The sequence below is a fragment of the Escherichia sp. MOD1-EC7003 genome, from assembly GCF_002965065.1.
Lineage (GTDB): Bacteria > Pseudomonadota > Gammaproteobacteria > Enterobacterales > Enterobacteriaceae > Escherichia.
Map to the genome: position 1 here is coordinate 1 of NZ_PTRE01000091.1, position 54,334 is coordinate 54,334.

General features: G+C 49.8%; 45 protein-coding genes and 2 pseudogenes. 21 read left to right on the plus strand and 26 right to left on the minus strand.

The window, feature by feature from the left end; all coding sequences use genetic code 11:
• Positions 1 to 1,114: 1,114 nt before the first annotated feature.
• Positions 1,115 to 1,903 (plus strand): rhamnulose-1-phosphate aldolase, encoded by a 789-nt coding sequence (gene rhaD, locus A7090_RS16350; protein ID WP_105274815.1) that lies wholly within the window; start codon positions 1,115 to 1,117, stop codon positions 1,901 to 1,903.
• 9 nt (positions 1,904 to 1,912) lie between these two features.
• A complete protein-coding gene (rhaM, locus tag A7090_RS16355; RefSeq protein ID WP_000619508.1) occupies positions 1,913 to 2,227 on the plus strand; it encodes an L-rhamnose mutarotase in 315 nt (104 codons plus the stop codon).
• Between the two features lie 40 nt (positions 2,228 to 2,267).
• On the opposite strand, the gene A7090_RS16360 is transcribed toward rhaM, so the two are convergent.
• Positions 2,268 to 3,662, minus strand: a complete 1,395-nt coding sequence (locus A7090_RS16360) for a carbohydrate porin (RefSeq protein WP_000749940.1) — start codon at positions 3,660 to 3,662, stop codon at positions 2,268 to 2,270.
• Positions 3,663 to 4,138: 476 nt separating this feature from the next.
• Between A7090_RS16360 and A7090_RS16365 the strand changes: the two genes are divergently transcribed.
• The 4 genes from A7090_RS16365 to A7090_RS16380 are packed head-to-tail and all read left to right on the plus strand — an operon-like array spanning position 4,139 to position 8,855.
• Complete coding sequence (locus A7090_RS16365) at positions 4,139 to 4,585, plus strand: PTS fructose transporter subunit IIA (RefSeq protein WP_105274816.1); 447 nt, start codon at positions 4,139 to 4,141, stop codon at positions 4,583 to 4,585.
• Positions 4,586 to 4,595: 10 nt separating this feature from the next.
• The gene (locus A7090_RS16370; protein ID WP_105274817.1) at positions 4,596 to 6,047 is read left to right on the plus strand and encodes a PTS fructose-like transporter subunit IIBC; all 1,452 of its coding nucleotides are present in this window, start codon (positions 4,596 to 4,598) and stop codon (positions 6,045 to 6,047) included.
• Positions 6,037 to 7,107 carry an aminopeptidase gene (locus tag A7090_RS16375; protein ID WP_105274818.1) on the plus strand — a complete coding sequence of 357 codons (1,071 nt, stop codon included), beginning with the start codon at positions 6,037 to 6,039 and terminating at the stop codon, positions 7,105 to 7,107. The genes A7090_RS16370 and A7090_RS16375 overlap by 11 nt, the downstream gene beginning before the upstream one ends.
• Positions 7,107 to 8,855: a putative frv operon regulatory protein gene (locus A7090_RS16380; RefSeq protein ID WP_105274819.1), complete on the plus strand. Its 1,749-nt coding sequence runs from the start codon at positions 7,107 to 7,109 to the stop codon at positions 8,853 to 8,855. The genes A7090_RS16375 and A7090_RS16380 overlap by 1 nt, the downstream gene beginning before the upstream one ends.
• A gap of 101 nt (positions 8,856 to 8,956) precedes the next feature.
• Here A7090_RS16380 and A7090_RS16385 read toward each other — a convergent pair whose 3' ends face one another.
• From A7090_RS16385 to fdhD, 4 genes are all read right to left on the minus strand, one after another.
• Positions 8,957 to 9,991 carry a YiiG family protein gene (locus A7090_RS16385; protein ID WP_105274820.1) on the minus strand — a complete coding sequence of 345 codons (1,035 nt, stop codon included), beginning with the start codon at positions 9,989 to 9,991 and terminating at the stop codon, positions 8,957 to 8,959.
• A gap of 193 nt (positions 9,992 to 10,184) precedes the next feature.
• On the minus strand, positions 10,185 to 12,491 hold the full coding sequence (locus A7090_RS16390) for a hypothetical protein (RefSeq protein WP_105274821.1): 2,307 nt from the start codon (positions 12,489 to 12,491) through the stop codon (positions 10,185 to 10,187).
• 1 nt (position 12,492) lies between these two features.
• A complete protein-coding gene (locus A7090_RS16395) occupies positions 12,493 to 14,328 on the minus strand; it encodes an ATP-binding protein (RefSeq protein WP_105274822.1) in 1,836 nt (611 codons plus the stop codon).
• 311 nt (positions 14,329 to 14,639) lie between these two features.
• Positions 14,640 to 15,476 carry a formate dehydrogenase accessory sulfurtransferase FdhD gene (gene fdhD, locus A7090_RS16400; protein WP_105274823.1) on the minus strand — a complete coding sequence of 279 codons (837 nt, stop codon included), beginning with the start codon at positions 15,474 to 15,476 and terminating at the stop codon, positions 14,640 to 14,642.
• Between the two features lie 193 nt (positions 15,477 to 15,669).
• On the opposite strand from fdhD, the gene fdnG reads away from it, so the two are divergent.
• The 4 genes from fdnG (at position 15,670) to fdhE (ending at position 21,316) form a co-directional block, all read left to right on the plus strand.
• Entirely contained in the window at positions 15,670 to 18,729 is a 3,060-nt protein-coding gene (gene fdnG, locus A7090_RS16415) for a formate dehydrogenase-N subunit alpha (RefSeq protein ID WP_157941468.1), read from the plus strand.
• Positions 18,730 to 18,855: 126 nt separating this feature from the next.
• On the plus strand, positions 18,856 to 19,758 hold the full coding sequence (gene fdoH / locus A7090_RS16420) for a formate dehydrogenase O subunit beta (protein WP_000331377.1): 903 nt from the start codon (positions 18,856 to 18,858) through the stop codon (positions 19,756 to 19,758).
• Positions 19,755 to 20,390 (plus strand): formate dehydrogenase cytochrome b556 subunit, encoded by a 636-nt coding sequence (gene fdoI, locus A7090_RS16425; RefSeq protein WP_000829013.1) that lies wholly within the window; start codon positions 19,755 to 19,757, stop codon positions 20,388 to 20,390. The genes fdoH and fdoI overlap by 4 nt, the downstream gene beginning before the upstream one ends.
• Complete coding sequence (gene fdhE, locus A7090_RS16430) at positions 20,387 to 21,316, plus strand: formate dehydrogenase accessory protein FdhE (protein WP_105274826.1); 930 nt, start codon at positions 20,387 to 20,389, stop codon at positions 21,314 to 21,316. The genes fdoI and fdhE overlap by 4 nt, the downstream gene beginning before the upstream one ends.
• 48 nt (positions 21,317 to 21,364) lie before the next feature.
• Here the strand turns inward: fdhE and A7090_RS16435 are convergent, their stop codons facing one another.
• Together A7090_RS16435 and A7090_RS16440 are read right to left on the minus strand one after the other, a co-directional pair.
• Positions 21,365 to 21,697, minus strand: coding sequence for a hypothetical protein (locus tag A7090_RS16435; protein ID WP_157941469.1), 333 nt, complete (start codon positions 21,695 to 21,697; stop codon positions 21,365 to 21,367).
• 162 nt (positions 21,698 to 21,859) lie between these two features.
• The gene (locus tag A7090_RS16440) at positions 21,860 to 22,138 is read right to left on the minus strand and encodes a hypothetical protein (RefSeq protein WP_105274828.1); all 279 of its coding nucleotides are present in this window, start codon (positions 22,136 to 22,138) and stop codon (positions 21,860 to 21,862) included.
• Positions 22,139 to 22,745: 607 nt separating this feature from the next.
• Here A7090_RS16440 and A7090_RS16450 point away from each other — a divergent pair.
• Genes A7090_RS16450 through A7090_RS16460 form a run of 3 tightly spaced genes read left to right on the plus strand, consistent with a single transcriptional unit; the run spans position 22,746 to position 25,130 of the window.
• A complete protein-coding gene (locus A7090_RS16450) occupies positions 22,746 to 23,282 on the plus strand; it encodes a hypothetical protein (RefSeq protein ID WP_105274830.1) in 537 nt (178 codons plus the stop codon).
• A gap of 53 nt (positions 23,283 to 23,335) precedes the next feature.
• On the plus strand, positions 23,336 to 23,863 hold the full coding sequence (locus tag A7090_RS16455) for a hypothetical protein (RefSeq protein WP_105274831.1): 528 nt from the start codon (positions 23,336 to 23,338) through the stop codon (positions 23,861 to 23,863).
• A gap of 1 nt (position 23,864) precedes the next feature.
• Entirely contained in the window at positions 23,865 to 25,130 is a 1,266-nt protein-coding gene (locus tag A7090_RS16460; protein ID WP_105274832.1) for a hypothetical protein, read from the plus strand.
• A gap of 10 nt (positions 25,131 to 25,140) precedes the next feature.
• Here the strand turns inward: A7090_RS16460 and fabY are convergent, their stop codons facing one another.
• The 10 genes from fabY to yihU all read right to left on the minus strand — a co-directional run bounded on the left by fabY (position 25,141) and on the right by yihU (position 34,827).
• Positions 25,141 to 26,082 (minus strand): fatty acid biosynthesis protein FabY, encoded by a 942-nt coding sequence (fabY, locus tag A7090_RS16465; RefSeq protein ID WP_157941471.1) that lies wholly within the window; start codon positions 26,080 to 26,082, stop codon positions 25,141 to 25,143.
• A 44-nt stretch (positions 26,083 to 26,126) separates the two neighbouring features.
• A complete protein-coding gene (gene dtd / locus A7090_RS16470) occupies positions 26,127 to 26,564 on the minus strand; it encodes a D-aminoacyl-tRNA deacylase (protein ID WP_105274834.1) in 438 nt (145 codons plus the stop codon).
• On the minus strand, positions 26,561 to 27,433 hold the full coding sequence (locus A7090_RS16475; protein ID WP_105274835.1) for a virulence factor BrkB family protein: 873 nt from the start codon (positions 27,431 to 27,433) through the stop codon (positions 26,561 to 26,563). The genes dtd and A7090_RS16475 overlap by 4 nt, the downstream gene beginning before the upstream one ends.
• The gene (yihX, locus tag A7090_RS16480) at positions 27,427 to 28,026 is read right to left on the minus strand and encodes a glucose-1-phosphatase (RefSeq protein ID WP_105274836.1); all 600 of its coding nucleotides are present in this window, start codon (positions 28,024 to 28,026) and stop codon (positions 27,427 to 27,429) included. Before yihX ends, A7090_RS16475 begins: the two co-directional genes overlap by 7 nt.
• Positions 28,027 to 28,166: 140 nt before the next feature.
• The gene (locus A7090_RS16485) at positions 28,167 to 29,054 is read right to left on the minus strand and encodes an aldose 1-epimerase (protein WP_105274837.1); all 888 of its coding nucleotides are present in this window, start codon (positions 29,052 to 29,054) and stop codon (positions 28,167 to 28,169) included.
• Positions 29,044 to 30,393, minus strand: coding sequence for an MFS transporter (locus A7090_RS16490; RefSeq protein WP_105274838.1), 1,350 nt, complete (start codon positions 30,391 to 30,393; stop codon positions 29,044 to 29,046). The genes A7090_RS16485 and A7090_RS16490 overlap by 11 nt, the downstream gene beginning before the upstream one ends.
• Before the next feature lie 98 nt (positions 30,394 to 30,491).
• The gene (locus tag A7090_RS16495; RefSeq protein ID WP_105274839.1) at positions 30,492 to 31,925 is read right to left on the minus strand and encodes an MFS transporter; all 1,434 of its coding nucleotides are present in this window, start codon (positions 31,923 to 31,925) and stop codon (positions 30,492 to 30,494) included.
• A gap of 69 nt (positions 31,926 to 31,994) precedes the next feature.
• Complete coding sequence (locus tag A7090_RS16500) at positions 31,995 to 33,005, minus strand: zinc-dependent alcohol dehydrogenase (RefSeq protein ID WP_105274840.1); 1,011 nt, start codon at positions 33,003 to 33,005, stop codon at positions 31,995 to 31,997.
• A gap of 31 nt (positions 33,006 to 33,036) precedes the next feature.
• Positions 33,037 to 33,924, minus strand: a complete 888-nt coding sequence (locus tag A7090_RS16505; protein ID WP_105274841.1) for an aldolase — start codon at positions 33,922 to 33,924, stop codon at positions 33,037 to 33,039.
• 24 nt (positions 33,925 to 33,948) lie between these two features.
• Positions 33,949 to 34,827, minus strand: a complete 879-nt coding sequence (gene yihU, locus A7090_RS16510; protein WP_105274842.1) for a sulfolactaldehyde 3-reductase — start codon at positions 34,825 to 34,827, stop codon at positions 33,949 to 33,951.
• Between the two features lie 172 nt (positions 34,828 to 34,999).
• On the opposite strand from yihU, the gene A7090_RS16515 reads away from it, so the two are divergent.
• Both A7090_RS16515 and A7090_RS16520 read left to right on the plus strand, forming a co-directional pair.
• Positions 35,000 to 35,896: a sugar kinase gene (locus A7090_RS16515; protein ID WP_105274843.1), complete on the plus strand. Its 897-nt coding sequence runs from the start codon at positions 35,000 to 35,002 to the stop codon at positions 35,894 to 35,896.
• Positions 35,897 to 35,935: 39 nt separating this feature from the next.
• On the plus strand, positions 35,936 to 36,730 hold the full coding sequence (locus tag A7090_RS16520; RefSeq protein WP_105274844.1) for a DeoR/GlpR family DNA-binding transcription regulator: 795 nt from the start codon (positions 35,936 to 35,938) through the stop codon (positions 36,728 to 36,730).
• Positions 36,731 to 36,831: 101 nt separating this feature from the next.
• On the opposite strand, the gene A7090_RS16525 is transcribed toward A7090_RS16520, so the two are convergent.
• The 4 genes from A7090_RS16525 to typA all read right to left on the minus strand — a co-directional run bounded on the left by A7090_RS16525 (position 36,832) and on the right by typA (position 41,936).
• Entirely contained in the window at positions 36,832 to 38,097 is a 1,266-nt protein-coding gene (locus A7090_RS16525) for an MFS transporter (RefSeq protein WP_105274845.1), read from the minus strand.
• A gap of 102 nt (positions 38,098 to 38,199) precedes the next feature.
• Entirely contained in the window at positions 38,200 to 39,180 is a 981-nt protein-coding gene (locus A7090_RS16530; protein ID WP_105274846.1) for a sugar phosphate isomerase/epimerase family protein, read from the minus strand.
• 7 nt (positions 39,181 to 39,187) lie between these two features.
• The gene (locus A7090_RS16535) at positions 39,188 to 39,898 is read right to left on the minus strand and encodes a GntR family transcriptional regulator (RefSeq protein ID WP_105274847.1); all 711 of its coding nucleotides are present in this window, start codon (positions 39,896 to 39,898) and stop codon (positions 39,188 to 39,190) included.
• 214 nt (positions 39,899 to 40,112) lie between these two features.
• Positions 40,113 to 41,936 carry a ribosome-dependent GTPase TypA gene (gene typA / locus A7090_RS16540; protein WP_000570668.1) on the minus strand — a complete coding sequence of 608 codons (1,824 nt, stop codon included), beginning with the start codon at positions 41,934 to 41,936 and terminating at the stop codon, positions 40,113 to 40,115.
• Positions 41,937 to 42,308: 372 nt separating this feature from the next.
• Between typA and glnA the strand changes: the two genes are divergently transcribed.
• The 4 genes from glnA to A7090_RS16565 all read left to right on the plus strand — a co-directional run bounded on the left by glnA (position 42,309) and on the right by A7090_RS16565 (position 46,582).
• Positions 42,309 to 43,718: a glutamate--ammonia ligase gene (gene glnA, locus A7090_RS16550; RefSeq protein ID WP_157941470.1), complete on the plus strand. Its 1,410-nt coding sequence runs from the start codon at positions 42,309 to 42,311 to the stop codon at positions 43,716 to 43,718.
• Between the two features lie 172 nt (positions 43,719 to 43,890).
• Positions 43,891 to 44,940 (plus strand): nitrogen regulation protein NR(II), encoded by a 1,050-nt coding sequence (gene glnL / locus A7090_RS16555; RefSeq protein WP_032161299.1) that lies wholly within the window; start codon positions 43,891 to 43,893, stop codon positions 44,938 to 44,940.
• 11 nt (positions 44,941 to 44,951) lie between these two features.
• Positions 44,952 to 46,361: a nitrogen regulation protein NR(I) gene (gene glnG / locus A7090_RS16560; RefSeq protein WP_105274853.1), complete on the plus strand. Its 1,410-nt coding sequence runs from the start codon at positions 44,952 to 44,954 to the stop codon at positions 46,359 to 46,361.
• A gap of 110 nt (positions 46,362 to 46,471) precedes the next feature.
• Entirely contained in the window at positions 46,472 to 46,582 is a 111-nt protein-coding gene (locus tag A7090_RS16565) for a YshB family small membrane protein (protein ID WP_000893994.1), read from the plus strand.
• Positions 46,583 to 47,189: 607 nt separating this feature from the next.
• Here the strand turns inward: A7090_RS16565 and hemN are convergent.
• The 3 genes and pseudogenes from hemN to A7090_RS26660 form a co-directional block, all read right to left on the minus strand.
• Complete coding sequence (hemN, locus tag A7090_RS16570) at positions 47,190 to 48,563, minus strand: oxygen-independent coproporphyrinogen III oxidase (RefSeq protein WP_105274848.1); 1,374 nt, start codon at positions 48,561 to 48,563, stop codon at positions 47,190 to 47,192.
• Positions 48,564 to 48,751: 188 nt separating this feature from the next.
• Entirely contained in the window at positions 48,752 to 49,258 is a 507-nt protein-coding gene (yihI, locus tag A7090_RS16575; RefSeq protein WP_105274849.1) for a Der GTPase-activating protein YihI, read from the minus strand.
• 117 nt (positions 49,259 to 49,375) lie between these two features.
• Positions 49,376 to 49,614: pseudogene (locus A7090_RS26660) on the minus strand (hypothetical protein).
• A gap of 224 nt (positions 49,615 to 49,838) precedes the next feature.
• Here A7090_RS26660 and yihA point away from each other — a divergent pair.
• Positions 49,839 to 50,471: a ribosome biogenesis GTP-binding protein YihA/YsxC gene (yihA, locus tag A7090_RS16585; RefSeq protein WP_000183349.1), complete on the plus strand. Its 633-nt coding sequence runs from the start codon at positions 49,839 to 49,841 to the stop codon at positions 50,469 to 50,471.
• A 168-nt stretch (positions 50,472 to 50,639) separates the two neighbouring features.
• On the opposite strand, the gene A7090_RS27305 is transcribed toward yihA, so the two are convergent.
• Both A7090_RS27305 and polA read right to left on the minus strand, forming a co-directional pair.
• The gene (locus A7090_RS27305) at positions 50,640 to 50,687 is read right to left on the minus strand and encodes a spot 42 RNA, inhibition of DNA synthesis (protein ID WP_071892919.1); all 48 of its coding nucleotides are present in this window, start codon (positions 50,685 to 50,687) and stop codon (positions 50,640 to 50,642) included.
• Between the two features lie 165 nt (positions 50,688 to 50,852).
• Positions 50,853 to 53,639, minus strand: coding sequence for a DNA polymerase I (gene polA / locus A7090_RS16590; protein WP_105274850.1), 2,787 nt, complete (start codon positions 53,637 to 53,639; stop codon positions 50,853 to 50,855).
• A gap of 364 nt (positions 53,640 to 54,003) precedes the next feature.
• Between polA and A7090_RS16600 the strand changes: the two are divergent.
• A pseudogene (locus A7090_RS16600) lies at positions 54,004 to 54,285 on the plus strand (acyltransferase); the annotation flags it as partial.
• Positions 54,286 to 54,334: the final 49 nt, after the last annotated feature.

Here is a 54,334-nt window from a genome sequence, read left to right on the forward strand (position 1 = left end):
TGTTTTGTGTTGAAGTGAGAATATCACCTTTAATCAGGTGGCCAAATTTAGTGTGCCACTACAGCGTCGCATCAGGCATTGATTTCCGGATGCGGCACAAGTGCCTTATCCGGCCTACGGGTCATCAACAGTTGTAGGCCTGATAAGACGCGGCTGCGTCGTATCAGGCATTGATTGCCGGATGCGGCACGAGTGCCTTATCCGGCCTGCGGGTCACCAACAGTAGGCCTGATAAGACGCGGCTGCGTCGCATCAGGCATTGATTGCCGGATGCGGCACGAGTGCCTTATCCGGCCTGCGGGTCACCAACTGTTGTAGGCCTGATAAGACGCGGCTGCGTCGCATCAGGCATTGATTGCCGGATGCGGCACAAGTGCCTTATCCGGCCTGCGGGTCACCAACTGTTGTAGGCCTGATAAGACGCGGCTGCGTCGCATCAGGCATTGATTGCCGGATGCAGCACGGGTGCCTTATCCGGCCTGCGGGTCACCAACTGTTGTAGGTCTGATAAGACGCGGCAGCGTCGCATCAGGCATTGATTTCCGGATGCGGCACAAGTGCCTTATCCGGCCTACGGGTCACCAACAATTGTAGGCCTGATAAGACGCGGCTGCGTCGCATCAGGCATTGATTGCCGGATGCGGCACGAGCGCCTTATCCGGCCTACGGGTCACCAACAATTGTAGGCCTGATAAGATGCGGATGCGTCGCATCAGGCATTGATTGCCGGATGCGGCACAAGTGCCTTATCCGGCCTACGGGTCACCCACAGTTGTAGGCCTGATAAGACGCGGCTGCGTCGCATCAGGCATTGATTGCCGGATGCGGCACAAGGGCCTTATCCGGCCTGCGGGTCACCAACAATTGTAGGCCTGATAAGACGCGGCTGCGTCGCATCAGGCATTGATTGCCGGATGCGGCACGAGCGCCTTATCCGGCCTACGGGTCACCAACTGTTGTAGGCCTGATAAGACGCGGCTGCGTCGCATCAGGCATTGATTGCCGGATGCGGCACGGGTGCCTTATCCGGCCTACGGGTCGTGCATCCGACAACACCGAATTAACAGGAACACAGAACATGCAAAACATTACCCAATCCTGGTTTGTCTAGGGAATGATCAAAGCCACCACCGACGCCTGGCTGAAAGGCTGGGACGAGCGCAACGGCGGCAACCTGACGCTACGCCTGGACGACGCCGATATCGCGCCTTATCAAGACAACTTCCATGCACAACCGCGCTATATCCCACTCAGCCAACCCATGCCTTTACTGGCAAATACGCCGTTTATCGTCACCGGCTCAGGCAAATTCTTCCGTAACGTCCAGCTTGATCCTGCGGCGAACTTAGGCGTCGTAAAAGTCGACAGCGACGGCGCGGGCTACCATATTCTCTGGGGGTTAACCAATGAAGCCGTCCCCACCTCTGAACTTCCGGCGCACTTTCTCTCCCACTGCGAGCGCATTAAAGCAACCAACGGTAAAGATCGGGTGATCATGCACTGCCACGCCACCAACCTGATCGCCCTCACCTATGTACTGGAAAACGACACCGCGGTCTTTACTCGCCAACTGTGGGAAGGCAGCACCGAATGTCTGGTGGTATTCCCGGATGGCGTTGGCATTCTGCCGTGGATGGTACCCGGCACGGACGAAATCGGCCAGGCAACTGCCCACGAGATGCAAAAACATTCGCTGGTGTTGTGGCCCTTCCACGGTGTGTTCGGTTCCGGACCGACGCTGGATGAAACATTCGGTTTAATCGACACCGCAGAAAAATCAGCGGAAGTGTTAGTGAAGGTGTATTCGATGGGCGGCATGAAACAGACCATCAGCCGTGAAGAGCTGATAGCGCTCGGCAAGCGTTTCGGCGTTACGCCACTAGCCAGTGCGCTGGCGCTGTAAGGAGCAAACATGATCCGCAAAGCCTTTGTCATGCAGGTTAACCCCGACGCCCACGAAGAGTATCAGCGTCGGCATAACCCCATCTGGCCGGAACTGGAAGCAGTGTTGAAATCTCACGGTGCGCATAACTACGCCATTTACCTCGACAAAGCGCGTAATCTGCTGTTTGCCACGGTAGAGATTGAATCTGAAGAACGGTGGAATGCGGTAGCCAGCACTGAAATCTGCCAACGTTGGTGGAAATATATGACCGATGTTATGCCCGCTAACCCGGATAACAGCCCGGTGAGTAGCGAGCTGCAAGAAGTGTTTTACCTGCCTTAATGAGTTGCGGTGCCGGAAAATATCCAGCACCGCGCCTTCATCAGAAGAAGTATTTAAAGCGAACGCGTGCGCCGTAACGGTCATCAGTATCATCACCGTGTTTTTTATCGCCGTCGCTATCCAGAATGGAGTAATATGTCCCGAGGTAAATATTAAAGTTCTCCATATCCATCACATTAGCGAACTGATAAGACGCATGAATGGTGTGAATGGTGTACGTCCCTTCATCATCAATCCAGCAGTCGTTATCACAAACTACACCGCTGAATTCATCAATCTTATTGTGCGCGTAGATATAACCGAGCTCGAAACGTTTCCACAGCGCGTTAATCCCGGCAGTGAAATCTTTCTCATTATTAGCATCTAAATAGGCGGTATTAAGATTAACCACAATGCCATTGTCCGGATCCGTTTTCAGGCCGTTCCAGGTCATGCTCATACCATAGCCGGTACGATCGGACTGATCGACAAAATTACCCTTGCTATCGGTATAACCATAAGCATTATTTACCACGTTCGCTTCCATCGCTGCGGAAACGGTGAATTCTTCCGTCGGCGACCAGGCAATTACTGGGCGCAGATAAGCAACATTTTTCTGCTGCTCCATATCGCGTCCATGATAATTACCGTCATTATATAAAGATGTTCCGTCTTCAAGTAACGTGTTTAATTCAAAATACCAGTTATCGAGTTGTTTGCTGACGAGGAAATTACCGCCAGCGTTAGAGCGCCCGCGGCCCTCTTTCATCATATAGATATAACCGCTGCCATCGTCATAAAGATCGTTCGCAGTATTACCGGAATGTTCAACAAAGGTATCCTGATTCAATGGGAACATATCGTAGGCTTCAAAACGGCCTACTTTGACCTTCCAGTCGTTTTCTTTGCCAAAGAAGAATACCGCATCATCGATATTTACTGAACCGTGCATATCCCCCAGCGGTTGTGCGGAGAACCCGGCGAAATAACCGTTGTCCATCTTTCGCATACCGTCAAAACCTAACAGAATACGACCATTGAGATTCCACTGTTCATTAGTGGGATCGCTATTCACATCAGCGTTGGTCATTGCCAGCAGGCCATGATTACTTTCCGCATCCATATTAAATTCTACGTCGCCGTAGATTTTTAAATCGCCATAACCTGAAAGCAAAAGATTAGGTGAGGTGGCATTTTTCTTTGCAGATTCCGCCGTTGCCTGTCCATTTACCGGCGTATTGCCCTGAGCGGCCTTAATTTCGCGGATCTCAGCGGCTTGTTGTGTCTGCAACTGTTTAACCTGGCTCTCTGCTTTTGCCGCCCGCATTTCTGCCGCTTCCAAGCGTTCTTCCAGCAATGCCATGCGTTGTTCCAGCGTTAAATGCTGTGTTTTTGCCATACCGGTACTACATGCCAATAATAAACCGATGGCTAAAGATAATGTCGATTTTTTCATTATTTACGTTCCCTGAAATAAAGGAGGCCCTACGCTTTCCAAAAGGAATACGTATATAGAGAAATATAAAGTGTGCACTTTCGAATTTTAAATCCAACTTCAGCAGGCCGATGGATAGTATCCCGCCGCATAATATGAGTAAATCCGCTGATTTCCTGGAACGTGAGGAATATAACAATAGTGCCGTTTTTAACTAAATATCGTAAAAAATATTAGATATGATTCAAACTGACTCATAAGCCACAAATATAAATAACGTGGCAGCAAAACATCCGCGACAGTTAAACATTCACAAAATCATTAAATAATGATTTTTTATTCACAACATTTATTTAACCCATCAATATGTGCCTTAGACCGCAAAATTTATCCTTCACTCTGCCTTATATTGTCACGACTTCACGACATATCCGCGCTCATCACAAAACCGCCCCGCCGTTACAATTAACTGAAATGTTTTTTCATGGAGTCCGATAATGGCTGCTCTTACTGCAAGCTGTATTGACCTGAATATTCAGGGCAATGGTGCTTATTCAATTCTGAAACAGCTGGCCACAATGGCGTTGCAAAACGGTTTTATCACCAACCCTCACCAGTTCCTGCGAACCCTGTTGCTGCGCGAAAAAATGCACTCTACTGGATTTGGTTCGGGCGTCGCTGTGCCGCACGGTAAGAGTTCCTGCGTAACCCAACCGTTTGTGCTGTTCGCCCGTAAAAACCAGCCTATTGACTGGAAAGCCAGCGACGGCGAAGACGTCAATTGCTGGATCTGCCTTGGCGTACCGCAAAGTGGCGAAGAGGATCAGGTCAAAATCATCGGTACACTGTGTCGTAAAATTATCCACCAGGATTTTATCAACCAACTGCAACAAGGTGATGCTGATCAAGTGCTTGCCTTGTTAAATCAAACCCTCAACTCATAAGGAAGTGGCGATGGAGTCATCCTTACGTATTGTCGCGATCACCAACTGCCCCGCCGGGATCGCTCACACCTACATGGTGGCAGAAGCCCTGGAACAGAAAGCCCGTTCTCTCGGCCATACCATTAAAGTTGAAACCCAAGGTTCCAGCGGCGTCGAAAACCGCTTGTCCAGCGAAGAGATTGCCGCTGCCGATTACGTTATTCTCGCCACCGGGCGTGGCCTGAGCGGCGATGACCGGGCGCGGTTTGCCGGAAAGAAGGTCTATGAGATTGCGATCTCTCAAGCCTTGAAAAATATCGATCAGATTTTTAGTGAATTACCGACAAATTCGCAGCTTTTTGCCGCAGATAGTGGCGTGAAACTCGGCAAACAAGAAGTACAAAGTGGCAGCGTGATGAGCCACCTGATGGCGGGCGTCTCTGCGGCGCTGCCGTTTGTCATCGGTGGCGGTATTCTGGTAGCGCTCGCCAACATGCTGGTACAGTTTGGCTTGCCGTATACCGATATGTCGAAAGGCGCGCCATCGTTTACCTGGGTTGTCGAATCCATCGGTTACCTCGGCTTCACCTTTATGATCCCCATCATGGGCGCTTATATTGCTTCGTCGATTGCTGATAAACCGGCTTTTGCCCCAGCCTTCCTGGTCTGTTATCTGGCGAACGACAAAGCTCTGCTCGGCACACAGTCTGGCGCGGGCTTCCTCGGCGCAGTGGTGTTGGGCCTGGCGATAGGTTATTTCGTCTTCTGGTTTCGCAAAGTGCGTCTTGGTAAAGCGTTACAACCGTTGCTCGGTTCAATGCTTATTCCGTTCGTCACTCTGCTGGTCTTCGGCATACTGACTTACTACGTTATCGGACCGGTGATGTCCGATATCATGGGCGGTCTGCTGCACTTCCTTAACACCATTCCTCCATCAATGAAATTTGCGGCGGCGTTTCTGGTCGGCGCGATGCTGGCGTTCGATATGGGCGGCCCCATCAACAAAACCGCCTGGTTCTTCTGCTTCTCGCTGCTGGAAAAACACATTTACGACTGGTACGCCATTGTCGGCGTTGTGGCGCTGATGCCGCCCGTCGCCGCAGGTATCGCTACGTTCATTGCACCAAAACTGTTTACTCAACAGGAAAAAGAGGCAGCCAGTAGTGCCATTGTGGTCGGTGCCACGGTCGCAACCGAACCGGCTATTCCTTACGCGCTGGCGGCACCGTTGCCGATGATTACCGCCAATACGTTGGCGGGGGGCATTACCGGCGTGCTGGTGATCGCTTTTGGAATCAAACGTCTGGCACCGGGTTTGGGTATCTTTGACCCACTGATCGGCCTGATGTCTCCGGTAGGTTCGTTTTATCTGGTGCTGGCCATTGGCCTCGCGCTGAACATTTCATTCATTATCGTCCTAAAAGGATTATGGTTACGCCGCAAAGCCAAAGCCGCGCAACAGGAGCTTGTCCATGAACATTGAGTTACTGCAACAATTGTGCGAAGCCTGCGCCGTCAGCGGCGATGAACAGGAAGTTCGCAATATCCTCATCAAAACGCTGGAACCCTGCGTCAATGAGATAACCTTCGATGGTCTGGGCAGTTTTGTTGCCCGCAAAGGGCATCGCGGGCCGAAAGTTGCCGTTGTCGGGCATATGGATGAAGTGGGCTTTATGGTGACGCATATCGACGAGAGCGGTTTTCTGCGTTTCACCACCATTGGCGGCTGGTGGAACCAGTCAATGCTCAACCACCGGGTGACGATACGCACCCACAAGGGAGCGAAAATCCCTGGTGTTATCGGTTCCGTCGCGCCTCATGCGTTAACGGAAAAGCAAAAGCAACAACCGCTGTCATTTGATGAGATGTTCATTGATATTGGCGCGAATAGTCGCGAAGAAGTGGAAAAACGCGGCGTTGCGATTGGCGATTTTATTAGCCCGGAAGCCAATTTTGCCTGCTGGGGTGAAGATAAAGTCGTCGGTAAGGCGCTGGATAATCGCATCGGCTGCGCGATGATGGCAGAGCTGCTACAGACGGTAAATAATCCCGAAATTACCCTGTATGGCGTGGGCAGTGTAGAAGAAGAAGTTGGGCTGCGTGGGGCGCAAACGTCGGCTGAGCACATTAAACCGGATGTGGTGATTGTGCTGGATACCGCCGTCGCTGGCGATGTCCCTGGCATCGATACCATCAAATACCCGCTGAAACTGGGCCAGGGGCCGGGAATGATGCTGTTCGATAAGCGCTACTTTCCCAACCAGAAGCTGGTCGCGGCGTTAAAAAGCAGTGCCGCGCACAGCGATTTGCCGCTGCAGTTTTGCATTATGAAAACCGGTGCGACGGATGGTGGACGCTACAACGTGATGGGTGGTGGTCGTCCGGTTGTCGCGTTGTGTCTGCCAACTCGCTATCTGCACGCCAATAGCGGCATGATTTCAAAGACCGATTATGATGCTCTGCTCACACTGATACGGGATTTTCTGACCACTTTAACCGCGGAGAAAGTCAACGCGTTCAACCAGTTCCGTCAGGTGGAATGATGCTGAATGAACGCCAGTTGAAGATTATCGATCTTCTGGAGCAACAGCCGCGCACGCCTAGCGAGCTGGCGCAACAGACTGGCGTTTCCGGCAGGACCATCCTGCGTGATATTGACTATCTCAACTTTACTCTCAACGGCAAAGCCCGCATCTCTGCCAGTGGCAGCGCGGGCTATCAACTGGAAATCTTCGAGCGCCGCAGCTTTTTTCAGTTGCTGCAAAAGCATGATAATGACGATCGGCTGCTGGCGATGTTATTACTGAATACCTTTACCCCGCGTGCGCAACTCGCCTCGGCGCTTAATTTGCCGGAAACCTGGGTAGCAGAGCGTCTGCCACGATTAAAGCAGCGTTATGAACGTACTTGTTGCCTGACCAGTCGCCCTGGTTTGGGCCATTTCATTGATGAGACAGAAGAGAAGCGCGTTATCTTGCTGGCAAACTTGCTGCGCAAAGATCCGTTTTTAATTCCTCTGGCGGGCGTCACACGAGACAACTTTCAGCATTTATCCTCGGCCTGCGACAACCAACACCGCTGGCCGCTCATGCAGGGTGATTATCTCTCCAGCCTGATTCTGGCTATTTACGCCCTGCGTAATCAACTGACCGACGAATGGCCGGATTATCCCGGTAACGAGATAAAACAAATTGTTGAACAGAGCGGTCTGTTTCTTGGTGATAATGCTGTAAGAGCCCTGACGGGTTTGATAGAGAAACAGCATCAGCAAGCGCAGGTAATTTCTACCGATAATGTGCAGGGGTTGCTGCAAAGGGTGCCGGGCATCGCGTCATTGAATATTATTGATACGCAGTTGGTTGAGAATATTACCGGGCATTTATTACGTTGCCTTGCCGCACCAGTGTGGATTGGTGAGCACCGCCAAAGCAGCATGATTAACATGAAAGCCGCCTGGCCTGCGGCCTTTGATATGAGCCTGTACTTTATTACGCTACTGCGTGAACAGCTCGATATTCCCCTTTTCGACAGCGATCTGATCGGTTTGTATTTTGCCTGTGCACTGGAGCGGCATCAAAACGAACGCCAGCCGATCATTTTGCTCTCGGACCAGAACGCGATTGCCACTATTAATCAGCTCGCCATTGAGCGCGATGTGTTACATTGTCGGGTGATTATTGCCCGTAGCTTAAGCGAACTTGTTGCCATTCGCGAAGAGATCGAACCATTATTGATCATTAATAACAGCCATTATTTACTGGATGACGCGGTTAATAATTACATCACCGTAAAAAACATTATTACTGCCGCCGGTATCGAACAAATAAAACATTTTCTGGCGACGGCATTTATTCGCCAGCAACCGGAGCGTTTTTTCTCTGCTCCCGGAAGTTTTCATTATTCGAATGTACGCGGTGAAAGCTGGCAACATATTACCCGGAAAATTTGTGCGCAATTAGTGACGCAACACCATATTACCGCCGATGAAGCACAACGGATCATCGCCCGCGAGGACGAAGGTGAAAACCTGATTGTTAATCGTCTCGCCATCCCACATTGCTGGAGCGAACAGGAGCGACGTTTTCGCGGATTTTTTATTACCCTCGCCCAACCAATTGAGGTGAATAACGAAGTCATTAACCATGTGTTAATCGCCTGCGCCGCAGCCGATGCGCGCCACGAGTTGAAAATATTCAGCTATCTTGCCAGCGTACTGTGCCAACATCCAGCGGAGACTATTGCCGGGCTAACGGGGTATGAAGGGTTTATGGCATTACTTCGCCAGGGATGAAAGTGGTCGGATGCACCGCTAACACGGCTTAACGACATTTAGGTCGGATAAGGCATTTACGCCGCATCCGACCTTATATTTCTCAGCAAAAACAAAAACGTTTAACGCAGACGGTTATAATCATCAACCATTTCGTTATACTCGCGTAATGCTTTCGGGAAAGAGTCCTGGACCATCCAGCTGGTGTTTGCATCCTGAAGTTGCTCTTTATCCCAATCAGAGTACGGGACTTTATCTCTGACGCGGCGAACATATTTTTTAGCCTCGAGTTGATATTGGTCTGCCGAATTAATGAACGAGAAATTCATACCGCCTTTATCCGCTTCTTTGGCCTGCGCCACCAGCGTTTCCAGTTCAGACACTTTCTTCATTGCCGCTTCTGTATCAAACTTATCTTGCGAAATCACGCCATTAATTTGTTTCGCTGAAATCATGACCGCCAGAGAGTAGTAGTGGAATGTTTTCCCTTCTCTTTCTTCAATATTTTTCAGTTCTGCAAGCTGGCGCTTATCATTAATTTCTTGAATCGCCGCATGATAAGATTCTGCTACAGGTTCAAAGGCTTCAAGATTTTTTAAGAATGTCTGGTGCAGCGTTTTCCCTTTCGCAAACGCATCGTCTTTATAATTCTCCTGGGTGTAATATTTATCCATTTCGTTAATAGTATTACCCAACGCTACGGCAGCATCGATATAACTCACCGCCACGCCATCAATAGGTTGCAGCGCAGGCGTTAACGCCACGACTCTTTTTATTCCTTTTTGACACTCAGAGAGATTGGATCCACTAATGCCGTAGATGCCATAAACAAGGCTCTCTTTACCCGTTGGCCCCTGTTTAAAATCTTTCAGCCAGTCAGCGTAACGCGCCAGACTGTTCTGTACTGGGATCTGTAACTTATTGTAGCACTTGATATAGACATCCATTTTTTCGTCGAAAACAGCTTGTTCATCGACCACCGGTTGCGCAGGCGTTTCAGGTTTAACTTCTGCTTTTGCAACGGGAGCTTCAGGAGCCGGTGCGGCGGGCTGGCTATTGGCGGGCGGGGGAGTTTCAGCTTTTTTATCATCGCACGCCGTGATACCGAGGGCCATGATAGCGACTATAATAGCGGAAGATAATAAATTCCTTTTCATTTAATTGCCTTATAAATATATAGATAAGAGAGATAATATTTTAAATGAAAAAATGATCCGTCACTATACACATTTTGCTTATAAACAAAGCGAAATCATTCATAGACCGAATAATTCCTGCGATTTAAAATATAAATCGCAGGCGCTATTTTAATTATCCGCTCTACTACTGGCGCAGAATATAAGCTCTCACCTACATTCCATAACGTTCAGAAATAGCAGCATGCTTCTCTTCATTCGCACCGGCAGCTTTAGCAAGACGCCACCAGCACAACGGATGTTCCCAGTCAGCGGTCAGTTGATTCAGCGTTTTATCGATATCCGCTTTGGGAACTGAACGCGGCGCACTGATAACAAAGTAGAACGCGAGGAGCGGCTCAGCACCTTCTCCCTGATGACTGTCCGTTAACGTAAAGTCATCGTTACTGTTACTCCAGTAGTACCAGTTTCGTTCACGTAGCGCCTCACGGAAGACATTGAGCTGCTCATCACCAGGTATGATGCCCTCACAGAACCATGATTCACCGTACTCGGTCGGGATAATGGTTTTCAGGCACCCATAAAGTGGGGTGAAATTCTTCTGTTCTTCCTCATCTTCAGGTCGGGTGTTCAACAGTTCCGCATCAAAAACCACTATCTCATCAACATGTTGCGGATAATCGGTGCGGTAAGTTGGCTCAATAATTCTTGCCGTCACCGGCCCAATACGCTGGGCGTAGTAATAGCGGTCTTCATAATTTTCCCGGAAGCGGATGTTTAACAGCCCCCATTTTTCGTCAATAAAACCTTCCCCTTCCGTGAGTTCGATTTCCAGTTCAGCAGCAATAGCACGAACCAAATCCCATTGTTGCAGGATGCTGGCGGTCGCCATGATATCCCACTGGAGATTACGAATATCTTCTTCACGGCTAATCATCAGTTGCTGCAATTGTTGTAAATAATCCAGTTGTCGGTCCCAGGCTTCCTGTTTTTGTGCTGCCCAGGAACACATGCGATACACGCCAACCCACTCACACCCTTTTTCGTTTTGCAGCAACTGTTGCCCAATCGACTCCAGTTCACTCCAGTCTTCCTGTTGGTTGATCACTCGCGCACGGAACCACAAGGCCATATGTAGCAGACCCGCCTGTTCATATAGCTTCGCAAGGTGCTCAATGGTTTGCAGATCATTACGGTGGAGCAATAAATCCAATAGATCGAAGCAAAGACCATTATCTTCCTGGAGGTGGCTTTCAACGTAGCGTTGCAGAAGTTCAATCGACTCATTAATCGCATTACAGGCATTTAACGCATTGACCAGTTTGCCCAGTAACTCCGCATCGTCTGGTGTGTTCAGATAAGCGCGGCGGAATATTTCGACGTCTTTTTCTGGATCTGGCTGCGTTTCTTCGTCGCTATTTTCAGGTACTTCTACAACCGGACGAGCAAGCAGTTCCGCTTCTTTGGCGGCTATTTTTTCGCTAAGTTCGAGAAACTCGCGATCGACACCCAATAATGAGCGTAATTTTGGTATGTGCTGCTGGGCCAATTTCATCGCCATTTTGGCCACCCAGACGGATTCACGCTCCAGCGCCAGAGTGATTTGCAGTTTTGCCAGATCTACCGCTTTGCGGTGCGCCCCGGCCTGCGAACGTTGCTCCAGCATTTTTTGGATGATACGCGCCAGCTGCCAGTGGTTTCTCTGCGGATGGCGAGGAAGCAGTACGGTAATAATCTTCACCCACATACCCCACGAATAGGGAGTCAGATCTGACCAACGAGGCAGTTCCTCCCAGACCTCTTCGTCCTGCCCACATAACGCCATGATGTACAGTTTTTTGAGGTGATAACCGATGTGGTCACGGCCCCAGTAATCGTTCTCTTTTGCCAGTTCATCAATCACTTCACGAGCTTCATCGTAGCGCTGAAGGGCAACCAAAATATCGGCGCGTGTTGCCTGCAGCGCTTCTAAATATTCACTCCCCGATGCTGTCACCGCCTCGATTTGCCTGTCGATATAAACCAACGCTTCTTCTGTTCTGTTAGAGTCCATCAGCGCACTGGCATATTCGCAGGATAAACACATAAAACAGCTCCAGGTCGGGTCAATCCGCGCAATGGTTTCTTCGCACACCGCCATACGCTCATTGGCCCAGCCTGGGCCATCAATATTTTCATAGCAGGCAGATAAATCCTGAGTAACACAAATGGATTGCGGACAATCTTTCGCCTCTTCCCGGTGTGCTTTTTCAAACAGCGCCACCACGTCAGGCAGCACTTTTTCACCTTCTTCATAGTTAGTCAGGCGATGGCGCATCTCCCAATGGCCGATAAATATTTCCAGCCACGGATTTTTTGCTACCTGGTTCAGCGCTTTCATCTCTGGTAATAACGAATCGCACTTTTCTATTTGCAGGTGCAAAACACTTTCTGAAAAATCATCAATAAGCTGCGGAATATACTCCTGCCCGGCATCGCGCAGCTCCTGACTATATTTGTTATACCACTCCCATGTATCCATTTTATTTTCCTTGATTAATTAAAACAGGGATAAACTGAGTAAAATCTTCCAGTGCCTGGTGCAAATCCCACTGCTGCTCTTTATTACCGCTGGAGCACAAAATCACTTTCAGCGACTTTAATAACCGTAATGCCGCCGCTGGCTGTTGTTGATGTTGTAATGCCATCACCAGTTGCATGATGCAGGGGTTATTAAGGTTGATATACAGACTTGAGGTTTTGGTCTTTTGGATTTGCGAAGTAAATTGTCGCGCCAGCATTAACGCTGCGGTGCTAATGCGTTTATCTGCGTCATCCTGTTCGAGAATTTGTTTTAATTCCGCTTCGCGGTCTGGCGTGACCACTAACGGTAAAACTGCCGGTTCGAAGCGAGAAATAATTAATTGCTCACCGTCACAGAGATGCTCTTCCAGATAAGCCACCTGCTCTTCGGGTAATTCCGCCAGGCTGAACAACTGCTCATTGCCCGTTTGCGTACCGACTTCGATAATCCGACAGTGATATAACAGCGCCCAACGGCGTAAAAATGGCACCACCGCATAACGATCGCCACGAGCAACGGGTCGTTGCAAAATATGAAACAGCATCTCTTCAAAACCGCCGTCGCGGCTTAACAGAATATGAATACTGTTATTAACGCGTAAATCTTTCGCCAGTAGCGCCCCTTTTGACGTTGGTATCTGCAAGCGGTCTTTGAGTAAATCAAACAGACGATCATCACACAAGGCCGCACCCAGCAACGCTTCGTTGTGGCGCATTAATACACGCCGCCAGATTTCTGGCTGGTTTTGTGCGAGATCGGACAAACCTGAAATCAGCGCCTCTTTTAGCGCCTCCTGTACCGCAACCCAGGTTTCATCCCGCTGGAGATCTTCCCGGCTCGCCGTCGGCGTCAGTTTCGATGACTCAATCACGCCGCCAATAAATCCGGCCCAGGGCGGTAACAACTCACGCGCTTCATCATCAAGTAACATACCGCGCAAAAACAACGACAAGTTGCGGTTATCGCTGGTGCCGTAGGTTGCGCCGTCCTGAATCCATAAAATCCCGACCGCATCGCTCATCCCCGCAGGTACTACCGGAATGGTGCAAATCGGTTCGAAGGAGGATTCAAACTGGGCGGCAAAGGCGAGATTTTTACGCTGCACCAGCGCGCGGTGCATGGTTACGCCTTCGGGGGCAACCTCACGCCACGGTGGTTGAAGTTTATTTACCGGCTCGCCGGCATCGCCGACATAGACCGGTTCGTGCAACAATATGCAGTAGCGGGAAAGAACGCGGTTCAGTAAATTGTCACTCGCCAGATGGCTGTACTCTTCTTTGAGCGTCAGAATCACCTGCGTACCCGTTTCCGAGGACTGATGCGGCGTAACGGTATATTTTTGCCCGTCGGTAGAGTGGTATTTCCAGCTCTGATCCGGTGTTTGCCAGGATGTGGTCAATACTGTGACTTCTTTTGCCAGCACAAATGCCGACAAAAAACCGAGGCCGAACATACCAATCAAACCGGTGTTGTCATCCTGCTGGCGCAACATTCGGGTATACCCCACGCCCACTGTAGCCAGGAAGCCGTGAATTTCGTTTTCTGTCAGACCCGCACCGGTATCGGTAATGGTGATGGTGGACTTCGCCACGTCTGCCACCACACGAATCGCGTTATCCTTTGGCGCATCGGGCTGCTCAATCCTGCGGCGTACGATCGCATCATGGCCGTTTTGCACCAGCTCGCGCACGGCAACCACGGGAGTGGAGTAAAGATGCTTACTGAGCACCTCAATTAAGCCGTTTAAATTAACTTCTGTAGAATATGAACTGCCAGCTAACTGTAATGTACTCATTTTTCAATACTCATAATCCATCACCTACTATTGAAAATACATTGCTGTTTTTTACAACCGGTGCAAGGTTTGTTATTTTCATTCACTCATCGGAAACATTTATTTATTGACGCGATGATTAAAACAAAATGTCTTATATAAATAATGATTAATTCTTACAGGATTAATGCGACTGGAGTATATCGATATAAACCGGAGTTAACGAGATAATTTCTTGTGATGAGGTTATTATTTAAATGCTGAATAATATATTGAGGATTATTTAATAGAAAAATAAAACCGCAATCCAGGATCAGAATTGCGGTATTTCTTTAATTATGAATCAAACGCTGCGGATGGGTATAAACCGTTGCCCGACCCGGTTTACAAAAGCCTACCAGCGTCAGATTACAGCGCTCAGCCACTTCTACAGCAAGTGTGGTCGCGGCAGACACCGCAAAGAGAATTTCTACCCCGCACATCGCCGACTTTTGCACCATTTCATAACTGGCACGACTGGAAACCAACACCGCACCTTGTTGCCAGCTTTCCCCTTCTTGCGCCCGGCGACCTAACAGTTTATCCAGCGCCACATGGCGGCCCACATCTTCATGCCCGCCAACCAGTTCGCCAGATGGCAACATCCAGGCGGCGGCGTGAGTACAACCGGTCAGTTGTCCCACTGGCTGGAAATCATGGAGATGACGTAATGCATCATCCAGTTTGTTGAGATCAAACGTCTGGGTGAACGGCAGCGGCTGCACCGGTTTTCCGATATCGCTAAGTTGCTCCACGCCACAGACACCACAGCCCGTACGCCCCGCCAGCGCCCGGCGGCGCTCCTTCAACCCCATAAAGCGGCGGCTGGAAAGCTCAATTTGTACTTCAAGACCATTACAGGAAGGAACGACATCCATGCCGAAGATATCATGCGGACTTTCGATAATCCCCTCGGAAAGCGAAAAACCGAGCGCAAAGTACTCAAGGTCTTTGGGCGAAGCCATCATCACCACGTGCGAAATGCCGTTGTAGACCAGCGCAACGGGAACCTCTTCTGCCACCTCATCTAACCGTGGGTGTTGTAAATCGTCACGCCGCCATAACTCAATTTGACGAACACCTGTGATATTTATCACATTTTCGATTTCTTTTTGCTGTGTTTTTTTCACTTTCTCTTAACCAGATAAGAACACACACACCAACATTATGGTATTCTGTTACAAACCCTTCCTGAATGGAGGGAAATTGGGCCAATTCTGGACCTTTGCGGCTCCTTCCGCAAAGAAAAATAACTCCCACTCCCTGCACACGCAGCAAGCGAATGTAAATGGGACGTGACAATGTCGAAACAAGGAGCAATCCATGCAGGTCAGCAGAAGGCAGTTCTTTAAGATCTGCGCTGGCGGTATGGCAGGCACCACGGCAGCGGCACTGGGTTTTGCACCCAGCGTAGCGCTCGCGGAAACCCGGCAGTATAAACTACTGCGCACCCGCGAAACCCGTAATACCTGCACCTATTGTTCCGTAGGCTGTGGGCTGTTGATGTACAGCCTCGGTGACGGAGCAAAAAACGCCAAAGCATCTATCTTCCATATCGAAGGTGACCCGGATCACCCGGTCAACCGCGGTGCACTTTGTCCGAAAGGCGCTGGCCTGGTGGATTTCATCCACTCCGAAAGCCGTCTGAAGTACCCGGAATACCGTGCCCCAGGTTCTGATAAATGGCAACAAATCAGTTGGGAAGAGGCGTTTGATCGCATCGCCAAACTGATGAAAGAAGACCGCGATGCTAACTACATTGCGCAAAACGCCGAAGGCGTGACCGTTAACCGCTGGCTCTCTACCGGGATGCTGTGTGCATCTGCGTCGAGCAATGAAACCGGCTATTTAACACAAAAATTCTCCCGCGCACTGGGTATGCTCGCGGTCGACAACCAGGCGCGTGTCTGACACGGACCAACGGTAGCAAGTCTTGCTCCAACATTTGGTCGCGGTGCGATGACCAACCACTGGGTTGACATCAAAAACGCCAACCTCGTCGTGGTGATGGGCGGTAACGCCGCTGAAGCTCACCCGGTCGGGTTCCGCTGGGCGATGGAAGCCAAAATTCACAACGGCGCGAAGCTAATTGTTGTCGATCCTCGCTTTACGCGTACAGCGGCGGTAGCTGACTACTATGCCCCGATTCGTTCCGGTACTGACATTGCTTTCCTGTCAGGCGTATTGCTGTACCTGCTGAACAATGAAAAATTCAACCGCGAATACACCGAAGCCTATACCAACGCCAGCCTGATCGTGCGTGAAGATTTTGGCTTTGAAGATGGCCTGTTCACCGGCTACGACGCGGAAAAACGCAAGTACGATAAATCCTCCTGGACTTACGAACTGGACGAAAACGGCTTCGCCAAACGCGATACCACGCTGCAACATCCACGCTGCGTGTGGAACTTGCTGAAACAGCACGTTTCCCGTTACACGCCAGATGTGGTTGAAAACATCTGTGGTACGCCGAAAGACGCGTTCCTGAAAGTCTGCGAATACATCGCAGAAACCAGCGCACATGATAAAACCGCGTCGTTCCTCTACGCGCTCGGCTGGACACAGCACTCCATCGGTGCGCAGAACATCCGCACCATGGCGATGATTCAACTGCTGCTCGGCAATATGGGGATGGCAGGCGGCGGCGTTAACGCCCTGCGCGGTCACTCCAATATTCAGGGGCTGACGGACCTGGGGCTGCTGTCGCAGAGCCTGCCAGGTTACATGACGCTGCCAAGCGAGAAGCAGACCGATCTGCAAACCTACCTTACCGCCAACACCCCGAAACCGCTGCTGGAAGGCCAGGTTAACTACTGGGGCAACTACCCGAAATTCTTCGTCTCCATGATGAAGGCCTTCTTTGGCGATAAAGCGACAGCGGAAAATAGCTGGGGCTTTGACTGGTTGCCGAAGTGGGATAAAGGCTACGACGTCCTGCAATACTTCGAAATGATGAAAGAGGGCAAGGTCAATGGCTATATCTGCCAGGGCTTTAACCCTGTTGCTTCATTCCCTAACAAAAACAAAGTGATCGGTTGTCTGTCGAAACTGAAGTTCCTCGTGACTATCGACCCGCTGAACACTGAAACCTCTAACTTCTGGCAGAACCACGGTGAGCTGAACGACGTTGATTCGTCGAAGATCCAGACCGAAGTGTTCCGCCTGCCATCGACCTGCTTCGCGGAAGAGGACGGTTCAATCGTTAACTCCGGTCGCTGGTTGCAGTGGCACTGGAAAGGTGCGGACGCCCCAGGGATTGCGCTGACTGATGGCGAGATCCTCTCCGGTATCTTCCTGCGCTTGCGCAAGATGTATGCCGAACAGGGCGGCGCAAACCCGGACCAGGTGCTGAACATGACCTGGAACTACGCCATTCCGCATGAGCCGAAGTCGGAAGAAGTGGCGATGGAGAGCAACGGTAAGGCGCTGGCCGATATTACCGATCCGGCAACCGGTGCGGTTATCGTCAAGAAAGGCCAGCAACTTAGCTCGTTCGCCCAACTGCGCGATGACGGCACCACCTCCTGTGGCTGCTGGATTTTCGCCGGTAGCTGGACGCCGGAAGGTAACCAGATGGCTAAGCGCGATAACGCCGATCCGTCTGGCCTCGGCAACACGCTGGGCTGGGCATGGGCATGGCCGCTTAACCGCCGCATCCTGTATAACCGCGCCTCCGCAGACCCGCAGGGTAACCCGTGGGATCCGAAGCGTCAGTTGCTGAAATGGGACGGCACTAAGTGGACCGGCTGGGATATTCCGGACTACAGCGCAGCGCCTCCGGGCAGCGGCGTCGGGCCGTTTATCATGCAGCAGGAAGGCATGGGACGTCTGTTTGCCCTCGATAAGATGGCAGAAGGTCCGTTCCCGGAACACTACGAGCCGTTTGAAACGCCGCTGGGGACTAACCCGCTGCATCCAAACGTTATCTCAAACCCGGCTGCACGTATCTTTAAAGACGACGCCGAAGCATTGGGTAAAGCCGATAAGTTCCCGTATGTCGGAACCACCTATCGTCTGACCGAGCACTTCCACTACTGGACCAAGCATGCGCTGCTTAACGCTATCGCCCAGCCGGAACAGTTCGTGGAGATTGGCGAGAAGCTGGCGAATAAACTCGGCATCACGCAGGGTGATACGGTGAAAGTCTCCTCCAATCGTGGCTATATCAAAGCCAAAGCGGTGGTGACCAAACGTATCCGCACGCTGAAAGCGAACGGCAAAGATATCGATACCATTGGTATTCCGATTCACTGGGGCTATGAAGGTGTTGCGAAAAAAGGCTTTATTGCCAATACGTTGACGCCATTCGTTGGTGATGCGAACACGCAGACACCAGAGTTTAAATCCTTCCTCGTGAATGTGGAAAAGGTGGATACCCAATAGATTTCAGATTGCAGGGAGCTGGCGACGCCATAAAGACCGGGAGCATAGAAACACTATGTGACCGGGATGAATAAGGAAGCCAGCGAACCTGCAAGCTGAAAGATGAAGGGTAAACGGAGACGAAATATGGCTTACCAATCTCAAGATATCATTCGTCGTTCCGCGACTAACGGTCTGACCCCCGCGCCTCAGGCGCGGGACTTCCAGGAAGAAGTGGCGAAACTCATCGACGTCACTACCTGTATCGGCTGTAAAGCCTGTCAGGTGGCGTGTTCAGAGTGGAACGACATTCGCGATACCGTCGGCAATAACATTGGGGTGTACGACAACCCCAATGATTTAAGCGCCAAATCGTGGACGGTAATGCGCTTCTCGGAAGTGGAGCAGAACGACAAACTGGAATGGCTGATCCGCAAAGACGGCTGTATGCACTGTTCCGATCCCGGCTGCCTGAAAGCGTGCCCGGCAGAAGGGGCAATTATTCAGTATGCCAACGGTATCGTCGACTTCCAGTCCGAGCAGTGCATCGGCTGCGGTTATTGCATTGCTGGCTGTCCGTTCGACATTCCGCGCCTCAACCCGGAAGACAACCGCGTCTACAAATGTACGCTGTGCGTTGACCGCGTGGTGGTTGGGCAAGAACCAGCCTGTGTGAAGACCTGCCCAACGGGCGCGATTCATTTCGGTACGAAAGAGTCGATGAAAACGCTGGCAAGCGAGCGCGTGGCAGAGCTGAAAACCCGCGGTTACGACAATGCGGGTCTGTACGATCCGGCGGGCGTTGGTGGTACGCACGTTATGTACGTGCTGCACCATGCTGACAAGCCGAATCTGTATCATGGCTTGCCGGAGAATCCGGAAATCAGCGAAACCGTGAAATTCTGGAAAGGCATCTGGAAACCGCTCGCCGCTGTTGGCTTTGCGGCTACCTTCGCTGCCAGTATCTTCCACTACGTGGGTGTCGGCCCGAACCGTGCGGATGAGGAAGAGAATAATCTGCACGAAGAGAAAGACGAGGAGCGCAAATGAAACGACGTGACACCATCGTGCGCTACACCGCACCGGAACGTATCAACCACTGGATCACCGCCTTCTGCTTCATCCTGGCGGCGGTGAGCGGACTGGGCTTTTTGTTCCCATCCTTCAACTGGTTGATGCAAATCATGGGCACACCGCAGCTGGCGCGGATCCTGCACCCGTTTGTCGGCGTGGTTATGTTTGCCTCGTTCATCATCATGTTTTTCCGTTACTGGCATCACAACCTAATCAATCGGGATGATATCTTTTGGGCGAAGAATATTCGTAAGATCGTCGTCAACGAGGAAGTAGGTGACACCGGGCGTTATAACTTCGGTCAGAAATGCGTTTTCTGGGCGGCGATTATATTCCTGGTCCTGCTGCTGGTGAGTGGCGTGATTATCTGGCGTCCTTATTTTGCGCCTGCTTTCTCAATCCCGGTGATCCGATTCGCGTTAATGCTGCATTCATTTGCCGCAGTGGCGTTAATTGTGGTTATCATGGTGCATATCTACGCCGCCCTTTGGGTGAAAGGCACGATTACCGCCATGGTGGAAGGATGGGTTACCAGCGCATGGGCGAAGAAACATCACCCGCGCTGGTACCGTGAGGTCCGCAAGACAACGGAAAAAAAAGCTGAATGAGTATTCGCATAATCCCGCAAGATGAGCTGGGTTCGAGCGAGAAACGTACGGCGGATATGATTCCGCCGTTATTGTTCCCTCGGCTCAAGAATTTATACAACCGCCGCGCCGAGCGCCTGCGCGAGCTGGCAGAAAATAATCCGCTGGGTGATTACCTGCGCTTTGCTGCGCTTATCGCCCACGCCCAGGAAGTGGTGCTGTACGACCATCCGCTGGAGATGGATCTGACCGCGCGCATTAAAGAAGCCAGCGCACAGGGCAAGCCACCGCTGGATATTCACGTCCTGCCACGTGATAAGCACTGGCAAAAACTGCTGATGGCGCTGATTGCTGAGCTGAAGCCTGAAATGAGCGGCCCGGCGCTGGCCGTGATTGAGAATCTGGAGAAGGCATCAACTCAGGAGCTGGAAGATATGGCCAGTGCGTTGTTTGCTTCTGATTTCTCGTCCGTCAGCAGTGATAAAGCGCCGTTTATCTGGGCGGCACTGTCGCTCTACTGGGCGCAGATGGCTAATCTAATCCCCGGCAAAGCGCGCGCAGAATACGGCGAACAACGTCAATATTGCCCGGTTTGTGGTTCTATGCCGGTTTCCAGTATGGTGCAAATTGGCACGACTCAGGGCCTGCGTTACCTGCACTGCAACCTGTGTGAAACCGAATGGCATGTGGTGCGCGTAAAATGCAGCAACTGTGAACAGAGCGGCAAACTGCATTACTGGTCACTGGATGACGAACAGGCCGCAATTAAAGCCGAAAGCTGCGATGACTGTGGCACTTACCTGAAGATTCTTTATCAGGAAAAAGAACCGAAAGTTGAAGCCGTGGCAGATGATCTGGCCTCGCTGGTGCTGGATGCGCGGATGGAGCAAGAAGGGTTTGCCCGTAGCTCGATTAACCCGTTTTTGTTTCCGGGTGAAGGTGAATAGATAAATAAGTGCAGGTTAAATCAGCCTGCATTTTGTTTAACTTTATATTTATGATATTGCAATTATATATATAAATTCACAGGCCAAATATATAAACACACACACAAATGCGAGTCCAACTAAAAATTCAAGCAATATGAAAGAGAAACCTATAAATAATACTAATGCTCTTATAATCACCTGTAAATAAGCCAAAAGATAGCCTCCCATGATGGCAGTGAGGCCAATTAAAGCGTATCTGACGCCAGAATTCATATCGTCTGACAAAATTTTATTCATGACAAAAAAAGTGACCACCGCGCCCACGATAAAAAGCCCAAACGACCATATATCTTCATCACCATCTGGCGGCGAATTTTTTGATAACCGCAATATTTTCATATAACACCAGTCATTCATAAAATCTATATATGTTCAAAGTCATTCAAGTTGCTTCTGCGTTGGCTACGCTCGCTCACCCTGGTCACGTACTTATGTACGCTTCCAGGGCTTCACGCTTGCCACCTTGAAACAACTCGAATGATTTTTAGTATATATTGATAGTTAATAGTACCAAATATCAGGGTAATTATCCGGGAACCAGTTTATCCCATCAGGATCGATACCGGATAATACCGCATAAATATTTTGCCTGTCGCTGGCGCGGCGGCGAAGCGTAGTGTACTGGCGCTTCCAGTCATGATCGCCCGGCGTAGACAGATTTAAGCAACAACATTCCAGTGCATGATACCATTTACCGGTAAGGCAGGCACAATTGGTATGTTTATGCGGTTTCGCTTTGCCATTGCGCCCCCTGTCTTTTTGGGTATTAAATGTTGACATTTTTAGTCTCCTGTTAAGGTTACTAAAAATGCGCGTCCTTAAAATAGTTCATTTCCACTCTAATCCGTATACTTTGCTTTCGCGCGAATTTCCTGCATCCGTGGGCCATGATGGTAACGCTGATGACCGCACATCCAGCAAGAACAACCACAAGGCGTACATAGACATACACCAACCGCTCTAACACTTCCGTCACCCGCAGTATGATACCGACAACGGATTTTTTTCAATCTCGCCCTATGATGGCGACGTTCAGCTCGATTTCGGGCCATAACAAAACTCCTGAGCAGGCGGCACTATGCCGCTTTCACATGAGTTCTGAATGCCTCTGTTTTCTGTATGTCATAGAAAATTCACCATCGCCGACAATAATATCATTCACCAGTGTTATATTATCGCATTAAACGATAATATAACAACTTACTCATCTCCCCCTCATATTTAATATTCGGAGCAGGTGACACATCTATTGTTGCAGGTCATCCCTCTTTGAGTCAACAGAGTATTAAACCAGGAAAGCGACAAATATATTGATTACCTGCTATCCATGGCGCATACTTCATCTCAACTAATATAGCGCATTAACAGTAAGGGATAAGAAACAATTATGGATGAGTTAAATATTTTCTATATAAGTGCTGGTTTATGTTTTGTCGGCTTTCTCTGGATGTTTATCAGTATATTCCGTTCTTTCTTCCCCAAAAAGCGCTACACCTTACCCGCGCCAGCTTTTAGCGGCACAGTAACCTTGCCCAGTACCGGACAATACGCGATAGCCATTACTATTCCTCTACGCAGCGGTATTGGCGCAGATCTGCCTGGAGCCGGATTTTATACTGCTGATTTCACCATTAAAGCATCTGGCGCTCATCTCTCTATTCCTCTACAACGTAAAGGATCGCTGGGCGCTTATATTCACAATAAAGATTTTAGCGGTAATAAAATGCATATCCTCGGCTTATTTAACGGTAACCGAAGACCCGGTAATTATGATATTATCTGTACTAACCCTGGCGTTATCAATACGAATTATAAAGTTGAAGTGGTAAGCTATATCCCGGTCGGTAAGCGGCTACTGCATATGTTACCCGGAGGAGTGCTGCTTCTTGCTGGGATTTTGACTCTTATGACTCAAGTTATTTAACCGATAAAACAGGTGATTAATTCCCTGTTCATTGCTTAAAAGGTATTACGCAAATGGAAAATGAACCTGAGTTACAGTATGCGCAGCCGATTTTTTATCAGGCAAAAGGCGAAAAAAAGCTGATAATGTGGGCCGAAGGCGATATTCTTACCAACGCTAATGGCCTGATTTACACTGCAGATTCACCAGAGGAAATGCAGAATTTCTGTGAGCAATTTCCGTTGGTTGATATCCATTGGGACGAGCCATTAATTCTGGATATAGATGCTTTTCTTATCGCAATAAACGGCCTCTCTATCCATTTTCATACCAGCAAAAGAAGATGTTCATTTATAGTAGATAATTATAATTTACTGGACGATATTGCTATCGCGCTGAAAATTCCCGCCGATGACTATCTGACCAATGAGGTCAGACATATTATAGACGGTAAACTTTTCTGGGGATGTAATCTACCCTCCATGACACCAAAAGGGAAAGTCTGGCATCCTCACTGGAATAAGAAAGAACTGTTGGCGTTGAAAAGTGGTGTGAATACACTAATAACACTGATTTCACAAAAACAGCCAGGACTTTTATAGCATGTCCTTTTTACCACAGAAAACCGTCACAACGGATTCTCTCGCATTACCCTGGCCGATACTTTTCCTGGAATTTTTCGTCCGTGAAGTCACGTTCCAGGGTAAGGAAAAGGTACGCGCCACGCTACCTTCAGCAGATGGCGATTGCCTTGTAGGCCTGATTAGCGCAGCGCATCAGGCATGTTGGCGTTTGTCATCAGTCTCAAAGGTTCTCACCCTGAAAATCTTTTCGATTATGGACAAAGTGCTCGTTGTTCATGCCGGATGCGGCGTACACGCCTTATCCGGCCTACAGAACAGCGCAAATTCAACAGATGGCGATTGCCTTGTAGGCCTGATAAGCGCAGCGCATCAGGCATGTTGGCATTTGTCATCTGTCTCAAAGGTTCTCATCCTGAAAATCTTTGCGATTATGGACAAAGTGCTCGTTGTTCATGCCGGATGCGGCGTACACGCCTTATCCGGCCTACAGAACAGCGCAAATTCAACAGATGGCGATTGCCTTGTAGGCCTGATAAGCGTAGCGCATCAGGCATGTTGGCATTTGTCATCTGTCTCAAAGGTTTTCACCCTGAAAACCTTTTCGATTATGGACAAAGTGCTCGTTGTTCATGCCGGATGCGGCGTACACGCCTTATCCGGCCTACAGAACAGCGCAAATTCAACAGATGGCGATTGCCTTGTAGGCCTGATTAGCGCAGCGCATCAGGCATGTTGGCGTTTGTCATCAGTCTCAAAGGTTCTCACCCTGAAAATCTTTTCGATTATGGACAAAGTGCTCATTGTTCATGCCGGATGCGGCGTGAACGCCTTATCCGGCCTACAGAACAGCGCAAATTCAACAGATGGCGATTGCCTTGTAGGCCTGATAAGCGCAGCGCATCAGGCATGTTGGCGTTTGTTATCAGTCTCAAAGGTTCTCATCCTGAAAATCTTTTCGATTATGGACAAAGTGCTCGTTGTTCATGCCGGATGCGGCGTACAGAATAGCGCAAATTCAACAGATGGCGATTGCCTTGTAGGCCTGATAAGCGTAGCGCATCAGGCATGTTGGCATTTGTCATCTGTCTCAAAGGTTCTCACCCTGAAAACCTTTTCGATTATGGACAAAGTGCTCGCTGTTCATGCCGGATGCGGCCTACACGCCTTATCCGGCCTACAGAACAGCGCAAATTCAGCAGATGGCGATTGCCTTGTAGGCCTGATAAGCGCAGCGCATCAGGCATGGCGTTTGTCATCAGTCTCAAAAACCTTTTCGATTAAGTAAAGCGTCTGCCCTACTCCTCCTCATTCCCGCCTTCTTCCAGCGGCCCGAATGGCTTCGCGGGCAGAACGATATACGTGCCTTCAAACACCGCACCCGGCGTCTCGTCGCCAAAGATTTCGACCTGCATCTGCACCCGCGCTTTTCGTCCGCGCGCCAGACGGTCAAGATCGCCGCTTAAGGCACCGAGGTCGGCTACCGCCTGCGGTTTGCCACTAATCGGCTTACTGTAACGAATATGCGCATCGGCAAGAATAATCGTTCCACCGAGATGGCGTTCACGCAGCATCAGCCAGATAAGCCCCCAACCGGTGAGCGTTGCCAGAGAGAATAAACTCCCGGCAAACAACGTATGGTGCGGATTCTGATTGCCGGTTTCCGGCATGGTGGTGATAAATTTTTGCCCGGTATATTGCTGAATGCGCACACCCATTTTTTCGCTTAACGGGATATGTTCATACCACGCCTGTTGTAGCTGTGCGCACCAGTCGCCGCGATGCAAAATATCATCCAGAGTGGCGACAGGCTTAATCATCAAAAAATGGCGAATCGGCGTGGTGGTTGGTGTGGTGATTTCTCCCTGATTAACAAACCCCAGCTTGGCAAAAAACTCCACCGCGTCTTCGCGGGCGCTACAGGTCACGCGCTTAACGCCTTCCTGACGCGCCACCGATTCCAGGGTCATCGCCATCAGCGTTCCTAACCCTTTGTCCTGCACATCGGGATGAACGGCCATAAAACGGATGGACGCTTCATTATCGGCATTAATATACAGCCGCCCTACCGCCACCAGATTCCCCTGCTCATCAACGACCATCTGGTGATGCGCCATCGCATCCCACGCGTCGCGTTCAGAACCTTTTGGTTGATGCAGAGGCTTACGCAACATTTCCCAGCGAAACTGATAGTAACGCTCTAATTCTTCTTCTGTTTGTGGAACCCGAAGGTGATACATAGCGATACTCTCTCTTGTTTCCCGTGACACCCCTGGAAGCTGGCTCATACCTGCAACCAGAATGTCACGGGGCCATCATTGACCAGCGATACCTGCATATCCGCAGCGAAGCGTCCTGTTTGCGTGTTCATCTCTTGCTGACGGCAGCGTTCGACGAAATAGTTATATAACGCCTCTGCACGATCCGGTGATGCACCTTTGGAAAAACTTGGGCGCATCCCCCGTTCGGTATCTGCGGCAAGGGTAAACTGGGAAACCACCAGCACACTGCCGCCCGCCTGTTGCACGTTGAGATTCATCTTGCCTTCGGCATCGCTGAAGATGCGATAGCCGAGCACACGCTCGCACAGACGGTTTGCTTTCTGTTCGTCGTCATCCTTTTCGACACCCAATAACACCAAAAGTCCCGCGCCAATTTCGCCCGTCACTTCTCCCTCCACGGTGACGCTGGCACGGGTTACGCGTTGAATTAATGCAATCATGGTTCGTCGTCTTCTTCTTGTTCAACTGCTTGTTTTAGTTTGCGGTATTCCCCGAGAGTGACAGTAATTTCTGCGCCAAGCAAGACGATACACCATGTCCAGTAGACCCAGACAAAGAGAATGGGGATCACCGCCAACACGCCGTAAATGAGCTGATATGACGGAAACATGGTGATATAAAGCGCGAAACCTTTCTTTCCTGCTTCGAACAGGATTGCGGCGACAAACGCACCAACAATCGCGTCGCGGTTAGGGACGCGGATAGTTGGAACGATGCTGTACAGCAGCCAGAAGGAGAGCCACGACAACAGCAGCGGAAAAATACGCAGCACATTGTCGATAACGGTATTGAGATCGCTCGCCCAGCGCAGGGAGAGCAGATAGGAACTGATTGCCAGACTGGCCCCTGCCAGCAGCGGCCCCAGCGTTAAAATCATCCAGTACACGGCAAATGAGTAAATTTTTGGTCGCGCTCGTTTACTGCGCCAGATGGTATTCAACGCGCTATCGATGGAGTACATCAGCAATAACGCTGTGACGATCAGCCCACACGCCCCAACGGCGGTCATCTTGTTGGAATTGGCAACAAATTGTTCGATATATCGCTGAATAACATCGCCAGTAGCAGGCAGAAAGTTGGCAAAAATAAAGTGACGCAACTGAATGCTGACGTCGGAAAACATGGGAAAAGCGGCGAAAAGCGCAAAAACAACGGCAACCAGCGGCACTAATGAAAGCAACGACACATAGGCAAGATTACCTGCCAGAGTTGTCATATTGTCCTCATCAATGCGTTGCCAGAGTAGTTTTAGCCAGGCCCATAATGGACGGGTACGGTGCCTGGCTTTGTCCTGAATGGTTTTTAGCATAACACCTTCGCGAAATAGTCCGGGATGGTGGTTTTATCTTTCACCAGAATACTGGTAATGCCTAGCTGATTAGCTCCTTCTATATTATCGGCGTTATCGTCGAAAAAGACCGTATCGCTGGGTGAAAAACCTTCTGCCTGCAAAACATGCTGGTAAATTCGAGCTTCAGGTTTGCGCATACCCAGATCTTGCGACAGATAGATATGGTCAACAGCATCACGGATTTCCGGGTATTCTTCCGGCCAGAAGGTGGTATGCAAGCGGTTGGTATTGGAAAGCACCACCACGCGATGCCCCTGCTCACGCAGTTTATGCATGATGTCGATCACTTCCGGGCGCAGCGCGACAAACACCGCCTGCCAGCCGTGAGAGAACTGCTCGTAGCTTAGCGGTAGAGCCATCTCATGACACAGCGCCTCTGCGAACGCTTCGTCGCTAATTTCTCCACGCTCATGTTGATGAAACGCCCCCCCCATGTGGAAACTCTTCTTAAGCGATGCCAGCGGAATGCGCGTTAAATCGCTCCAGGCTCCCAGCACACGGTTAAAGTCGATATCGACAATCACATTACCTAAATCAAAGATATAGAGCATTTTTGCCTCCTTTCAAACCACAAGAAATTAACTGTAGCGGGAAAGGATAGGTTTGGCTATGTGGCAATAAGGGTAATCTTGTGATGCTGATTGCGAAAAAGCAGAGTACTTTCACTGGCTTTTTCGCAATAGATGAATGGTTAAGATTCAGGTGTAAATTGCCAACGAGTTTCGATGACCAGCGGCTTATCTGGTGTCACAAATTCCGGTGTTAGATTTATTGCGTTAGGTGCCTGAGTAAGTGGGTTAACACAGGTTGCATCAGGCTGTTTATCAAATACCACCAGACTGCTTGCAGAAGAGGTCATGGTCATCGCGAGTTTACCCGGCCACAGTAACTTAACCTTCACCCCATCATAAAAGCCAAAACAGTCATCCCAGGGACCTGGTTGAGGTAGGATGTGATTTCCTGTGGGCAGTTCATCACTGCCCGGTTCTTCTTGCCAGTCCGCATCAAAAAGTACCTGCAACGACTCTGTACCTTGCGGTTCCAACTGTTTCGCAAACCAGGGGTGCCAACCCGCAGAAGCCGGGAATATATCGGCATGTGAATGGATTTCCAGTTGCAAAACCAGCGCATCGTTCTCTAACAAAAAAGTCTGAATCACTTCCCCTTGCCAGGGCCACGGTGAAGCCAGGGGCATACGTAAAGTCAGGGAATCTTTTGTTTTGTCGATGATTTCCCACGTTGAGTAACAAGCCATACCATGCAATGCATGTGGTGGTTTATTGGCGGGTAAAGAATAACATTGCCCACCAGCATTCAGCGTCGCATTTCCTAGTCGCCCTGCCCACGGTACCATGGGGAAACAGCCGTACTGGAAAGCCCTGCGTTGTGGCTGCCATTGGCGTAATACTTCAGAACCAAATGCCCGTAACGAGGTGATCCTTGCGCCATCATGCGGATAAACCTGGAGGCGAATATTGCCTTTTTCCAGCGTCACTAACTCTCCTACAGGCCCAGGCCATGGCGCGTCAAACGCCTGTTGTAGCGCCAGGTAATGCTCGTTATTCCGTTCAGTTTTCATGAGATTGTTCCCTGATGTAGCGGTAAGAAGCGGTTTCTTGTTCATCGGTCGGCTTAATCAGCCAGACGCAAACAAAGGAAAGAACTGAGACAGCAAATAAAAACAGAGCGACATACCACGGTTTTCCACCACCCAGCGCCAGCAAACTTGAGGCAATAAGTGGGCTTAGTCCACCAAGAATCGCGGAAAATTGATAGGCAAAAGAAAGACCGGTATATCGGACTGTAGTACCAAACATGCGAGTGAAAAGTGTCGGCTGCACAGCAAACATCATCGTCGGACCTAAGTTATAGCCGAGGATCATACTGCACCAGATGATGAGCGTACTTTTGCTATCCAGTAATAAAAAGAAAGGAAACGCGAACAGGACACAAAAACCCGCTCCCGATAAATACAGACATTTTTGACCTATACGATCTGATAACCACCCGACCAACGGGCAACTGAAAATACCGATCGCCGAGGCAATCAACATACCCGTCAGGGGAACATTTCGCGACAATGCTAATTGGCTGGAAATATAGACAATACCAAAGGCGTTAATAATATTAGAGGAGACACTTTCTGCCAGCCTTGCGCCCAGTGCCAATAAAATATTTCGCGGATGTTTTTTAAATAATTCAATCAGCGGAGGAACGGATTTTTCTTTATTATTCGTCGTTTTTTGCTTTTGAAAATCCAGTGTTTCTTCGGTATGTAGGCGGATAAACAGTCCAACGATCAACATCACCGCAGAGAGCCAGAACGGAATGCGCCATCCCCAGGAGAGAAACTGCTCCGAAGTAAGAAAATGGTTACAGAGCGCAAAAATCCCCGTTGCCAGCATAATCCCCACAGACGCAGCCGTTTGCGGGAGTGAACCTAAAAATCCGCGTCGGGATTCGGGCGCTGATTCAATGGTCATCAAAGCTGCTCCACCATATTCGCCACCAAGACCAAATCCCTGAATTAAACGCAGCACCATTAATATGAGCGGTGCCCAAATTCCAATTTCCTGATACGTCGGAATAAAGCCAATCAAAAATGTAGAGCAACCGACAATAGCCAGCGTCCAGATAAGTGTTATTTTTCGCCCGATTTTATCGCCAAAATGACCAAAGATGATGCCACCTAAAGGACGAGTCAAAAAACCAACGCCAAATGTCGCAAAGGAGGCTATAAGACCTATAAAAGGATCGCTGTCTGGATAAAACAGCGGTGCAAATACCAGTCCTGCTGCCGTGCCAAAAATAAAAAAGTCATACCATTCCATTAACGCGCCTGCGAAACTGCCCATAACGACACGTCTCATGGCTTTACCGGAAAGTCCTTCACGCGGTGCGGGTAACTTTTCAGACATAATTGTCCTCTCCTGGTAGGCGAGAAATCTGGGACACAAACCACTAAACGTGGGCTGTTTGAATTCATGCGCATCGGTTTAAGCCGATGCGCATGAAATTATTTCTTCAATTCAGCCAGAACCTCTGCGTCCTCAGCATCAACATTTGCACCCAAAGGTTCCCAATTAATCAATACACAGGTCAGGAATCCAAGGAATGGCACAATTGCCAACCAGTAAAACGCCTCGGTTTTCAATGCTCCCCACAGCATCGGCCAGAAAATAAGCCCGGCAATAGCACCTGTACGCATAATAGCGCGGGCAAATCCGACCCCTGTAGGACGAATAGCAGGAGGATAAGAGAGTGTGGCAATGGTCATACCTAGCCCACCAGGCCCCGCTGAATGGAAGAAAATAATTGAACCCAATAACCCTAAAGACAACCAGGGATTAGTCGTTGCCAGCACACCTAACGACAGCAATGCTAAGGTCACAACGGCAAATCCATACATCGACTGTCGGCGAGTACCCAGTCGCTGGAGAATAAACGAGCCGATCATCCCACCAGTCACCCCACAAAGGGCATTCACGACAGCAGAACCTGTCAACGCGCCAGTAAGCCCACCGCTTATTATTCCCGCCAACGTAAGAGGAAGATAAACACCTACAGCGTTATATTGCCACGCCTGCATGGTTGCCACGACACAACCAAGGATGGTGCGTTTGCGGTAACGATCATTAAATAAGATGCCATATCCACCACGGTATTTATTCTCTGCTTTTTCCGAGAATTTCGCTTCTGCTGTACCCGATGCCGCAACGCGAGCCTGAACGCCATAACGTTTTCCCAGGATGTCGCATGCTTCCTGGTAACGCCCCACACGTGCGGCCCACATCGCTGATTCACCGATAAAAACATAACGCAAAATCATGAAGATGACTGCGAAAATAGCCCCGATGAATATTCCGTAACGCCACAACTGTTCTTCCGCGATACCTGACAGAAGCAGTGGTAAAAGCACCAGATAAACAACGGTGGTCGAAACATACCAGGCCATTTGCCAGAGGTTGACAGACGTTCCGGTTTTCTTTGAGGTCGAGCCGCGAAGTTCTGCCACAGCATTAGTTGCCAAAGGGAAGTCGATGCCTAAGCCAAAGCCCATGATGACACGGCACACCAGCACCCACCAGATACTGGGCGCAATAGCTACCGCAGCGGCACCGAGGGTGCATAACCCCATACCAATAATGAATGCTCGTTTTTGCCCAAAGCGGTTAATGACTCGATTTGCTAATAAACCGCCTATTAACGCGGCGATTAATACTGAAGCGTTGACAGTTGCGGCAAGGCCCGGAGAAATGCCAAATTGAGCGGCAATGTATTTATTGCCAAACCCCACCATCGCTGCCTGGTAGGCATCAATAAGTATGCCGCCCAGTGCGATAAAAATAACGCCGATACTGGTGTTGATTGCAGAGTTTTTATTAACAATATCAATTACGTCTTGTGGCCGACTAATTGAATAAGTTGCAGGACTGGTGATTTGACTCATCGCAGTGTCCTTTTTAATTGTTGTAGGGTGGCGCTGACATGGCGCAGCGCCAGACAGAGATTTAGATAATCATTCCAACGCAAATTGCAGCATGACTTTTATGGAATCATTTTGCTGTGCGCGTTCGAATGCCGCCGCGGCATCTTCAATGGCAAATAAATCGGTAACCAGTTCACTGGTATCAAACCGCCCATCTGCCAGCCATTCGATAACGGCATCGAAATCTTCAGGGATGTACATGCCAGAGTTGAGCAAGTCACGCTCGAAACGTTGCATCATCGGTAGTGGTATTTCACGTGGCCCACTTGGCACGCCCATGCACACGACTGTGCCACCGGCATACACGCGGGTACAGGCATCGTTAAGCGTGGCCTGCGCGGCAACGACATCGATCACCCCCGTAAATCGCACATCTGCGGCCAGTTCCCATGGTGCCCACACCTCTGCAGCCCCTAGCTTTAACGCCAGTGCGCGTTTGGCCGCGTCAGGTTCAATCACGGTGATCTTTCCTGCTCCCATAATGCGCAGTGCCTGCACAATGGATAATCCAATTGTTCCAGCACCAATGACTAATACGCTCTCCAGAGAAGTCTTTGGCATCCGGTTAACACAGTGACGAGCACAAGCCGCCGGTTCGGCAAACGCCAACACTTTTAGCGGTAAAGAGGCTGGCGCGACATGGCAATTACGCGCAGGAACGATGTGCTGTGAGCGAGCAAAGCCCGGCGCACGAAAACCAGCAACCTGCGGTGGCTCACAAAGATTAAAACGCCCTGCTTTGCAGGCTCGGCATTCCATGCAAGCCATGATGGGATCGACAACCACATGATCGCCTGGCTGCACATGTTTGACATCGCTACCCACTTCCGTCACACGCGCAGCAATTTCATGACCGGGAACAACTGGTGGTTTGGCAAACGGATGACCGCCTTTCAGAACATGCAGATCCGAACCACATATTCCGTAGAACACGGGCGCAATCCGTACTTCGTGCGGTTTAAGTTCTTGGTGTGGTACTTCAACATATTGAGTGGTAACTTTCCCAATATCTGAAAATAAAACCTGGGTAATTTTATCCATCATTATTCTCCAGAATCGTTATCCATAGGGATTAGCGTTGCGCGATACCTTCATCGACAATTTCAGCCAATCGTTGTAAGCGAGGAACAGAGACATCGCGCAGCATAGTTTGTGGATCTTGTGCACCAACAACCGACGCCCAAACCGCTCGTCCTGCCAGGAAACCCGACGCGCCACCTTTCATGGCAATACTTACTGCGCGCCCAAAAATATCGGCATCGACGCCAGAAGAAAGAATTACCCACGGCATCTTCATCTGATCGTTAAGTTTCTGGCAGGCGGCCAGTAAGGTTTTTTCATCACCTTTGCCCCCTAATGGCATCTCGGCTTTATAGAGATCTGCCTCAGTGCCACCAAGCTCTGCGGCGGCGGCAACAATGGCGTTTTCACGATCAAAGTCCCAACCGCGACGAGGTGGACGCACCACAGGTTCAATAATGCTAACCAGCCCGGCACTACGGCAGCGACGAACAAATTTATCAACCATTGCCAGACGCTCCTCTGCGGGTTCATCTTCACGCCAGAGCACAAGTAATTTCATCGCCTTAGCCCCCATTTCACGGGCTTTATGCGGGTCGACGGACATATCTATTTCAACGCTATCAACCGGGATGCCATTACCTGGGATAAAAAGATCGGCAGCAACAATCAGGCCGCAAGAATTAGCAACAGCGCCCTGTTCGACTATTTGCTCAAGACAAAATTGTTTATCCGCCAGAACGGCAGAAGCATAAGGAGAAAGGATTCGGGTCGCGGCAACTTTAAAATCGGTGAGTACACCATCGGCGATAGGTTTTGGCTGCCCTGCTGCCGCAAACATCAGGCGCATGGCTTCACGCTGATCGACAGCTAACATGGCAAATCCACCACCTGGGCGGGAGATATCTTTCAGCGTAAATGGGGTGAAATGGGATGACATAGAAACTCCTGTTAATAGATAAAATTAAAGACCAGCCTGCTGGCGAACCTGATTTAGCAGGGCGCTCCAGTCCTGCCGCCCTTTGCCGTCCTGACTTGCTGCGGCGTAATAACTTTCTGCTGCAATCCCCATATTGAGTGGCGCCCCCGTCTCCCGAGCGACATCAACTGCAATACGCAGATCTTTCAACGCCAGATCCACCATGAAGGCGGGTGAAAGATCTCCTTTCAGCACTTTGCCTGGCCAGGTGGTCGTAAAATGTCCTTTCCCTGCTGCCGTACCACTCATCACCTTGATCGCGATATCAAGATTTAATCCCAGTGACTCACATAACACAGCGGCTTCGGAGGACAGCGCATTAAGCGCAATGCTCATATAATTGTTAATTAGCTTCACGCGGATCCCCATTCCTGGGCCACCAGCCTCGACCAGCTCATTACCCATGCACATGAGAATCGGGCGTGCACGCGCAATCTGCTCATCGGTGCCACCCGCTAAAATCAGCAATGTGCCATCAATCGCATTCACGGACGTTCTGCCCACGGGGGCGTCCATCATGCTGATGCTTTTTTCTTGTAATTCCCGTATTAATGCATCGGTCTGTAAGGGATGAATGGTAGACATATCAATCAATAACGCATCAGATGATACGGTTTCACAGACACCTTTTTCCCCTAACAACACTTGCCGAACAATGTCACCATTGGGAAGCATTGTGATGATAAATTCAGCGCCTGCTGCCGCTTCCGCTGGGGTTTGTGCCGCAGTAGCCCCCTGCGTGACTAGCGCATCGACGGCCTGTGCATTGACATCAAATACCTGCAATGAATGCCCTTTTTGCAATAGATTGTTAGCCATTGGGCTACCCATCTGCCCTAGCCCGAGAAATGCAATGGTTGCCATGAATACTCTCCTGTCTGACATTGACAAAATAATGACAATTTAAAATTCGTTTTCGTCTGTTTTTGAGCATATTTGTAATTTATGTTCAAAAACACGACACGCATCACTAATTTGATCATTTGTGTCATTTAAATTGACCAGAGACGACAAAATTAAACAGGACAAGACAAATATGACCAGAATTGCATGTGTAGGTATCACTGTTCAGGACAGGATTTATTCTTTGCCCACTCTGCCTGAGGGCGGCGGGAAATATCAGGCAAATCATTATCTTGAGATTGGTGGTGGCCCAGCAGCAACAGCCGCTGTTGCAATCGCAAAACTTGGCGTAGAGGTTGATTTCATCGGTCGCGTCGGCGATGACAGTTGCGGAAATACCTTATTTGCAGAACTTGAGAGTTGGGGCGTCAATACGGCATTTTGCCGCCGATATCCGAACGCCCGTTCGTCGCAATCAGCGATCCTCGTTGATCAACATGGAGAAAGGATTATCGTTAATTATCCAAGTCCCGATCTCGGTAATGATGCTGAATGGTTAGAAGCGATCGATTTCTCTCTTTATGATCTGGTCCTGGCCGATGTTCGCTGGCATAGCGGCACCGAAAAAGCATTCTCGCAAGCGCGCCTTGCGGGTGTGACAACGCTTTTAGACGCCGATATGACACCGCAGGATATTTCTCCACTTGTCGCGCTTGCCGATCACGCCGTGTTCTCAACGCCAGGGCTGAAACGCATGACTGGCCTTCAGTCACCTGAGGAAGGCTTGTATCGGGCAACGACACAAACTGCGGGTAAAGTGTATGTCACGCTGGGTTCTGAAGGTTCATTGTGGATTGAAGATAATCATTTGTGTCAACAGGATGCATTTTCTGTCAATGTGGTTGATACGACTGGAGCAGGCGATGTTTTTCACGGTGCGCTCGCGGTAGCATTGGCAGAAAAAATGCCAACAAAAGAGGCTATTCGTTTTGCCAGTGCGGTTGCCGCGATGAAATGTACCCAGCCAGGCGGTCGGGCTGGCATTCCTAATCGTGAGCAAACCGAATCATTTTTGTCACTTTATGCGTAAAATGGTAAACATCTATCGAGGAGGGGCAAGGGAGTATTCATGAGTATCATCGAAGTGACAGGTAATCCACGCCATGACCAACTCGTTCATCTAATCGCAGAACGCGGTTATATGAATATTGAAGAACTGGCACAACTGCTGGATGTTTCAACGCAAACCGTGCGCCGGGATATCCGAAAACTAAGTGAGCAGGGGTTGATCACCCGTCATCATGGAGGGGCCGGGCGTGTCTCCAGCGTCATGAATACCGCTTTTGAGCAGCGGGAACTTTCGCTTACCTCCGAGAAACGAGCGATCGCTGAGGCGGTCGCTGATTACCTTCCCGAACGCTGTACCATTTTTATCACCATTGGAACAACCGTAGAAGCCGTTGCCAGGGCATTACTCAACAGGCGTGATTTACGCATTATCACTAACAGCTTGCGTGTGGCACAGATTCTTTATAAGAATCAGGATATTGAAGTGATGGTGCCGGGAGGTACTTTACGCGCCCATAACGGCGGGATCATCGGCCCTGGAGCCGTGGATTTTATTGAAGGTTTCCGCGCAGACTATTTAATCACCAGTATTGGTGCCATTGAGCATGACGGCACCCTGCTGGAATTTGATGTCAATGAAGCGTTAGTCGCGAGAACGATGATTAAACATGCGCGGAATACATTGCTAGTGGCAGATCATACTAAGTTTGCCGCTTCGGCTGCGGTTTCAATTGGCAATGCACGGAATGTCAGGGCTTTTTTTACTGATGCTCCCCCTCCCAATTCTTTCTGCCAGTTGTTAAGTGAAGAGAATGTTGAACTGGTGGTTGCCGAGCAAGAAATTTCCGGAAATTGAAATTTCGAAAAATCCGCTGGAGATTTCAGCGGATTTTGTTTTGCCGAATGCGACGGTTGATACGGTTTTCGTTGGCCGGATTAAGCACATCCGGCCATTAATTAAGATTCAGCCTCCAGCATCTCTTTCTTACGTTGGCTAATACGCTTAACCAGCATTACAGAAACCACCGCACCGCAGAATGCGAAGCAGGCCATAATGCCAAACACGATTTTATAGCCAATAATCCCTGGGTTTAAATCCAGAATGTAGCCGTATAGGCTGAAGCAGAACATCGCCGGAGCGTAACCGATAAAGCTACCCAGCGCCATTGCCGCACCTGTTTTATTTTCAGCAATTTTCGCTTCGCCAATAGGCGCAAAGAATACCGCTCGCTGCGTAAAGACAATTGCGCCAAAGCCCAACGTACATGCCATCCCTAAATAGACCGGCATGCTTTCGTGCGGCAGCATAATCAACAGTACGAGTGCCGCGGTGCTGATAATAAAGGTGTAGCACAGATATTTACTTGGTGATTTCAGGATTTTATCTGAAATCATGCCACCAATAGGTCCACCGATCATTTTGAGGCAGTATTGGTTAATGATGCCGTAAGCCCCCACCAGCGCAACGGGCAGCAGATAGATGTTTTTCAGGAATGGAATGAAGAATGTCAGGCCACAATACACCGCGTAGACGAAGAAAACGTTGAAAGCGATAAGCCAGATGGTTTTGTCTTTCAGCACCGAAGTCATACTGGTGTTTTGCGATGCTCCGTCTTCTTTTTTCACCTCCACGGACGGTGCCTCTTCTTTGTCATTCAGGACAAAGAAAATGATAATGCCCACGGCAATCACAATGAGGGAATAGAACCAGATGCCCGCTTTAAAGCCCAATAAGCCACTGCCGAACCAGGTAAACACTGCCAGCGCAGAAAATGCCACCACGGTATCGACAATGCCACGCCCTGTTTCGAAGAAACCAAACAAACGACCTTGTTGTTCGCTATTGCCCAGTCGACTTACCGACTTGAGCAAGACAGGCCAGTTCATCATGTCGCAAGTAACGCCAAATAGCGCCCAGACAAAGAGGATGCCCCAATAACCTGGCATTGTAGTCAGATAAACACCCAGTAATCCCGTCGCAATGAGTGAGAATGACATGGTGTATCTGCGCGGTAGTTTATCGGCAAAATAAATAGACAGAAAAAAGCCCACTGTCGTAACAAATGAGTTTACCGACATAGCATTACCAATTTGACCATTGGTCAAATGGAAATACTCCTGCATTGGGATATAAAACGCATCTTTCAGAGACGGCAATTTATAAATTGTACCGCCACACAGTGTTAATAGACTAAATAACGCCCATTTCTTTTTTGTGAGCATAACATCCCCTAAGCGATTTTTAAAATCACTATTTCAAAGGCAATAAGATACCGTCCATTCTTATAGAATGGTTTTTATTAACAGCGGATGAGTTATAACTTATTAGTTGTTCAGAAGATGACTTGCCTCTTGTTTGATTTGTTGTAGTACGTTACGCACATGATTTATCTGATTAATTGCATCTTCTTTTTCTTTACGTAACCGCTCATCCAGTAAATGATTTTCTGGTAGTGGTGTTTCACTCATCTGGCGATAAGGGATCCACGGATTATCACCTTCGTCTTCAAAACGGAATGCCGGAGCATAATAATCAACTTCTTCTTCCAGGCCATATGCCGTCACCTGCGGTTCATCATCACCCAGACAGATAAGATGCGTTAATAATGCTTTGAACGGCATATCACCCTGACCTGAAATGCAGGCTTTATGACCCAAGCCACCTTGTTCTTTAACGATCAAGGCATCTTTGATATGGACCTGGGTGATATACGGTGCCATCGTTTTTAAGGCGTCTATGGGATGCTCATTTGCATTGATCATGTTCGCAAAATCAAACAGTAAGGAAAGAGACTCCATCCCACTATCTTTGACCAGCGACACCAGCTCATGGCTTTTTAAATCTTCATGCTGCTCGATCGTAAAGGTCAGGCCGCTGTCCTGATACGTTTCCCGTACATAGGTAATGTCTTTAGCGATGAGCGATAATACGTCGCGCAAATTACCTTCATAACGCGGATAAAAACGCACGGACGATGCCCCTGTTTTCAACGCGATGGCGACGGCTTCGTCAATAGATGCCTTATCTGAGGCGCTAGTTTCAATATGAATATCAAGGTTCAGACGGCTGGCTTTATCGCCAAAGGCAGAGAGTTCTTTATCGGTCATATTACCAAGAGAAAAACGCTCGCCATCCAGAACATTAATTTTGACGCCTCGCAGATTATTTTCACTCGCAATATCAAGTAAATCAGCAGGCAATACTCTTTCCAGCCGCATATTTAAATGAAAGGCATAGGCATGTAAATAAAGAGGAAGAGTATCGACACGTTGTAGAATCTTTCTTGCGTTATTTGTTGTCAACATAAAACACCTACAGATTAATGATGAGGTCTACAGCCTCAAATCGCCAATATTCAATATCTATCTGGACAATATTACCTTGCTGATCAGCGCGATGCTTTTCAATTAAGATTGCAGGCATACCCGCAGAACCGCCAAGATACTTGCTGATATCGCCCGGCATTCTGACGGGTTTGAAAATCAATTTTTTTACTACCGTCTCTTTTTGGTAGCACTTTTCCCAGACAGCAGAAAATGAGTGGTTTTCAAGTTGCTCAATAAAACCGGGAGCAACTTCAGAATTAATATATGTTTCGTGATAGAAAACTTTATGTCCTTCCAGCGCCCCCCAGCCGGTAATGCGATAGAGTTCAGTTGATGGCGTCACTGCAATCAGTGGCGCGAGCGTCTCGGGAATGTCGCTGGTACAGATTTTCTCAGTAAAGCCCCAGGAAGGTTCCCGCCCTTGCTCAATTGCGGCCCGCTGAAAGCTCGCCGATAACTCAGGACTGTAATTAAATCGCGGCTGAGTCACGAACCACCCTTTACGATCCTTACGGAAGATTTTGGATTCTGCCTCAAGGTTCAGCAACGCCTGGCGCAGCGTCATACGTTTAATGCCCAGCAGCTCTCCCAGCTCTCTTTCTGAAGGGAGTTTTCCACCCGGCGTGGTGATGCCATCTTTCAACCACCGATCCAGTTTCTCTTTTGCATTTTCTACGGTGGATTGATTCTCGGCCATTGTTTAATCCTTTTGGTTTAAACCAGATGAGGCATCTTACGCTTACGCCAAAAAAGAAAGCAATTAACGGCGTATGACTTTGCAGATAATTGTGACAAAGCTCTCTATTGCAGTAAGCACAGACTTACAAAGGAGATACTCGCACTGGTGAGAACTTACGACAGGCAAAAAAAACCTGCCATCGCAGGCAGGTTTTTTATGACTAAAAGCGAAATTAATCGTCTTTCGGCGCACGGTTGGCGCGACGACGATCGTTTTCCGTCAGGTGACGTTTACGAATACGGATAGAGGTCGGAGTCACTTCTACCAGTTCGTCATCATCGATGAACTCCAGAGCTTGTTCCAGAGTCATGCGGATAGGTGGAACCAGAACAACGGCTTCGTCAGTACCGGAAGCACGCATGTTGGTCAGTTTCTTACCGGTCAGGCAGTTTACAGTCAGGTCGTTAGAGCGGCTGTGAATGCCGATAATCTGACCTTCGTAAACTTCTGCACCGTGACCGAGGAACAGCTTACCGCGATCCTGCAGACCGAACAGCGCGAACGCGACCGCTTTACCCTGACCGTTAGAGATCAGTACGCCGTTCTGACGCTGACCCACTTCACCCGGACGCACGTCGTCGTAGTGGCTGAAGGTGGAGTACAGCAGACCAGTACCGGAAGTCATGGTCATGAACTCAGAACGGAAGCCAATCAGACCACGGCTTGGGATCACGTAGTCGAGACGTACGCGGCCTTTACCGTCTGGATTCATGTTTTTCAGGTCGCCTTTACGTTCGCCCAGCGCCTGCATCACAGAACCCTGATGCTGTTCTTCAACGTCCAGAGTCACGTTTTCATACGGCTCTTGTTTACGACCGTCGATTTCACGGAAGATAACTTTCGGACGGGATACCGCCAGTTCGAAACCTTCACGACGCATGTTTTCGATAAGAACAGACAGGTGCAGTTCGCCACGACCAGAAACGCGGAACGCATCGGCGTCTTCGGTTTCTTCTACGCGCAGCGCAACGTTGTGTACCAGTTCTTTGTTCAGACGATCCAGGATCTGACGAGATGTTACGAACTTACCTTCTTTACCGCAGAACGGCGAGGTGTTAACGCAGAAGAACATAGAAACGGTCGGCTCATCAACAGAGAGTGCCGGCAGCGCTTCAACGTTTTGCGTGTCGCAAACGGTATCAGAAATGTTCAGTTCGCCAAGACCCGTGATCGCCACGATATCGCCAGCCTCTGCCAGATCGGTTTCGATACGTTCCAGACCGAGGTGGCCCAGCACTTTACCGACTTTCGCGTTGCGGGTTTTGCCTTCGCTATCGATGATAGTAACTTGCTGGTTCGGCTTCACTTTACCGCGCTTGATGCGGCCAATGCCGATAACGCCAACATAGCTGTTGTAATCGAGCTGAGAAATCTGCATCTGGAACGGACCGTCAAGGTCAACGTCCGGCGCAGGAACATGGTCAACAATCGCCTGATACAGCGGAGTCATGTCTTCCGCCATATCTTCGTGGTCCAGACCCGCGATACCATTCAGCGCAGAAGCGTAAACAATCGGGAAGTCCAGTTGCTCGTCGGTCGCGTCAAGGTTAACGAACAGGTCGAATACCTGATCCACAACCCAGTCAGGACGCGCACCAGGACGGTCAACTTTGTTGATAACAACAATCGGCTTCAGGCCGTAAGCAAACGCTTTTTTGGTTACGAAGCGCGTTTGCGGCATCGGGCCGTCAAATGCGTCAACCACCAGCAGCACTGAGTCTACCATGGACATTACACGTTCAACTTCACCACCGAAGTCGGCGTGCCCCGGGGTATCAACGATATTGATACGGTAATCATTCCATTTGATAGCGGTGTTTTTCGCGAGGATGGTAATCCCACGCTCTTTCTCCAAATCGTTGGAGTCCATCACGCGCTCTTGGGTTTCGGCACGAGAGTCGAACGTACCGGATTGTTGGAGCAGCTTGTCTACCAAGGTGGTTTTACCATGGTCTACGTGCGCGATGATGGCGATATTACGCAATTTTTCGATCACAACTTTGCCTCAGGCATTAGAAATAGCGCGTTATTGTACACGGATTAATCGCACTACAAAACAGGATCACAAACATCCTCCGCAAACAAGTATTGCAGAGTCCCTTTGTGATCGCTTTCACGGAGCATAAAAAGGGTTATCCAAAGGTCATTGCACCAATATGGTGCTTAATGTTTCCATTGAAGCACTATATTGGTGCAACATTCACATCATGGTGCAGCCCTTTTGCACGATGTTAAGCATGATAACGCCTTTTAGGGGAAATTTAAAAGTTGGCACAGATTTCGCTTTATCTTTTTTACGGCGACACGGCCAAAATAATTGCAGATTTCGTTACCACGACGACAATGACCAATCCAGGAGAGTTAAAGTATGTCCGCTGAACACGTACTGACGATGCTGAACGAGCACGAAGTGAAGTTTGTTGATTTGCGCTTCACCGATACCAAAGGTAAAGAACAGCACGTCACTATCCCTGCTCATCAGGTGAATGCTGAATTCTTCGAAGAAGGCAAAATGTTTGACGGCTCCTCGATTGGCGGCTGGAAAGGCATTAATGAATCCGACATGGTGCTGATGCCAGACGCATCCACCGCAGTGATTGACCCGTTCTTCGCGGACTCTACCCTGATTATCCGTTGCGATATCCTTGAACCTGGCACCCTGCAAGGCTATGACCGTGACCCGCGCTCTATTGCGAAGCGCGCCGAAGATTACCTGCGTTCCACTGGCATTGCCGACACCGTATTGTTCGGGCCAGAACCTGAATTCTTCCTGTTCGATGACATCCGTTTCGGGACGTCTATCTCCGGTTCTCACGTTGCCATCGACGATATCGAAGGTGCATGGAACTCCTCCACCCAATACGAAGGTGGTAACAAAGGTCACCGTCCGGCAGTGAAAGGCGGTTACTTTCCAGTTCCACCGGTAGACTCCGCTCAGGATATTCGTTCTGAAATGTGTCTGGTGATGGAACAGATGGGCCTGGTGGTTGAAGCCCATCACCACGAAGTAGCGACTGCAGGTCAGAACGAAGTGGCTACCCGCTTCAATACCATGACCAAAAAAGCTGACGAAATTCAGATCTACAAATATGTTGTGCACAACGTGGCGCACCGCTTCGGTAAAACCGCGACCTTTATGCCAAAACCGATGTTCGGTGATAACGGCTCCGGTATGCACTGCCACATGTCGCTGTCTAAAAACGGCGTCAACCTGTTCGCAGGCGATAAATATGCAGGTCTGTCTGAGCAGGCGTTGTACTACATTGGCGGCGTAATCAAACACGCGAAAGCAATTAACGCCCTGGCAAACCCGACCACCAACTCTTACAAGCGTCTGGTCCCAGGCTATGAAGCACCGGTAATGCTGGCTTACTCTGCGCGTAACCGTTCTGCGTCTATCCGTATTCCAGTGGTTTCTTCTCCGAAAGCGCGTCGTATCGAAGTGCGTTTCCCGGACCCGGCTGCTAACCCATACCTGTGCTTTGCTGCCCTGCTGATGGCCGGTCTTGATGGTATCAAGAACAAGATCCATCCGGGCGAAGCGATGGACAAAAACCTGTACGACCTGCCGCCGGAAGAGGCGAAAGAGATCCCACAGGTTGCAGGCTCTCTGGAAGAAGCACTGAACGAACTGGATCTGGACCGCGAGTTCCTGAAAGCCGGTGGCGTGTTCACTGATGAAGCGATCGATGCGTACATCGCTCTGCGTCGCGAAGAAGATGACCGCGTGCGTATGACTCCGCACCCGGTAGAGTTTGAGCTGTACTACAGCGTCTAATCGTTGAAGTTGTACTACCCGGCGCAACAACGCCGGGATTTAGTTGCCGTGGAAATTTCAGCCCATCTCTGCATGGGCTTTTTTCTCCGTAACTTCTCTGATGCTCCGCGCTTTTTATCCGAAAAAAGCTATAATGCACTAAAATGGTGCAACCTGTTCTGGAGACTGCTTTATGGCAACAGGCACGCAGCCCGATGCTGGGCAGATCCTCAACTCGCTCATTAACAGTATTTTGTTAATTGATGACAATCTGGCGATTCATTACGCCAACCCCGCCGCACAACAACTGCTCGCTCAAAGCTCCCGAAAATTGTTTGGTACGCCGTTACCGGAACTGTTGAGCTACTTCTCATTAAATATCGAGTTGATGCAAGAAAGTCTGGAGGCGGGGCAAGGTTTTACCGATAACGAAGTGACGCTGGTGATCGACGGACGTTCGCATATCCTTTCGGTCACAGCCCAGCGTATGCCGGACGGCATGATCCTGCTGGAGATGGCGCCGATGGATAACCAGCGCCGCTTAAGTCAGGAACAGCTACAGCACGCCCAGCAGGTTGCTGCCCGTGATTTAGTCCGTGGCCTGGCGCATGAGATTAAAAATCCGCTTGGCGGTTTACGTGGCGCAGCGCAGCTGCTCAGCAAAGCATTGCCTGACCCGTCACTACTCGAATATACCAAAGTGATTATCGAACAGGCAGATCGGCTGCGAAATCTGGTCGACCGTCTGTTGGGGCCGCAACTGCCCGGTACGCGTGTCACCGAAAGTATTCACAAAGTGGCTGAACGCGTGGTGACGCTGGTGTCGATGGAACTGTCGGACAACGTGCGGTTGATTCGTGATTACGACCCCAGCCTGCCAGAACTGGCGCACGACCCGGATCAAATTGAACAGGTCTTGCTGAATATCGTGCGCAATGCGCTACAGGCGCTGGGGCCGGAGGGTGGTGAAATCATTCTGCGTACCCGCACCGCGTTTCAACTGACCTTACACGGCGAGCGCTATCGGCTGGCGGCGCGGATTGATGTGGAAGATAACGGGCCGGGCATTCCACCTCATTTGCAGGATACGCTGTTTTACCCGATGGTCAGTGGCCGCGAAGGTGGCACCGGGCTTGGCTTATCCATCGCCCGTAATTTGATTGATCAGCATTCAGGCAAAATTGAATTTACCAGTTGGCCAGGTCATACCGAGTTCTCGGTTTACCTGCCTATCAGGAAATAAAGGTGACGTTTATGCAACGAGGGATAGTCTGGGTAGTTGATGACGATAGTTCCATCCGTTGGGTGCTTGAACGTGCGCTCACTGGAGCGGGTTTAACCTGTACGACGTTTGAGAACGGCGCGGCGGTGCTGGAGGCGCTGGCAAGCAAAACGCCGGATGTGCTGCTTTCAGATATCCGTATGCCGGGCATGGACGGCCTGGCGCTGCTCAAGCAGATTAAACAGCGCCATCCGATGCTTCCGGTCATCATTATGACCGCACATTCCGATCTGGATGCCGCCGTTAGCGCCTATCAACAAGGGGCGTTTGATTATCTGCCTAAACCGTTTGATATCGACGAAGCCGTGGCACTGGTCGAGCGCGCCATCAGCCATTACCAGGAGCAGCAGCAGCCGCGTAATGTTCAGCTTAACGGCCCAACGACCGATATTATCGGCGAAGCGCCAGCCATGCAGGACGTGTTCCGTATTATTGGTCGGCTTTCGCGCTCTTCGATTAGCGTGCTGATCAACGGCGAGTCCGGTACTGGTAAAGAATTGGTCGCTCATGCTCTGCATCGCCACAGTCCGCGAGCCAAAGCGCCGTTTATCGCGCTGAATATGGCGGCTATCCCGAAAGATTTGATCGAATCAGAACTGTTCGGTCACGAGAAAGGCGCCTTTACCGGCGCGAATACCATTCGTCAGGGGCGTTTTGAACAGGCCGATGGCGGTACATTATTTCTCGATGAAATTGGCGATATGCCGCTGGATGTGCAGACGCGTTTGCTGCGCGTGCTGGCAGACGGTCAGTTTTATCGCGTTGGCGGCTATGCGCCGGTGAAAGTGGATGTGCGGATTATCGCTGCTACACACCAGAATCTCGAACAGCGGGTGCAGGAAGGCAAGTTTCGCGAGGATCTGTTCCACCGCCTGAACGTTATCCGCGTTCATCTGCCGCCACTGCGTGAGCGTCGGGAAGATATTCCCCGCCTGGCTCGCCATTTTTTACAGGTTGCCGCGCGCGAACTGGGCGTAGAAGCGAAGTTGCTGCATCCGGAAACCGAAGCCGCTTTGACGCGTCTGGCGTGGCCAGGTAACGTGCGCCAGCTGGAAAACACTTGCCGTTGGTTAACGGTGATGGCCGCCGGGCAGGAAGTGTTGATTCAGGATTTGCCAGGCGAACTGTTTGAATCAACGGTTGCGGAGAGCACTTCGCAAATGCAGCCGGACAGTTGGGCGACACTTCTTGCCCAGTGGGCCGAGCGGGCGTTGCGTTCCGGTCATCAAAATTTGCTTTCTGAAGCGCAGCCAGAACTGGAGCGGACGTTACTGACGACCGCACTGCGACATACGCAGGGGCATAAACAGGAAGCGGCGCGGCTACTTGGCTGGGGCCGCAACACCCTGACGCGTAAGTTAAAAGAGCTGGGTATGGAGTGATTCACGGCGTGTGTGTAAAGATTGATTATTGAGCGCAAATTGCTGGTATTTTGCGCTTTACTGTTCCGATAAGTTCAGTATGATCGTGCCGGAAAACGGGGAGAGTCATTATGCTGGAATCAATAATTAATCTGGTATCGAGTGGCGCAGTTGACAGCCACACACCGCAAACTGCTGTTGCTGCCGTGCTGTGTGCCGCGATGATAGGGCTGTTTAGTTGAAGCCCGTTGTTTATGCCGGATGTGGAGAAAGTCGTAGGCCTGATAAGACGCGACCAGCGTCGCATCAGGCATCATGCTCAGATGTCGGATGCGGCGTGAACGCCTTATCCGACCTACCAAAACAATAAGTTCAACTGGTTTTGTAGGCCTGATAAGCATAGCGCATCAGGCAATCTTGTTCTCAGTACATTGATGGCACTTTCGTTTTCTACCTGGTAAACAAAGCGCCATTCACTATTTAAATCACCCGCGAGAACTGCTGCATCCGCGCTTTCTGGCGCAGACAGGTATCAATGTTCATGTCGGATGCGGCGTGAACGCCTTATCCGACCTACCAAAACAATAAGTTCAGCTGGTTTTGTAGGCCTGATAAGCATAGCGCATCAGGCAATCTTGTTCTCAGTAGGCCTGATAAGACGCGACCAGCGTCGCATCAGGCATCATGCTCAGATGCCGGATGCGGCGTGAACGCCTTATCCGACCTACCAAAACAATAAGTTCAACTGGTTTTGTAGGCCTGATAAGCATAGCGCATCAGGCAATCTTGTTCTCAGTACATTGATGGCGCTTTCGTTTTCTACCTTGTAAACAAAGCGCCATTCACTATTTAAATCACCCGCGAGAACTGCTGCATCCGCGCTTTCTGGCGCAGATAAGTATCAAAGCACATGCAAATGTTGCGGATCAGCAAGCGACCTTTCGCCGTCACCTGAATCCCCTTCTCATCCACATCCACCAGCCCATCTTTTGCTAACGGGGCGAGCAGCTTGAGATCTTGTGCAAAGTAATCAGCGAATTGCAAATCCCACTGATGCTCAATGGGAGCGTAATCCAGACGGAAATTGCAGATGAGCGACTTAATCACATCACGGCGAATACAGTCATCACGCGTTAGCGCAATACCACGCCACAGCGCATTGCCTTGTTCATCTACTTGATGATAGTACTGCTTCAACTCTTTCTGGTTCTGCGCGTAGCAGTCGCCAATCATGCTGATGGCTGAAACGCCCATCCCCAACAGATCGGTATCGCCCTGAGTGGTGTAGCCCTGGAAGTTACGATGCAGCACCCCTTCACGCTGGGCCACCGCCAGCTCGTCATCCGGACGGGCAAAGTGATCCATACCGATAAACTGATAGCCCGATTGTGTCAGGAAAGCGATGGTTTCCTGCAGGATATCGAGTTTTTGCTGCGGACTCGGCAGATCAGCATCTTTGATTTTGCGTTGAGCAGCAAAAATGGTCGGCAAATGCGCGTAGTTAAAGACACTCAGACGGTCAGGGTTCAGCTCCACCACACGTTTCAGGGTAAAGGCGAAACTTTCCGGCGTCTGTTTCGGCAGGCCATAAATCAGGTCGATGTTGGTGGAGGTAAAGCCAATCTCACGCGCATGGTTAAGCAGTGCAAAGATGAACTCTTCATCCTGCTCGCGGTTGACCAGACGTTGCACTTCTTTGTTGAAGTCCTGCACGCCCATGCTCAGGCGATTAAAACCTTCGGCGCGTAAATGATCGAGCACATCCAGTTCGATTTCCCGCGGATCGACTTCGATCGAAATCTCCACATCGGCATTGAACTGGAAGTTTTCGCGCAGCAGCTTCATCAGACGGCTGATTTGCGCTTTATTCAGATACGTCGGCGTTCCACCACCCCAGTGCAGTTGGCTCACCTTGCGCCCGGCAAAAAGCGGTGCACGATGGACGATTTCCTGCTCCAGCGCGTCCAGATACAGATCGGCCTTGTGCTGCTGGCGAGTGACAATTTTATTGCAACCACAGAAGTAACAAAGTTTATGACAGAACGGGATATGTACGTAGAGAGATAATGGACGCTCAGGATAGCGCGCCACGGCTTGTAAAAACGCCTGTTCGCCAAAGTCTTCTGAAAACTCCAGCGCGGTCGGGTACGAGGTGTATCGTGGCCCGGAATAGTTATATTTCTGGATCAGGGCCAGATCCCAGTCGATTTGCTGTACAGACATGCTCACTCCTTCCGATGGCGTCTCTGGCGGCTACGGCGTGCCGGCAGATGCCCTTTTCGGGTCATCAGCCGGTTGCGCAGCCACTTTTGTCGCCGCGACAACCGCTGTAGTTTAACGAATAACCACACCAGATAACATATAACCGGAAGAGTTATCAGCAGAACGGGAAGGCCCACGGCGGCAATCCGTTAGTTGCCCCGCAGCAAACGCATCATATCTTCTTGCTTCTCGTCTTCTTCCTCTTCTTCGTCATCGTCATAAGAGAGGCCGAGTTTCTGCATCAGCTCATCAATACGATCCAGCTTGGCATCCACCCATGATTGCTCTTCGACGCTCAGGGTTTCGCCAGCTTCCAGACGTTCCAGCAGCGCATCCAGACGCTCATCCGTTTCCAGTAACTCCAACTCCGCCTGCGGTGAAAGCATAGGTTTCTCACTCTTCGGTTTGTGCTGTTTGGTGACTTTTTCAGTCACGCCCAATGGAATAGGGGTTTTACTGCCAATACGTGGATCTTTCGGTGCGTTCTGGCCTTTGCTACCTGACGTGGTGTTACCGCCCGCGGCGCGGCTGCCCGGCGCATGACCACGACGTTTTTTCTGACGTTTGCGGTCACGAGCTTCCTGATTCAGCTCTTCGCGCGTTTTGCGACGCGCTTTTGCATGGCCTTTGCTGCGTGATGGTGAAGATGGTTTCATAATGGTTCGTCTTTTAGCCGTTTTATTCAGTATAGATTTGCGGCGGAATCTAACAGAAAGTAAGCAAAGAAAAAAGGCGACAGATTACTCTGTCGCCTTTTTTCTGACTCACAACCCTTAACGGGTCTTACAATCCTTGCAGGCCGCCAACACACCCTGTTTTTCCATTAGCCGGAACAATCCGTGTTGATTCCATTTCCGTTTAATTACGTCTCCGGACGTTTGTCTTCCTGACAATCCTCTGTCTTCGCCTCCTGGCGCTCCTGACCCTCATCCTGAGTCATTGTTCCTGTTAGCGTCCTCGCTCTATGGGGGCTACTGTACGCCTTTGCTTTACACAAACAATCAACCGCCATCAGTATTTGCACATTTTCAGAGTTTTATATAAAAGCAATCCACTGATTTATATGGATTATTTGACATTCATCGCAGAATTTTCTCTGCTATTTCGCATAAAGACTATCGGCAATGTCTCACAAAGCGTATGGCTTTTACTTACAACGCCCACACCGAAAAATCCGTCTTTTATTATGGTTCAGGTATAATCGCTGCAAAGCTTTGACTGACGGAGACGACCGCTTTGACTAATTTGAATTATCAACAGACGCATTTTGTGATGAGTGCGCCTGATATTCGCCACCTCCCTTCCGATACCGGAATTGAAGTGGCTTTTGCAGGCCGTTCCAATGCAGGTAAATCCAGCGCACTGAACACGCTGACTAACCAGAAAAGCCTGGCTCGTACCTCAAAAACCCCAGGACGCACCCAGCTTATCAACCTGTTTGAAGTGGCTGACGGCAAGCGTCTGGTTGACTTGCCAGGGTACGGTTATGCGGAAGTCCCGGAAGAGATGAAGCGCAAATGGCAGCGCGCGCTCGGCGAGTACCTCGAAAAACGTCAGAGCCTGCAAGGTCTGGTGGTGCTGATGGATATCCGTCATCCGCTGAAAGATTTGGATCAGCAGATGATTGAGTGGGCGGTAGACAGCAATATCGCCGTTCTGGTACTGCTGACCAAAGCGGACAAACTGGCAAGCGGTGCACGTAAAGCGCAATTGAATATGGTGCGTGAAGCGGTACTGGCGTTTAACGGTGATGTGCAGGTTGAAACGTTCTCTTCACTGAAGAAGCAAGGCGTGGACAAGCTGCGGCAGAAACTGGATACCTGGTTTAGCGAGATGCAGCCTGTAGAAGAAACGCAAGACGGCGAATAATTTTCTTGCCTTAATGCTTGTACCGGATGTGGCGTATCCGGCTCGTAAATTCAATAGATTACAATTCTACCGTTGGCCTGATAAGCATGGAGCATCAGGCATAACGGACCTTTTCTTTCGCCCAATAAAAAACGCCCCAGTCATTACTGACTGGGGCGGCTAAAATATTCAGCCAAATCCGATTACGTGAAGTAAAAGGTCTGAAAGATAGAACATCTTACCTCTGTACCCTACGCGACTAACTTTACTCTTTTTTGTTCAGTTCAGAAAGTATTTTTTGTAATTTTTTTTCAGTTGTTGCATAGGAATTTCTAATAGCCATCACAAAACGTGACAGCTTATGTTGCTTACTTACGAAAAAAGGGCATGTTCAGGCGAATCTTAGTGCGCCTGATCCCAGTTTTCACCACTCCCCACTTCCACCAGCAACGGCACATCCAGACGGGTACAGTTTTCCATCAGTTGATGAATCTGCTTCGCGACAGCATCGACATCATCTTTATGAACTTCAAATACCAGTTCATCGTGTACCTGCATGATCATACGGACACGCGGTTGCTCAGCCTGTAACCACGCATCAACGGCAATCATCGCCCGTTTGATAATGTCAGCGGCGGTTCCCTGCATTGGCGCGTTAATGGCTGCACGTTCAGCAGCTGCACGACGTGCCCCATTGCTGGATTTGATATCCGGCAGATACAGGCGGCGTCCGTCCAGCGTTTCGACGTAGCCCTGCTCTTTCGCCTGGGCACGGGTGCGTTCCATATACTCCAGCACGCCTGGGTAGCGTTCGAAGTAGAGGTCCATGTACTTCTGCGCTTCTTTACGTGGAATATTCAACTGCCGCGCCAGACCGAAAGCACTCATGCCATAAATCAGACCAAAGTTGATCGCCTTCGCGCTACGGCGTTGCTCGCTGGTGACGGTTTCCAGTGGCAAACCAAACACTTCTGCCGCCGTTGCCCGGTGGATATCTTTTCCTTCCGCGAATGCGGTCAGCAAGCCTTTGTCACGCGAGAGATGCGCCATAATGCGCAGTTCAATCTGCGAGTAGTCTGCCGAGACAATCACATGATCCTCTGGCGCAATAAACGCCTGGCGGATACGGCGACCTTCTTCGTTACGCACCGGAATGTTTTGCAGGTTAGGATCGGTTGACGATAAACGTCCCGTTGCGGTTACTGCCTGGTGATAAGAGGTATGTACACGCCCGGTTTTCGGGTTGATCATCAGCGGCAGCTTGTCGGTGTAGGTCGATTTCAACTTCGCCAGACCACGATACTCCAGAATCACTTTTGGCAACGGATAGTCCAGCGCCAGTTCTTCCAGTACCTCTTCCGACGTTGACGGCGCGCCACCCGGCGTTTTCTTCAGCGGTTTAATACCCTGTTTTTCAAACAGAATAGTTTGCAACTGTTTGGTGGACGAAAGGTTAAATTCCTCACCCGCAATTTCATGCGCTTTCTTTTCCAGCTCAGCCAGACGAAGAGTGAGCTCTTCAGAATGATTATGCAGCACTTTCGGATCGATCTTCACACCGTTACGTTCAATGCGCGAAAGCACCGACACCAGCGGCATTTCAATATTCTCGAAGACGTTCAACGGCCCTTTGTGTTTTTGCAGATCCGGCCACATTTTCAGATGCAACTGCAAGGTGACATCTGCATCTTCGGCGGCGTAACGTCCGGCCTCTTCGAGGGCAATCTGGTTAAAGGTCAGTTGATTTTTGCCTTTACCGGCAATCTCTTCAAAAGTGATGGTTTTGTGCTTCAACCAACGTTCCGCGAGGCTGTCCATATCGTGACGCCCGGCAACGCTATTGAGAATGTAGGACTCAAGCATGGTATCAAACGCAATCCCACGCAGCTCAATGCCGTAGTTCGCCAGAATACCGCGATCGTATTTCAGGTTTTGCCCGACCTTCAGCGCCTTTTCATCTTCCAGCAGCGGTTTTAGCAACTCGAGTGCACGCTCGCGAGAGATTTGATCGGGCGCATCGAGATAATCATGAGCAACCGGAATATATGCCGCTACGCCTGGCTCGATAGCAAAAGAAAGCCCGACCAGGTTAGCAGAGATGTTATCAAGGCTGTCGGTTTCAGTATCAAATGCAAATACCGGCGCTTTTTCCAGCCTCGCAATCCACGCTTTCAGTGTTTCTTCATCAAGGATGGTGACGTAGTTGTCATAAGAAATCACCGTTGCCGTCAATTCTGGCGCTTCGTCTGCAACACTGGTTTCCTGCGGCCTGGCGGCGGGTTTCGCCCCTTTAGCCTGTAACCATTTGCCCGCTTCGACATCAGCAGTCCAGCGTTTGAACTCATACTTTTTGAACAGCCCCAACAACTCTTCCACCGCCGGTTGCTGCACTTCCAGTTGTTCACAGGTCAGCTCCAGTTCAACGTCGGTTTTAATCGTCGCCAGCTGGTATGAGAGATAAGCCACTTCTTTGTTTTGCTCGAGCTTCGCTGCCATTGTTTTCGCGCCACGGAAGCTCAACCCAGCAATTTTTTCTGGCTCGGCATACAGCGTATCCAGCCCGCCAAGACCTTGCAGCAATGCCTGCGCAGTTTTTTCACCAACGCCCGGTACGCCAGGAATGTTATCTGAGGAGTCACCCATCAGCGCCAGGAAATCAATAATCAGTTCTGGCGGCACGCCGTACTTATTCACCACCTCTTCCGGGCCGAGGATGGTATTCGTCATAGTATTGATAAGCGTAACATTTGGCGTCACAAGCTGCGCCATATCTTTGTCGCCAGTACTGATCAGCACCGGTCGCCCGGCTTTTTCGGCTTCGTGCGCCAGAGTACCAATAACGTCGTCCGCTTCTACGCCAGAAACCGCCAGCAGCGGCAGCCCCATCGCTTTAACCATCGCATGCAGGGGTTCGATTTGTGCTCGCAGATCGTCCGGCATTGGCGGGCGATGTGATTTGTAATGTTCAAACAGCTCATCACGAAAGGTTTTTCCCTTGGCGTCAAAGACCACCGCTGCATGTGTCGGTTTATATTGCATGATCAGACTGCGCAGCATGTTGAGGACACCATACATCGCACCGGTCGGCTCGCCTGCGCTGTTAGTCAGCGGGGGAAACGCGTGATATGCGCGATAAAGATAAGATGAACCATCTACAAGGATAAGTGGATTTTGGGGGATCTGAACCATAATGTCCGTGCCTGTTTATCAGATTATGGGTAAAGGATGCCACAGACAGGATGAAAACATGAGTTTTTCACCGCTTTTCGTGAAAATCTTTTGTAGATCTTCTGGATCGCTCGCAAATTGCCATGTGGATAACTTTGTGCATAAATTATTTACATCGCTTTTAATTTATTATCATGCTTTTTACAGCATGATGTTTATCTTTGTTTTTCATGCATTTAAAAATAAAGCCATCCCTGATAATTGAGATAATGGAATTTTTTCTAATGTGGATAGATATGAATTATTTTTTCTCCTTAAGGATCATCCGTTATTTGGGTCGTTTTCTGCTAAAATCTGCGCCTTGCGCTTCTTTAGCGTACTGTCTATGGCTAACCTTTTGAATAAATTCATTATGACGAGAATACTCGCTGCGATAACCCTTTTGCTGAGTATCGTATTGACCATTTTGGTCACTATTTTTTGTTCCGTCCCGATCATCATTGCCGGGATTGTAAAACTATTGCTACCTGTGCCAGTCATTTGGCGAAAGGTTTCACGTTTTTGTGATTTTATGATGTATTGCTGGTGTGAAAGTCTGGCGGTATTACTGCATCTGAACCCACACCTGCAATGGGAAGTTCACGGGCTGGAAGGGTGTCAGCGCCAATGATATAAGACAGTAATTCACCATTTGGATTGTCCGCTCCACCCAACAT

Coding starts and splice junctions, on each gene's coding strand:
- rhaD (WP_105274815.1), top strand. CDS start 1,115: ATGATCAAAGCCACCACCGACGCCTGGCTGAAAGGCTGGGACGAGCGC.
- rhaM (WP_000619508.1), top strand. CDS start 1,913: ATGATCCGCAAAGCCTTTGTCATGCAGGTTAACCCCGACGCCCACGAA.
- A7090_RS16360 (WP_000749940.1), bottom strand. CDS start 3,662: ATGAAAAAATCGACATTATCTTTAGCCATCGGTTTATTATTGGCATGT.
- A7090_RS16365 (WP_105274816.1), top strand. CDS start 4,139: ATGGCTGCTCTTACTGCAAGCTGTATTGACCTGAATATTCAGGGCAAT.
- A7090_RS16370 (WP_105274817.1), top strand. CDS start 4,596: ATGGAGTCATCCTTACGTATTGTCGCGATCACCAACTGCCCCGCCGGG.
- A7090_RS16375 (WP_105274818.1), top strand. CDS start 6,037: ATGAACATTGAGTTACTGCAACAATTGTGCGAAGCCTGCGCCGTCAGC.
- A7090_RS16380 (WP_105274819.1), top strand. CDS start 7,107: ATGCTGAATGAACGCCAGTTGAAGATTATCGATCTTCTGGAGCAACAG.
- A7090_RS16385 (WP_105274820.1), bottom strand. CDS start 9,991: ATGAAAAGGAATTTATTATCTTCCGCTATTATAGTCGCTATCATGGCC.
- A7090_RS16390 (WP_105274821.1), bottom strand. CDS start 12,491: ATGGATACATGGGAGTGGTATAACAAATATAGTCAGGAGCTGCGCGAT.
- A7090_RS16395 (WP_105274822.1), bottom strand. CDS start 14,328: ATGAGTACATTACAGTTAGCTGGCAGTTCATATTCTACAGAAGTTAAT.
- fdoH (WP_000331377.1), top strand. CDS start 18,856: ATGGCTTACCAATCTCAAGATATCATTCGTCGTTCCGCGACTAACGGT.
- fdoI (WP_000829013.1), top strand. CDS start 19,755: ATGAAACGACGTGACACCATCGTGCGCTACACCGCACCGGAACGTATC.
- fdhE (WP_105274826.1), top strand. CDS start 20,387: ATGAGTATTCGCATAATCCCGCAAGATGAGCTGGGTTCGAGCGAGAAA.
- A7090_RS16435 (WP_157941469.1), bottom strand. CDS start 21,697: ATGAAAATATTGCGGTTATCAAAAAATTCGCCGCCAGATGGTGATGAA.
- A7090_RS16440 (WP_105274828.1), bottom strand. CDS start 22,138: ATGTCAACATTTAATACCCAAAAAGACAGGGGGCGCAATGGCAAAGCG.
- A7090_RS16450 (WP_105274830.1), top strand. CDS start 22,746: ATGGATGAGTTAAATATTTTCTATATAAGTGCTGGTTTATGTTTTGTC.
- A7090_RS16455 (WP_105274831.1), top strand. CDS start 23,336: ATGGAAAATGAACCTGAGTTACAGTATGCGCAGCCGATTTTTTATCAG.
- A7090_RS16460 (WP_105274832.1), top strand. CDS start 23,865: ATGTCCTTTTTACCACAGAAAACCGTCACAACGGATTCTCTCGCATTA.
- fabY (WP_157941471.1), bottom strand. CDS start 26,082: ATGTATCACCTTCGGGTTCCACAAACAGAAGAAGAATTAGAGCGTTAC.
- dtd (WP_105274834.1), bottom strand. CDS start 26,564: ATGATTGCATTAATTCAACGCGTAACCCGTGCCAGCGTCACCGTGGAG.
- A7090_RS16475 (WP_105274835.1), bottom strand. CDS start 27,433: ATGCTAAAAACCATTCAGGACAAAGCCAGGCACCGTACCCGTCCATTA.
- yihX (WP_105274836.1), bottom strand. CDS start 28,026: ATGCTCTATATCTTTGATTTAGGTAATGTGATTGTCGATATCGACTTT.
- A7090_RS16485 (WP_105274837.1), bottom strand. CDS start 29,054: ATGAAAACTGAACGGAATAACGAGCATTACCTGGCGCTACAACAGGCG.
- A7090_RS16490 (WP_105274838.1), bottom strand. CDS start 30,393: ATGTCTGAAAAGTTACCCGCACCGCGTGAAGGACTTTCCGGTAAAGCC.
- A7090_RS16495 (WP_105274839.1), bottom strand. CDS start 31,925: ATGAGTCAAATCACCAGTCCTGCAACTTATTCAATTAGTCGGCCACAA.
- A7090_RS16500 (WP_105274840.1), bottom strand. CDS start 33,005: ATGGATAAAATTACCCAGGTTTTATTTTCAGATATTGGGAAAGTTACC.
- A7090_RS16505 (WP_105274841.1), bottom strand. CDS start 33,924: ATGTCATCCCATTTCACCCCATTTACGCTGAAAGATATCTCCCGCCCA.
- yihU (WP_105274842.1), bottom strand. CDS start 34,827: ATGGCAACCATTGCATTTCTCGGGCTAGGGCAGATGGGTAGCCCAATG.
- A7090_RS16515 (WP_105274843.1), top strand. CDS start 35,000: ATGACCAGAATTGCATGTGTAGGTATCACTGTTCAGGACAGGATTTAT.
- A7090_RS16520 (WP_105274844.1), top strand. CDS start 35,936: ATGAGTATCATCGAAGTGACAGGTAATCCACGCCATGACCAACTCGTT.
- A7090_RS16525 (WP_105274845.1), bottom strand. CDS start 38,097: ATGCTCACAAAAAAGAAATGGGCGTTATTTAGTCTATTAACACTGTGT.
- A7090_RS16530 (WP_105274846.1), bottom strand. CDS start 39,180: ATGTTGACAACAAATAACGCAAGAAAGATTCTACAACGTGTCGATACT.
- A7090_RS16535 (WP_105274847.1), bottom strand. CDS start 39,898: ATGGCCGAGAATCAATCCACCGTAGAAAATGCAAAAGAGAAACTGGAT.
- glnA (WP_157941470.1), top strand. CDS start 42,309: ATGTCCGCTGAACACGTACTGACGATGCTGAACGAGCACGAAGTGAAG.
- glnL (WP_032161299.1), top strand. CDS start 43,891: ATGGCAACAGGCACGCAGCCCGATGCTGGGCAGATCCTCAACTCGCTC.
- glnG (WP_105274853.1), top strand. CDS start 44,952: ATGCAACGAGGGATAGTCTGGGTAGTTGATGACGATAGTTCCATCCGT.
- A7090_RS16565 (WP_000893994.1), top strand. CDS start 46,472: ATGCTGGAATCAATAATTAATCTGGTATCGAGTGGCGCAGTTGACAGC.
- hemN (WP_105274848.1), bottom strand. CDS start 48,563: ATGTCTGTACAGCAAATCGACTGGGATCTGGCCCTGATCCAGAAATAT.
- yihI (WP_105274849.1), bottom strand. CDS start 49,258: ATGAAACCATCTTCACCATCACGCAGCAAAGGCCATGCAAAAGCGCGT.
- polA (WP_105274850.1), bottom strand. CDS start 53,639: ATGGTTCAGATCCCCCAAAATCCACTTATCCTTGTAGATGGTTCATCT.